This is a genomic window from Azoarcus olearius (genome assembly GCF_001682385.1).
Lineage (GTDB): Bacteria > Pseudomonadota > Gammaproteobacteria > Burkholderiales > Rhodocyclaceae > Azoarcus > Azoarcus olearius.
Genome location: NZ_CP016210.1, coordinates 1 through 57,320, shown reverse-complemented (window position 1 = coordinate 57,320; position 57,320 = coordinate 1). Strand labels below are relative to the sequence as shown.

General features: G+C 64.4%; 46 protein-coding genes (1 of these 46 running past the window's edge). 15 read left to right on the top strand and 31 right to left on the bottom strand.

The features are described from left to right. The 5 genes from dqs_RS00240 to dqs_RS00220 form a co-directional block, all read right to left on the bottom strand. On the bottom strand, positions 1–986 hold the 5' end (the start) of the coding sequence (locus dqs_RS00240; protein WP_065339326.1) for an efflux RND transporter permease subunit. It extends 1,441 nt beyond the left edge of the window; 986 of the gene's 2,427 nt are visible here — the first part of the coding sequence; the start codon lies at positions 984–986; the stop codon falls past the left edge of the window. Beyond that, positions 979–2,136 carry a WD40/YVTN/BNR-like repeat-containing protein gene (locus dqs_RS00235; RefSeq protein WP_065339325.1) on the bottom strand — a complete coding sequence of 386 codons (1,158 nt, stop codon included), beginning with the start codon at positions 2,134–2,136 and terminating at the stop codon, positions 979–981. Before dqs_RS00235 ends, dqs_RS00240 begins: the two co-directional genes overlap by 8 nt. Positions 2,137–2,210: 74 nt before the next feature. Next, positions 2,211–3,566 carry a DUF1329 domain-containing protein gene (locus tag dqs_RS00230; protein ID WP_065339324.1) on the bottom strand — a complete coding sequence of 452 codons (1,356 nt, stop codon included), beginning with the start codon at positions 3,564–3,566 and terminating at the stop codon, positions 2,211–2,213. A gap of 11 nt (positions 3,567–3,577) precedes the next feature. After that, positions 3,578–5,440 carry a DUF1302 domain-containing protein gene (locus dqs_RS00225; RefSeq protein ID WP_065339323.1) on the bottom strand — a complete coding sequence of 621 codons (1,863 nt, stop codon included), beginning with the start codon at positions 5,438–5,440 and terminating at the stop codon, positions 3,578–3,580. Between the two features lie 38 nt (positions 5,441–5,478). After that, positions 5,479–5,967, bottom strand: coding sequence for a 2,4'-dihydroxyacetophenone dioxygenase family protein (locus dqs_RS00220; RefSeq protein ID WP_011763770.1), 489 nt, complete (start codon positions 5,965–5,967; stop codon positions 5,479–5,481). 298 nt (positions 5,968–6,265) lie between these two features. On the opposite strand from dqs_RS00220, the gene dqs_RS00215 reads away from it, so the two are divergent. Then, positions 6,266–6,754 carry a 2,4'-dihydroxyacetophenone dioxygenase family protein gene (locus tag dqs_RS00215; RefSeq protein WP_084018115.1) on the top strand — a complete coding sequence of 163 codons (489 nt, stop codon included), beginning with the start codon at positions 6,266–6,268 and terminating at the stop codon, positions 6,752–6,754. Positions 6,755–7,150: 396 nt separating this feature from the next. On the opposite strand, the gene dqs_RS00210 is transcribed toward dqs_RS00215, so the two are convergent. Beyond that, the gene (locus dqs_RS00210) at positions 7,151–8,386 is read right to left on the bottom strand and encodes a YbfB/YjiJ family MFS transporter (protein ID WP_065339322.1); all 1,236 of its coding nucleotides are present in this window, start codon (positions 8,384–8,386) and stop codon (positions 7,151–7,153) included. A 158-nt stretch (positions 8,387–8,544) separates the two neighbouring features. On the opposite strand from dqs_RS00210, the gene dqs_RS00205 reads away from it, so the two are divergent. Further along, complete coding sequence (locus tag dqs_RS00205; RefSeq protein ID WP_065339321.1) at positions 8,545–9,435, top strand: LysR substrate-binding domain-containing protein; 891 nt, start codon at positions 8,545–8,547, stop codon at positions 9,433–9,435. A gap of 58 nt (positions 9,436–9,493) precedes the next feature. Here the strand turns inward: dqs_RS00205 and dqs_RS00200 are convergent, their stop codons facing one another. Then, positions 9,494–10,264: a TerC family protein gene (locus tag dqs_RS00200; protein ID WP_065339320.1), complete on the bottom strand. Its 771-nt coding sequence runs from the start codon at positions 10,262–10,264 to the stop codon at positions 9,494–9,496. 173 nt (positions 10,265–10,437) lie between these two features. Here dqs_RS00200 and dqs_RS00195 point away from each other — a divergent pair, with 173 nt between their 5' ends. Further along, a complete protein-coding gene (locus dqs_RS00195; RefSeq protein WP_011763765.1) occupies positions 10,438–10,668 on the top strand; it encodes a DUF2798 domain-containing protein in 231 nt (76 codons plus the stop codon). A 24-nt stretch (positions 10,669–10,692) separates the two neighbouring features. Here the strand turns inward: dqs_RS00195 and dqs_RS00190 are convergent, their stop codons facing one another. Next, positions 10,693–11,580, bottom strand: coding sequence for a glycosyltransferase family 2 protein (locus dqs_RS00190; protein WP_065339319.1), 888 nt, complete (start codon positions 11,578–11,580; stop codon positions 10,693–10,695). A gap of 20 nt (positions 11,581–11,600) precedes the next feature. Between dqs_RS00190 and dqs_RS00185 the strand changes: the two genes are divergently transcribed. Next, on the top strand, positions 11,601–12,539 hold the full coding sequence (locus tag dqs_RS00185; protein ID WP_221405616.1) for a UDP-glucuronic acid decarboxylase family protein: 939 nt from the start codon (positions 11,601–11,603) through the stop codon (positions 12,537–12,539). A gap of 12 nt (positions 12,540–12,551) precedes the next feature. On the opposite strand, the gene dqs_RS00180 is transcribed toward dqs_RS00185, so the two are convergent. The 5 genes from dqs_RS00180 to dqs_RS00160 all read right to left on the bottom strand — a co-directional run bounded on the left by dqs_RS00180 (position 12,552) and on the right by dqs_RS00160 (position 17,706). Continuing rightward, positions 12,552–13,118, bottom strand: coding sequence for a flavin reductase family protein (locus tag dqs_RS00180; RefSeq protein ID WP_065339318.1), 567 nt, complete (start codon positions 13,116–13,118; stop codon positions 12,552–12,554). Between the two features lie 300 nt (positions 13,119–13,418). Further along, complete coding sequence (locus dqs_RS00175) at positions 13,419–13,985, bottom strand: nucleotidyltransferase family protein (RefSeq protein ID WP_065339317.1); 567 nt, start codon at positions 13,983–13,985, stop codon at positions 13,419–13,421. Then, positions 13,985–15,007 (bottom strand): XdhC family protein, encoded by a 1,023-nt coding sequence (locus dqs_RS00170; RefSeq protein ID WP_065339316.1) that lies wholly within the window; start codon positions 15,005–15,007, stop codon positions 13,985–13,987. The genes dqs_RS00175 and dqs_RS00170 overlap by 1 nt, the downstream gene beginning before the upstream one ends. A 22-nt stretch (positions 15,008–15,029) precedes the next feature. Next, positions 15,030–17,237: a xanthine dehydrogenase family protein molybdopterin-binding subunit gene (locus dqs_RS00165; protein ID WP_065339315.1), complete on the bottom strand. Its 2,208-nt coding sequence runs from the start codon at positions 17,235–17,237 to the stop codon at positions 15,030–15,032. Between the two features lie 10 nt (positions 17,238–17,247). Then, entirely contained in the window at positions 17,248–17,706 is a 459-nt protein-coding gene (locus dqs_RS00160; RefSeq protein WP_011763758.1) for a (2Fe-2S)-binding protein, read from the bottom strand. Positions 17,707–17,866: 160 nt separating this feature from the next. Here dqs_RS00160 and dqs_RS00155 point away from each other — a divergent pair, with 160 nt between their 5' ends. Further along, on the top strand, positions 17,867–18,772 hold the full coding sequence (locus tag dqs_RS00155) for a LysR family transcriptional regulator (RefSeq protein ID WP_011763757.1): 906 nt from the start codon (positions 17,867–17,869) through the stop codon (positions 18,770–18,772). 1 nt (position 18,773) lies between these two features. On the opposite strand, the gene dqs_RS00150 is transcribed toward dqs_RS00155, so the two are convergent. Next, positions 18,774–19,913, bottom strand: a complete 1,140-nt coding sequence (locus tag dqs_RS00150; RefSeq protein WP_011763756.1) for an ABC transporter substrate-binding protein — start codon at positions 19,911–19,913, stop codon at positions 18,774–18,776. A 201-nt stretch (positions 19,914–20,114) separates the two neighbouring features. Here dqs_RS00150 and dqs_RS00145 point away from each other — a divergent pair, with 201 nt between their 5' ends. The 5 genes from dqs_RS00145 (at position 20,115) to dqs_RS00125 (ending at position 23,167) form a co-directional block, all read left to right on the top strand. Beyond that, on the top strand, positions 20,115–20,696 hold the full coding sequence (locus tag dqs_RS00145) for a DJ-1/PfpI family protein (RefSeq protein WP_011763755.1): 582 nt from the start codon (positions 20,115–20,117) through the stop codon (positions 20,694–20,696). A gap of 124 nt (positions 20,697–20,820) precedes the next feature. Further along, on the top strand, positions 20,821–21,294 hold the full coding sequence (locus dqs_RS00140) for a tellurite resistance TerB family protein (protein WP_065339314.1): 474 nt from the start codon (positions 20,821–20,823) through the stop codon (positions 21,292–21,294). Between the two features lie 26 nt (positions 21,295–21,320). Further along, entirely contained in the window at positions 21,321–21,671 is a 351-nt protein-coding gene (locus dqs_RS00135) for a hypothetical protein (protein ID WP_065339313.1), read from the top strand. Between the two features lie 3 nt (positions 21,672–21,674). Beyond that, a complete protein-coding gene (locus tag dqs_RS00130; protein WP_065339312.1) occupies positions 21,675–22,205 on the top strand; it encodes an MOSC domain-containing protein in 531 nt (176 codons plus the stop codon). A 404-nt stretch (positions 22,206–22,609) separates the two neighbouring features. Next, positions 22,610–23,167 carry a flavodoxin gene (locus dqs_RS00125; RefSeq protein ID WP_011763751.1) on the top strand — a complete coding sequence of 186 codons (558 nt, stop codon included), beginning with the start codon at positions 22,610–22,612 and terminating at the stop codon, positions 23,165–23,167. A 133-nt stretch (positions 23,168–23,300) separates the two neighbouring features. Here dqs_RS00125 and dqs_RS00120 read toward each other — a convergent pair whose 3' ends face one another. Continuing rightward, positions 23,301–23,945, bottom strand: a complete 645-nt coding sequence (locus tag dqs_RS00120) for an RluA family pseudouridine synthase (RefSeq protein WP_065339311.1) — start codon at positions 23,943–23,945, stop codon at positions 23,301–23,303. Between the two features lie 81 nt (positions 23,946–24,026). Then, a complete protein-coding gene (locus tag dqs_RS00115) occupies positions 24,027–24,974 on the bottom strand; it encodes a LysR family transcriptional regulator (RefSeq protein ID WP_065339310.1) in 948 nt (315 codons plus the stop codon). A 117-nt stretch (positions 24,975–25,091) separates the two neighbouring features. Between dqs_RS00115 and dqs_RS00110 the strand changes: the two genes are divergently transcribed. Then, entirely contained in the window at positions 25,092–25,946 is an 855-nt protein-coding gene (locus dqs_RS00110) for an oxidoreductase (RefSeq protein WP_065339309.1), read from the top strand. 1,110 nt (positions 25,947–27,056) lie between these two features. On the opposite strand, the gene dqs_RS00105 is transcribed toward dqs_RS00110, so the two are convergent. From dqs_RS00105 to dqs_RS00095, 3 genes are all read right to left on the bottom strand, one after another. Next, positions 27,057–28,595 carry a DUF2357 domain-containing protein gene (locus dqs_RS00105; RefSeq protein ID WP_065339308.1) on the bottom strand — a complete coding sequence of 513 codons (1,539 nt, stop codon included), beginning with the start codon at positions 28,593–28,595 and terminating at the stop codon, positions 27,057–27,059. A gap of 18 nt (positions 28,596–28,613) precedes the next feature. Next, positions 28,614–30,875, bottom strand: coding sequence for an McrB family protein (locus dqs_RS00100; protein WP_157108118.1), 2,262 nt, complete (start codon positions 30,873–30,875; stop codon positions 28,614–28,616). Positions 30,876–31,368: 493 nt separating this feature from the next. After that, positions 31,369–32,106, bottom strand: coding sequence for a hypothetical protein (locus dqs_RS00095; protein WP_065339306.1), 738 nt, complete (start codon positions 32,104–32,106; stop codon positions 31,369–31,371). A gap of 1,355 nt (positions 32,107–33,461) precedes the next feature. Between dqs_RS00095 and dqs_RS00085 the strand changes: the two genes are divergently transcribed. After that, a complete protein-coding gene (locus tag dqs_RS00085) occupies positions 33,462–33,917 on the top strand; it encodes a hypothetical protein (RefSeq protein WP_065339305.1) in 456 nt (151 codons plus the stop codon). A 17-nt stretch (positions 33,918–33,934) separates the two neighbouring features. Next, a complete protein-coding gene (locus dqs_RS20370; RefSeq protein ID WP_084018105.1) occupies positions 33,935–34,966 on the top strand; it encodes a phospholipase D-like domain-containing protein in 1,032 nt (343 codons plus the stop codon). A gap of 117 nt (positions 34,967–35,083) precedes the next feature. Here dqs_RS20370 and dqs_RS20365 read toward each other — a convergent pair whose 3' ends face one another. The 4 genes from dqs_RS20365 to dqs_RS20605 are packed head-to-tail and all read right to left on the bottom strand — an operon-like array spanning position 35,084 to position 40,675. Next, the gene (locus dqs_RS20365; protein WP_084018103.1) at positions 35,084–36,907 is read right to left on the bottom strand and encodes a TniQ family protein; all 1,824 of its coding nucleotides are present in this window, start codon (positions 36,905–36,907) and stop codon (positions 35,084–35,086) included. After that, a complete protein-coding gene (locus dqs_RS00070; RefSeq protein WP_084018101.1) occupies positions 36,904–37,914 on the bottom strand; it encodes a TniB family NTP-binding protein in 1,011 nt (336 codons plus the stop codon). Before dqs_RS00070 ends, dqs_RS20365 begins: the two co-directional genes overlap by 4 nt. Then, entirely contained in the window at positions 37,911–39,896 is a 1,986-nt protein-coding gene (locus tag dqs_RS00065; protein ID WP_065339301.1) for a hypothetical protein, read from the bottom strand. Before dqs_RS00065 ends, dqs_RS00070 begins: the two co-directional genes overlap by 4 nt. Then, a complete protein-coding gene (locus dqs_RS20605; protein WP_157108117.1) occupies positions 39,893–40,675 on the bottom strand; it encodes a hypothetical protein in 783 nt (260 codons plus the stop codon). Before dqs_RS20605 ends, dqs_RS00065 begins: the two co-directional genes overlap by 4 nt. A 101-nt stretch (positions 40,676–40,776) precedes the next feature. Here dqs_RS20605 and dqs_RS00055 point away from each other — a divergent pair, with 101 nt between their 5' ends. Then, complete coding sequence (locus dqs_RS00055) at positions 40,777–41,574, top strand: hypothetical protein (RefSeq protein ID WP_157108116.1); 798 nt, start codon at positions 40,777–40,779, stop codon at positions 41,572–41,574. A 288-nt stretch (positions 41,575–41,862) separates the two neighbouring features. Here the strand turns inward: dqs_RS00055 and dqs_RS20360 are convergent, their stop codons facing one another. The 5 genes from dqs_RS20360 to dqs_RS00025 all read right to left on the bottom strand — a co-directional run bounded on the left by dqs_RS20360 (position 41,863) and on the right by dqs_RS00025 (position 51,094). Next, positions 41,863–43,215: an RES family NAD+ phosphorylase gene (locus dqs_RS20360; RefSeq protein ID WP_084018099.1), complete on the bottom strand. Its 1,353-nt coding sequence runs from the start codon at positions 43,213–43,215 to the stop codon at positions 41,863–41,865. A gap of 425 nt (positions 43,216–43,640) precedes the next feature. Further along, positions 43,641–44,387 (bottom strand): M48 family metallopeptidase, encoded by a 747-nt coding sequence (locus dqs_RS00040; protein ID WP_065339296.1) that lies wholly within the window; start codon positions 44,385–44,387, stop codon positions 43,641–43,643. After that, a complete protein-coding gene (locus tag dqs_RS00035; RefSeq protein ID WP_065339295.1) occupies positions 44,384–47,494 on the bottom strand; it encodes a type I restriction endonuclease subunit R in 3,111 nt (1,036 codons plus the stop codon). Before dqs_RS00035 ends, dqs_RS00040 begins: the two co-directional genes overlap by 4 nt. Positions 47,495–47,504: 10 nt before the next feature. Next, positions 47,505–48,644 (bottom strand): restriction endonuclease subunit S, encoded by a 1,140-nt coding sequence (locus tag dqs_RS00030; RefSeq protein WP_169823499.1) that lies wholly within the window; start codon positions 48,642–48,644, stop codon positions 47,505–47,507. A gap of 29 nt (positions 48,645–48,673) precedes the next feature. Continuing rightward, positions 48,674–51,094, bottom strand: coding sequence for a type I restriction-modification system subunit M (locus dqs_RS00025; RefSeq protein ID WP_065339293.1), 2,421 nt, complete (start codon positions 51,092–51,094; stop codon positions 48,674–48,676). A 108-nt stretch (positions 51,095–51,202) separates the two neighbouring features. On the opposite strand from dqs_RS00025, the gene dqs_RS00020 reads away from it, so the two are divergent. Continuing rightward, a complete protein-coding gene (locus dqs_RS00020; protein ID WP_157108115.1) occupies positions 51,203–51,379 on the top strand; it encodes a hypothetical protein in 177 nt (58 codons plus the stop codon). Between the two features lie 631 nt (positions 51,380–52,010). Here the strand turns inward: dqs_RS00020 and gyrB are convergent. From gyrB to dnaA, 3 genes are all read right to left on the bottom strand, one after another. Next, entirely contained in the window at positions 52,011–54,500 is a 2,490-nt protein-coding gene (gene gyrB / locus dqs_RS00015; RefSeq protein ID WP_011763740.1) for a DNA topoisomerase (ATP-hydrolyzing) subunit B, read from the bottom strand. A 209-nt stretch (positions 54,501–54,709) separates the two neighbouring features. Continuing rightward, on the bottom strand, positions 54,710–55,819 hold the full coding sequence (dnaN, locus tag dqs_RS00010; RefSeq protein WP_011763739.1) for a DNA polymerase III subunit beta: 1,110 nt from the start codon (positions 55,817–55,819) through the stop codon (positions 54,710–54,712). A 58-nt stretch (positions 55,820–55,877) separates the two neighbouring features. Further along, on the bottom strand, positions 55,878–57,320 hold the full coding sequence (gene dnaA / locus dqs_RS00005) for a chromosomal replication initiator protein DnaA (protein ID WP_011763738.1): 1,443 nt from the start codon (positions 57,318–57,320) through the stop codon (positions 55,878–55,880).

Here is a 57,320-nt window from a genome sequence, read left to right as displayed (position 1 = left end):
TCGGCGCCGTCGAGCGCGGCGTTGGCGGTGGCGTTGATGTTCTGCACCGCGTGGCTGATGCCGATGGCGAAGGTGAGGAAGGGCACCAGGATGGAGTACGGGTCCAGCCCGTAGCCGAGCAGCCGCACGATGCCGAGCTGCCACACCACCGCGATCAGGCAGCACACCAGCGTGGTGAGAGTGCTGCGCAGGCAGCGCGAATACCAGAACAGCAGCGCGGCGGTGAGCACCAGCGTGAGCAGGAAGTAGCCGAGGATGGGCACCGCGCCGGCTATCAGTTCGCCGATGACCTTGGCGAAGCCGACGATGCGGATGCCCACCGCCTCGTTTTCGTAGCGGGCGCGGATGCGTTCTTCCAGATCGCTGGCGAAACGGCCGTAGTCCAGGCGTTCGCCGGTTTCCGGATTGCGCTCCATCAGCGGCACCAGCACCAGCGCCGAACGCAGGTCGTTGGCGACCAGGGTGCCGACCTCGCCGGAGCGGAAGACGTTGGCGCGCAGCTGTTCGATGGCGCGCGCCGAGCCGTCGTAGCCGTCGGGGATGACCGGGCCGGCCTCGAAGCCTTCGGCGGTGACTTCGCCCCACATCACGTTGGGCGTCCACAGCGAGCGCATGCCGGCGCGATCCACGCCGGGGATGTAGAAGACCTCGTCGTTGACCTTGCGCAGCACCTCCTGGAATTCGGGGTCGAAGATGTCGCCCTTGCGGTTCTCCACCACCACCCGCACCACGTTGGAGAGGCCGCGCAGGTTGTCCTCGTGGGCGAGGTAGTTGGCGATGGCCGGGTGGTGGGTGGGGATCATCTTCTCGAAGCTGGCGTCCGGCCGCAGGCCGAGCGCCACCCAGCCGAGCCAGACGGTGAGCAGGGCGAAGACGGCGACGGTGGCGGCGCGGTGGCGGAACAGCGCGCCTTCCAGCCGGCGTTCGAGGCGTTTGAGCAGGCCGCCGTGCGGGGCGCGGGTAGCGGTGACGGTGGTTTCACTCATGGCGGCCGGCTCCTGCGGTGGCGGTTTCGATCCGGGCGAGGCCGCCCCAGCCGGCCAGCACCCAGCCGTCCTTGCCGCGCGACGCGGCGGTGAGCGGGCGGCCGTCGCCGGCGGGCAGGGTTTCGAAGCGCTCGCCGGCCAGGCGCAGGCGGACGCCGTTGTTGCCGACCAGTTGCAGTTCGCTGCCGGCCAGCGCGGCGCCGTAGAGCGCGCTGCGGGTGCCGCTGTCCAGCGCCTGCCAGCTGGCGCCGAGGTCGGTGCTGCGCAGCACCGCGCCGTCGAAGCCGTAGGCCAGCGTGGCGCTGCCATCGGGCAGGCTGACGAGGCCGTAGAGCCCGCCGTCGGCGAGATCCGCCTGGGCCTGCCAGTGCGCGCCCGCATCCGAGGAACGCAACACCAGGCCGCGTTCGCCGGCGATCAGCAGCACCTCGGGCGCGGGCGAGGCGACGGCGTAGAGGTGCAGGTCTTCCGGGTTGGGCAGGCGGTCGGCGAACAATGTCCAGTGTGCGCCGCCGTCGGTGGTGGCGAAGGCCATGCCGAAGGCGCCGACGGCGTAGCCTTCGCGCGCGTCGCGGAACCACACGCTCATGAAGGGGCGCGAGGGGCCGAAGCCGGCAGTCTGCTCGATGCCGGCCAGGCCGTCTTCGGCGGCGGCGAGCACGTCTTCGGCGGCTTCGCGTTGTGGCGCGGGTGCGGCCTCCAGCGCGGCGCGCGCGGCTTCCACCCGCGTCTGCGCCCACGCCAGCATCTGCGCGTTGGCCTGGTTGCCGTCGAACTGGCGGACCCAGCTCGCGCCGCTGTCGCGGCTGTGCAGGATCACGCCGTCGTGGCCCACCGCCCAGCCGAGCTGCGGGGTGGGGAAGTGCAGCGCGGTGAGCATCACCGCTACCGGCACCGCGGCCTGAGTCCAGCTGTGGCCGCCGTCGTCGGAATAGACGATGGTGCCGCGCGTACCGGCCGCGACCAGGCGGTCCCCGGCGGTGACCAGGCTGTTCATCAATTGGGCGGCGGCGCGCGGGCTTTGCGGCGCGGCGGTTTCGAGCAGGTCGATGGGCGGCGCGGCGGCGGGCCGCGGCGCGAGGCCGGCACTGGCCGCGGCGGCGACCAGCACCGCCGCCGCGGCCAGCGTGGCGAGGGGAAGGCGTGTCATCTTGGGTGTCCCTGTGGGCGGGGCGGCGGCGGTGAGATCCGGCGCCGCCCGCTGTGCGCGGTCGTGGCCGCTGCTTACTTGGTACCGCTGCGGCGCAGGGCGTCGGGGTCGAAGTCCGCGCGCCGCGCCTTGGCGCCGAAGCGCCACGGGCCTTCCTCGTTGCTGAGGCCGGCGACGTAGTAGCGGCCGTCCTGCAGGTCGTACATGTTCTCGAAGGCGTAGTAAGGCAGCGGCAGGTCGTAGTACTGCATCAGCTGCGCCTCGCCCACGCGCCAGAGCTGGCCGCGGCCGTCGTACTGTTCCTTGACGGCGATGGTCCAGCTGTCCTCGTCGAGGTAGAACACCCGTTTGCCGTAGATGTGGCGCGCGCCGTCCTTCAGCGTGGCTTCCACCACCCACACCCGGTGCAGCTCGTAGCGGGTCAGCGCCGGGTCGAGGTGGTGGGGCTTGACCACGTCCTTGGCCTTGAGCTTTTTCGAGTGGATGGCGTAGCTGTTGTAGGGGATCAGCATTTCGCGCTTGCCCACCAGCTTCCAGTCGTAGCGGTCGGTGGGGCCGTTGAACATGTCGTAGTCGTCCTCGGTGCGGGTGCCTTCGGAGAAGCTGCCCGGCGAGTCGTAGATGATCTGCGGCGCGCGCCGCACCCGGCGCAGGCCGGCGTTGTACACCCAGGCGAGGCGGCCGTCGCGGGCGAAGTCGAGCGGCTCGTGCACCATCACCACCTCGCCGGTGACGTCGGCCGGGGAGTACATGCGCGCCATGAAGTACCAGAAGCGGTTGTCCTCCTGGCGGTCCATGTTCTGCGCGAAGATCCAGCTCTCATCCACGCCGTAGGCGTTGAAGCTGCCGTTGGGATTGACCGCGCCGATGAGGTGGCGGCGCTCGATGCCGCCGGCGCGCGAGCGCACCTGGTGGTTCCAGATCGCTTCGAGCCCGTTCTTGGGAATCGGGAAGGGTGCGGCGCTGCGGTCCCAGTTTTCCAGCCCGGTGCCGCTGGCGGTGACGGTGATCCTGCCGGCCTGTTCGCGGATGCGGTCGTACTCCGCCTGCGGCAGCGCCGCGCTGCGGTGGGTGGGATAGACGTTGAGGCGGTAGGTCTCCGGGTAGCGCTTCAACATCGCGATATGGCCGTCGGAGAGCTTGTCCTTGTGCTGCTCCCAGTTCTGCGCCGTGATGGTGTAGAGCGGCTTTTCGTCGGCATAGGGGTTGGCGTGGCCCTGGGCGATGTCGAAGCCGGCGGGCGGCTTGGTGAGGCCGCCGGTCCACGCCGGAATGGTGCCGGCGGCGTTGCCGGCGCGTTCAGCGCCGAGCGGGGTGAGGTCCTTGCCGAGGCGGGCGATTTCCTCGGCACTCATCGCCGCGTGGGCGGCGCCGGCCGCGAGCGGCAGCAGCAGGCTCGCCAGGCGCAGGGCGGGGTGAAGTCGGGTCATGTCGGTTCTCCTTAGAACGCCACGCTGAGGCTGGCGGCGAGGAAGTCCTTGTCGCGGTTGGTGTCCCAGCGCGCGGCGTCGATGAAGCGGGTGTAGGCGAGGTCCACCGTCCAGCGCTGGCCGTCCACCAGGCGTGACAGGCCGACGCCGGTGCCGAGCGTGCGGCGGTTCTCCATGAAGGCGCCGTCGGCGGCGTTGCCTTTCACGTCGTGGGCCCAGTACAGGCGCGGCTTGGCGGTCCAGCCAGCGACGGCGTTGGGGTATTCCAGCTCCCCGAACAGCCGGTAGCCCCACGAGAACGGGGTGACGAAGCCGTCCTGCGAGCAGTTGGCGGGCGTGACCATGCCGGCGCTGTTGGCGGCGTTGCAGCCGGCGCGGGTGGAGAGCGCCGGGTTGGTGTAGGCCGGGTGCCAGGCGGTACCGAAGGTGAAGGCGCGGCCGTAGCGGACGTCGGTCTTGGCGTTGGGCAGGTCGGGCAGCCAGCTCATGCCGACCTCGCCCACCGCCAGCAGCGACTGCGCGCCGAGCACCTGGCTGAAGACGTTGATCGCCCCGAACTGCAGCTGGATCTTGTCCATGCGGTCGTAGCCGCGGATGGTCGCGCCCGCCGGGTCGTAGATGCGCTTGCCGACCAGCGGGCCCTGGGTGCCGCCGGAGACGCCGAACTGCACCAGGTCGCCGCCGTTGATCTGCACCGGCAGGTCGCGGGTGTAGGACAGTTCCGCCATCACCGACACCCCGCCCAGGGTGTTCGACAGGCTCAGCCCGAAGGTCTTGATGTCCTCGGCGGAGTAGTCGAGCAGGTAGGACAGCGGCGCCACCGTGCCGTACAGCGAACTCGGCTCCGACGGCCGGCTGGACAGGCTGAGGAAGGGCGTGCGGGTGTGGTAGTTGATGTAGTAGAGGCCGATGTCGGTCTCGCTGTTCGGCTCCAGCCAGTGCAGCGCGAGGCCGTACTGGCCGGCGTCCGAGGGCTTGTTGTCGTTGAGCCGCAGCGAGCGCAGGTTGAGTCCGCCGAGCGCGGCCACGCCTTCGTACTGCTCGCGGTCGGAGAACACGTCGGGGCCGAACTGCGAGCCGCCGCAGTTGATGACGTCGGCCGGCGAAAAGAAGGTGCCGCAGCCGTCGATCACCGTCTTCTTCCACTTCAGCTGGTAGAAGGCTTCCAGGCTGACGCCGCCGGGCAGGCCGAGGTTGCCGTAGAGCAGCGGCACCGGCAGCAGGATCTCGCGCACCTGGGCGCCGGCGCGGCGGGCGGCGGGCACGTCGATCGGGTTCACCACGTTCACGCCCTGGATGAAGATGCTCTCGCCCCAGTTCACCACCTGGTTGCCCAGCCGCATGTTGAGCCGGCTGTCGTTGCCCAGCTCCCAGTCGGCGAAGACGAAGGCGTCGAGCAGTTCGGCCCCGGTGAACTTGGCGGCACTGTCGTAGTGGCCGTCGTTCAGGCGTTCGTTGGGCACGTAGCCGTTGTCGAAATGGCCGTGATCCACCTTCTTGTTGGCCAGGGTGAAGTCGTGCCAGGCCTTGGCGCGCAGCAGGGCGCCGTAGTTGCGGTAGCGCAGCTCGACGTCGCCCACCAGCTTGAGCGTGGTGGAGGTGACGTCGCCGCGGTCGAAGTTGAGGTCGCCGTCGTCGGTGCTGCCGCCGCCGCTGCCGGGCTTGCCGCCGTTGTGGTTGGCGTTGCCGAACGAGGTGAGTTTGGCGTCGCGGTCCTGAGTGCGCACGTTGGTGCCGAGGCTGGCGTTGAGCGTCCAGGTGCCGGTGAGTTCGTCGCCGAGCCTGAAGTCGCCGGCGTGGGCGCCGCCGCACGCGGCGATGGCCGCCGCGAGCACGGCCGGGCGCAGGCCGGGTCTCCGGAATGTTCCGTTCATAGGTTCCTCCTTGAAGGGGGAAGAGCGGGGAAGGCGGCTCAGCGGCCGGAGACGAGCTGCACGACGTGGCCGGCGGCGGCGTTGGCTTCGGCGAGTTGCAGCATCAGCCGGCAATCGACCACCGCGGACACCGAGCCGTCCGGATTGCAGCCGGCGAGCGGGCCGTGGGTCACCGCGAACATCACGCAGCCCTGCGGCGACACCGGCTGGTGGATGGAGCCGCCGCGTTCGTAGGTGTAGTAGCCGGCGTAGCCGGGGTCGTCTTCCTCGTAGTAGAAGCCGCCTTCGACCAGGTAGGCCTCGGCGGAGCCGAGGTGGCCATGCACCGGCGCCTGCACGCCGGGATCGACCTTGAGCAGCATCGAGAAGCCGCCGGACAGCTCGTTGATGGCGAGCAGCTTGAAGTGGGTGCCTTCCATCACCCAGGGTGTCCACGGCACTTCGGCGAGGTTGACGAAATCCTTGCCGTGGCGGGCGCTGAGGGCGGCCTGGCTGGAGGGGGAATGGCTGAGGACGGCGGCCGTCATGGGTTGTCTCCTGTGTTTTTGTGGTCCGGCGGATCGGCCGGTGCGGCGAAATCTAGCCGCGAGTGCAATGCACAAACACAAAGGAGCTGGAATCGTCGCGATATCCCGAAAAGCGCCGATTTTTCGCAAATCGGCGGGTTTCAGTATCGATTTATCGCGGTTTTGGAATCGTCGCGGCGATTTGACCGGGGCCGCAACCGGGGGATGGGACGCCGCCTAATATCGGTCGCCGGCCCCACTGTCCAGCAGGCGGCGGGCGCCGTGATTCCACGACAAGCAGGTAACGAAGGAGACCACGATGAGCGTCATGCTGTGCACCGCCGAGAGCCAGAAAACCCACGGAAGCGCCGCGCGCGACAGGATCACCCTGCCCTATCCGAAATTCCAGAAGCTGGACCCGATCCCGTGGCGGCCGTGGGTGATGGAGGGCGTGCAGTACAAGCTGCTGAGCGTGAACAGCCGCACCGGCGGCTTTACCTGCATGCTCAAGGTGCTGCCCGGCGTGGAGGCGCCGATCCACCACCACCTGGGCGCGATCGAGGTGATGGTGATGGAAGGCGACATCTGCTACGAAGACGCCGACATCGGCGGGCCGGGCGACTACATGTTCGAACCCGCCGGCGACATCCACCAGCCGCGCACCAAGGACGGCTGCGTGCTGTTCTGCGTGTTCGACGGCCCGATCGCCGGGCTGGCGCCGGACGGCAGCATCGCCGGGATCGTCGATTACAAGGTGATGCTGGAAATGGCGGCGCGCGACGGGGTGGCGGAGGGGGTGCATCGGTAGGTTGCCATCATTGCGGTCGCAGCCGGGCAGGGTTTGCTCCCTCCCCTTCAAGGGGGCGGAACAGGGGTTTCGGCAAGCACCGCTTGCCGCCTGCTCAGCGGCAAGACCGACATTACTGGGGGGAGACGTTTTGTCCCTCCCCCTTCAAGGGGGGCTGAGCCGGGGTTTCGGCAAGCATGCTTGCCGCCGGTGTAGCGGCGAGGCGAAGCCGAGACTACCGGCCAGGAGGGGGATGGGGTTGGAGCCGCGCCACGATATCCCCATCCCACCCCTCCCCTTGAAGGGGAGGGGGCAAGGCGGCCCCCAAAGTCTTCGCATCATTCCGGCGGCGCAGAGCAGTGCTCTGCGAAACCCCTGCTCCGCCCCCCTTGAAGGGGGAGGAACAAAAACGGGCCCTCAATCCCCCCGCACCGCCTGCAGCTTCGGCGCGCCCGCATGCCCCGGCGCCTGCTGCGTCTTCAGCGTCCACACCGTCGCCCACACCAGCGCCCCGGCGCCCAGCCAGTAGGTGTCGCTCATGCTGCCGCCGCGTTCCAGCCACATCCGCGCCATCCACGGGCCGGTGAGCTGGGCGAAGCCGTACAGCGTGATCAGCGCCGCCGAGATGCGCGGGCCCTGGTGGGGATGCAGGGCGCGCGCCAGGCGCTGGGTGAGCAGCACGCTGCCGAGGAAGGTGCTGCCCACCATCAGTGCGCAGGCGAGGATGCCCACGGTGCCCGGCCACAGCAGCGGGCCGGCGACGCCGATGCCCTGCACGACGTAGTTGAGCACCAGCGCGTTGCGGTCGCCCATGCGGGTGCCGAGGCGGTTCCACAGCCACGCGGCGGCCAGCGTGCACAGCGCCAGGATCAGCCAGGCGCCGCTCTGCAGCCAGTGGCCGGCGGGCAGTTGCTCGCGCGCCACCACCGGCAGGAAGGTGGTGGGCAGGATGTAGCCGAGGCCGGCGCCGGCGTAGGCCATGAAGACGGGCAGGCTGGCGCGGTCGAGCAGTGCCGTCGCGCGGGGGGCGGCGGCCGGGGCGGGGGCGCCGGCCTGCGGACGGTCCAGATGGGCGAGCTGGCGGGCGCTCCACAGCGCCAGCGGCAGCGCGGCGAGCGCCATCGGCCACCAGCGCGCGGCGCCGTGCAGCAGCTCGGCCGGCAGGTTGGCGAGCGCGTTGGACAGCAGCAGCCCGCCGCCGACGCCGAAGTACATCAGGCCGGACAGCGAGGCCAGACCGTGACGCGCCAGCCACTCCAGCACCAGCGCCGGCGCCTGCACGAACACCACGCCGTTGCTGATGCCGTTGATCAGCCGCAGCACCAGGAAGGCGGTGGCGTTATCGGTGAACCCCTGGGCGAGGGTGCACGCCGCGTTGATCAGCAGCGCGAGGGGCAGGATGCGGCGGATCTGCGCCGGCTCGTGCAGGCGGATGGCGAGCATGGCGCCGAGCAGATAGCCGACGTAGTTCCAGGTGGCGACCGCGGCGCCGGTATCGAGGCCCATGAAGCCGTCGCCCACCAGCAGCGGCAGCAAAGGGGTGTAGGCGAAGCGGCCGATGCCATGCACCACGACAAGCGCGAGCGCGGCGGCGAGCAGCGGAATCCACAAACGGGGCGGCGAAGCGGGTGGTGAGGGGGGCGGGGCGGTCATGCGGGTCTCCTTGGGCCGGGCGGGCGATGCGCCGCGGTTTCTCCTGGCATAGCCGGTCGGGATGGGGCCGGCGGGTCGGATTCCACTGTAGCCCAGGATGGGAGGTGACTGTGAGTGAAAAGTAGTATTCTTTATTTTCACTAATGGAGAAAGCCGCCATGCTGTCGCCCACCCGCTTCAATCCCCAGCTGCTCCGCTATTTCCGCGCCGTGGTGGAGCAGGGCAGCCTCAGCGCCGCATCGCGCCAGCTCAACTGCGTGCCGTCCAACGTATCGGCGCGGCTGCGTCAGCTGGAGGAGCAGCTGGGCAGCGTGCTGCTGGAGCGCAACGGACCGCAGTTCACGCTGACCGCTGCCGGCGAGCGCCTGCTGCCGCACGCGCGCCAGCTCGACGCGCTGTGTTCGGCGGCGTGGAACAGCGTGCATCTGGACACCCTGCAGGGGCGCCTGCGGCTGGGGTCGATGGAAACCACCGCGGCGATGCGGCTGCCGGACGTGCTGGCGCGCTTCCATCGCCATGCGCCGCGGGTGGAGGTGGAGCTGGAAACCGGCACCAGCGCCACGCTGATCGAGCGCGTGCTGGGCCACGAGCTGGACGCGGCGCTGGTGGCGGGGCCGCTGGAGCATCCTCGCCTGCTGGCCAACGAGGTGTGGCGCGAAGAACTGCGGCTGGTGGTGCCGCCCGGCGAGCCGGCGCCGGCGCCCGGTACCGAGGTGAGCCTGATCGCCTTTCCGGAGGGCTGCCATTACCGCGCCCGCTTGTTCACCCATGCGCGCGATTGCGGCTGGCGGGTGCGCGGCCAGCAGAGCTACGCCTCGGTGGAGGCGATCATCGGTTGTGTGGGTGCCGGACTCGGACTCGGCGTGCTGCCGGCCAGCCTGCTCGCCGCCCATCCGCGCGGGCGGCAGGTGGCGAGCCATCCGCTGCCGCCCTCGCTGGCGGTGTCGCCCACGGTGCTGGTGCGACGCCGCGTGGCCGAGCCCCATCCTGCGCTCGACGCGTGGGTGGAAGTGCTGCTGGGCGGCGCCAGCGGGGCCCAGACGCAATGACGCCGCGGCGAGGCGCGGCGTCATTGCGGTAGCGCTGCGGCCTGCGCCGCCCGCCGCGTCAGCGCTTTTCGGGGGCCGGGGTTTGCTCCGGCACGTAGGCTTCGTGCAGGTCGACCGGCTTTTCGGCGTTCTTGCGCAGGCGGATGTTGAGCATTTCCACCACCACCGAGAACGCCATCGCCGAGTAGATGTAGCCCTTGGGCACATGGTGGCCGAAGCCGTCGGCGATCAGCACCACGCCGACCACCATCAGGAAGGACAGCGCCAGCATCTTCACCGTGGGGTGGCGCGAGACGAACTCGCCGATCGGTGCCGAGGCCACCATCATCAGGCCGACCGAGGCCACCACTGCGGCGATCATCACCGGCAGGTTGTTCACCATGCCGATCGCGGTGATGATCGAGTCGAGCGAAAACACCAGGTCGATCACGATGATCTGCAGGATGACTGCGCCGAAGGTGGCCTTGACCGCGCTCGAAGCCTCGCCCTCCTCGCCTTCGAGCAGCTGATGGATTTCGCCGGTGCTCTTCCACACCAGGAACAGGCCGCCGCAGATCAGGATGAGGTCGCGGCCGGAAAAACCGGCGCCGAACAGTTCGAACAGCGGCTTGGTCAGGCCGGCCAGCCAGGCCAGCGTGGCGAGCAGGCCGATGCGCATGAACATCGCGAGGAACAGGCCCAGCCGGCGCGCGAAGGTGCGGCGCTCCGGCGGCAGCTTGTCCACCAGGATGGAGATGAAGATGATGTTGTCGATACCCAGCACCAGTTCGAGCATGGTGAGGGTGAGGAAGGCAACGAGGAGTTGCGGGTCGGTCAGGAATTCGAGCATCGCGTGTTCTGGTTGTGCGCCGCAAAGCCGGCGCGGGAACCCGGTGAACGTATCACGCGCCGGTTTGGTTGATATAGCGCGTGATACACCCTGCTGCAAAGCGGCAGCAGCGGCTTGTGAAGGCGCCTTGAGCGACAATACGGCCTGAGAAGAACCCACACGGACCCTGCCCCATGCAAATCAAGCCCCAGCACGTCCAGCCGGTGATCATGTCCGGCATCATGGCCTTCCTGATGACCGCGGTGATCACCTGGCTCAACCTCGGTTTTCCGCCCGACTTCCTGTCGCGCTGGCTGCACGCCTTCGTGGTGGCGTGGCCACTGGCGGCGCTCGCGGCCTTCATCGCGATCCCGATCGCGCAGCGCGCCACGCGCCGCATCGTCGCGGCATTCGGCACCCGCTGAGTGCCGTCGCGGGCAGCCGCGCGCTCAGCCCTCGACGGGTTCCGGCCGCACGCGGATGACGAAGCGGCGCGGGCCGAACAGCACGAAGCGCCGCCGCCGGGCAATATCGACGACGAAGCTGCGCGGCAGGCCGGTCCGTGACGGCACCTGGCCGGTGAGCACGCGCGCCGCGTAGGTCTTGCGCGGGGCGGCGTCGCCGTTGCCGCCGAGCTGGCGCTTGATCTGTTCCATCAGCGCGCGGCGCACTTCAATCGACAGCGCGTCCACGTGGTGGGCGAGCAGCTGCTGCTTGATGCGGATGTAGGCGACGTTGATGCGGCCCTGGGTGTCCTTGCGCTTGACCTCGTGAAACTGGGTGCGCTCGCCGTCGTCGTGCGGGATCGGCTCCACGAAATGCGCCGGATAGCCGGCTTCGCGCAGGCCGGGTTGCGCGGCGAGACGGGCGTAGAGGTCGGTATCCTCGCCGCCCCAGCCGCGGAAGGCTTCGTCGTAGCCGCCGATGCGTTCGAACGCGGCCCGTTCGCAGATCACCGTGCCGAAGGTTTCGCCGTCGCGCTTGCCTTTGGCATCGGCCGCGGCGCGGTAGAAGTGGCCGGGGACGAGCCGCTGCCGCATCCACTCGACCCAGCCGGGCTGGATGCGGATGTCGGCGTCAATGAAGCAGATCCACTGCGCAGAAGATAGCCGCGCGCCGAGGTTGCGCGCGCGCGGCAGGCAGAAGCCGGGGTCGTCATCGACCCGCAGGACCTTGACGCCGGGATAATGCGCTTCCACCCAGGCGGCGGTGCCGTCCGGACAGCCGTAATCCACCACGATGATCTCGTCCGGCGCCTGGCCGACGATCCGCGGCAGCGTCTCGCGGATGTGGTGCAGGCGGCCTTTGCTGGTGGTCACGAACGCAATCTGCTGCATTGGGGTATCCCGGGGGAATCATGAGAGTTCTGGTAACGGGCGGCGCCGGCTTCATCGGCTCCCATCTGTGCCGCCGCCTGCTGGCAGATGGCCACGAGGTGCTGTCGGCGGACAATTATTTCACGGGCAGCCGGCGCAACATCCACGACCTGCTCGGCAATCCCGACTTCGAAGCGCTGCGCCACGACATCACGTTTCCGCTGTATGTCGAGGTCGACCGCATCTACAACTTCGCCTGTCCGGCCTCACCCGTGCATTACCAGTACGATCCGGTGCAGACCACCAAGACCAGCGTGCATGGCGCGATCAACATGCTGGGGCTCGCCAAGCGCACCGGCGCGCGGGTGCTGCAGGCCTCGACCTCCGAGGTGTATGGCGACCCGGAGGTCCATCCGCAGACCGAGGACTACTGGGGCCGGGTCAATCCGATCGGGCCGCGCAGCTGCTACGACGAGGGCAAGCGCTGCGCGGAGACGCTGTTCTTCGACTATCACCGCCAGCACCGGGTCGAGATCAAGGTGGTGCGCATTTTCAACACCTATGGTCCCGGCATGCAGCCGAACGACGGCCGGGTGATCAGCAATTTCATCGTGCAGGCGCTGCGCGGCGAGGACATCACGCTCTACGGCGACGGTGCGCAGACGCGCTCCTTCTGCCATGTGTCCGACCTGGTGGATGGCGTGGTGCGGATGATGGACAGCCCGACCGGCTTCACCGGGCCGGTCAACCTGGGCAACCCGACCGAATACCGCATCGACGCGTTGGCCGAGCTGATCCTGCGGCTGTGCGGGTCGCGCTCGCGGCTGGTGTTCCGCCCGCTGCCGGAGGACGACCCGCGCCAGCGTCAGCCCGACATCACGCTGGCACGCGAGCGCTTGGCGTGGACGCCGCGGGTCGCGCTGGAGGACGGCCTGCGCGACACCATCGACCACTTCCGCCGCCTGCTCGAAACGCAGTGAGGCGGGCGCCGCCTACTCGACCGTGAAGGCGTCGCCGGTGGCGAAGAAGTTGCCGCCGGCGATGTAGTGGATGCTGCGCGTACCGGCCTCGTCGAAATGCCAGTGGCCGTCGCGGAACAGGCGCGCATCGGCGCGCGCGGCCACCACCTCGCCGAGGAAGAGGTCGTAGGTCTGCTGGATGTGTGGTTCCGGGATGACCCGGCATTCCAGCCAGGCGATACAGCCGCCGGGCAGCGGCGCGCCGACCTTGTCGGCACTGTAGGCCTCGATGCCGAGCGCGGCGAACTTGTCCTCGTCGCGGCCGCTGCGCGAACCGGCGGCCAACGCCTGCGCGGCGGCGGCGCGGGTGGGCACCGCCAGCACGAATTCCCCCGAGGCCTCGATCAGCCCGCGGCTGTAGGTGGCCTTGTCGATCACCACCGCGACCTTGGGCGGGGCGAAATCCAGCGGCATGTTCCAGGCGGCGGCCATGACATTGCGGCGACCGCCGTGGGCGCTGGCCACCAGTACCGTGGGGCCGTGGTTGATCAGGCGGTAGGACTTTTCGAGGGGGACGGGGAGGGTGTGGGGTGGGGTCATGGGGGCGGTAAGACCAATTGGGAGGGCTGGCGGGGGTTCTTCTCCCTCCCCTTCAAGGGGGTGAAGCAGGGATTTTGGCAAGCATTGCTTGCCACCTGCTGAACGACGGAGAGAAGCGGAGGCTCCCGGGCTGGGGTGGGGATGGGGTACATACTGCGCCGAGCTTAACCCCATCCCCCACCCAACCAGGAGTCTCGGCTCCGCCTCGCCGCTGCGCAGGCGTCGAGCTGCGCTCGCCGAAACCCCTGCTCCGCCCCCCTTGAAGGGGGAGGAGCGGACGGGGCCGGGACTCGGTGGGTCTCAGCGACCCAGATCCGCCGGCGTATCCACATCTCGCAACACGCCGGGATCGGCGTTGTCGATCAGCAGTATCTCGGTCTCCCGCAGCAATTCGCGCGCGCCGCTGTCGCCGGTGAGCGTCATCAGCTTCGCCCCCCACGCCGCGCCAAACCCCACCGGATGACCGCGGCGGCTGGCGTGCATGGCCGCGGCAACGCGCTGAGGATGATCGATCGCCCCAGCCACCGCGGCGACGGCATCCACTGGTAGCCACGGCATGTCGGCAAGCGCCACCACCCAGCCCTCGGCGTCGGCGCTGGCGGCGACCGCGGCGGCCAGCGCAGCGCCCATGCCGGTTTCCGCGGCCGTGCTTTCGACGACCTCGCAGCCGGCATCGCGCACCCACAGTTCGCGTTCGCGCTGGCCGGGACGCAGCACCGCGATGCTGGCGGGCAGCGCCGCACACAGTGCGCGCGCGGCGTGCCAGATCACCGGGCGGCCGTCGGCCAGCGGCGCCAGCAGCTTGTCCTGCACGCCGTCGGGGTCGAAGCGGCGGCCGTAGCCGGCGGCGAGCAGGATGCCCTGCATCAACGGGCGGCGCAGCTCGACAGGGTGTCGGCGGCGAGTTCGAGCGCGGCCTTGGCTTCGGCCACCGGCAGCACCCGTTCCGGGGTCACGCCGTTCTTCACCGCGACCAGCTCGGCGGCGATGGAGACGGCGATCTCGGCCGGCGTGCGGCTGCCGATGTAGAGCCCGGCGGGACCGCGCAGCGTGGCGACCTGGGACTCGCTGACGTCGAATTCGCGCAGCCGCTCGCGGCGCGCAGCGTTGTTGCGGCGCGAGCCGAGCGCGGCGACGTAGAAGGCCGGCGAACGCAGCGCCTCCATCAACGCGAGGTCGTCGAGCTTGGGGTCGTGGGTGAGCGCGATCACCGCGGTGCGCGCGTCCGGCCGCATCGCGATGACCACGTCGTCCGGCATGTCGCGCGTCAGCGTGGTGCCGGGCACCCGCCATTCCTCGTGGTATTCCTCGCGCGGATCGCACACGGTGACGGCGAAATCCAGTCCCAGCGCGATGCGGGCGAGGCTTTCCGAGAGCTGGCCGGCGCCGATCAGCAGCAGCCGGTAGCGCGGGCCGAACACGCTGGTGAGCGTGCGGCCGTCGTAGGCCAGGCCCTGTTCCGGATGTGCGGCGGCCAGCGCCGCGCGGCCGCTGGCCATGTCGAGCCGGCGTTCGACCAGTTCGCCGGCGGCCAGCCGCGCGAGCAGGGCATCGAGCGGTGCCGGGTCGGCGAGTGGTTCCAGCACCAGCTCCATGGTGCCGCCGCAGGGCAGGCCGAAGCGGCGCGCCTCTTCGGCGCCGACGCCGTAGCTCACCAGTTGCGGCGCGGCGGGCAGGCCGTCGCGGTGCAGGCGGGCTATGAGGTCGTCCTCGATGCAGCCGCCCGACACCGAGCCGACCGCGCGGCCGTCGTCGCGCAGCGCCAGCAGTGCGCCGGGCGGGCGCGGCGACGAACCCCAGGTGCGCACCACGGTGGCGAGCAGCACCCGGCGGCCGGCGGCGAGCCAGTCGCGGGCGCGGGTGAGAACGTCGTGGTCCAGGCTATCCATGGCGGATCTCCTCGTGTCGCGCTCAGGCCTTGAGTTGCTCGGCGATCGGCAGGCTGCGGATGCGCTTGCCGGTGGCGGCGTGGAGCGCGTTGGCGAGCGCCGGTGCGAGCGGCGGCACGCCCGGTTCGCCGACCCCGGTGGGCTTTTCCGCCGACGGCACGATGTGCACTTCCACCTTCGGCATTTCGCCGATGCGCAGCACCGGGTAGTCGTGGAAGTTGGACTGCTCGACCACGCCGTCCTTGAGCGTGACGGTACCGGTCAGCGCCGCAGCAAGCGCGAAGCCAATGCCGCCTTCCATCTGCGCGCGGATAACGTCCGGATTGACCGCGACGCCGCAATCGACCGCGCACACCACCCGATCCACCTTGAAGCCGCCGTCGGCCGCGACGGTGACTTCCACCACCTGGGCGACGTAGCTGTGGAAGGACTCATGCACGGCGACGCCGCGGCCGCGCCTGGCGCCCTTGTCCCTGGCCGCGGCCAGCGGCTTGCCCCAGCCGGCCTTGTCGGCGGCCAGCTTGAGCACACCGGCATGGCGCGGGTGGTTGCCGAGCAGCGCCATGCGGTAGGCCACCGGGTCGGCGCCGGCGGCCGTTGCCAGTTCGTCGAGGAAGACCTCGGTGGCGTGGCCGGTGTGGGTGGAGCCGACCGAGCGCCACCACTGCACCGGCACCTTCACGGCGTCGTTGGTGGTGTGCAGCTCGATCTGCAGGTTGGGGATGGCGTAGGGCAGGTTGGCGGCGCCTTCGACCGAGGTCGCGTCGATGCCGTCCTTGATCATGACGCCCTCGAAGGGCGAGCCCTTGATGATGGACTGGCCGACGATGCGCTGCTCCCAGGCCTGCGGCGTGCCGTCGGCGCCCAGCGTGGCGCGCAGGCGGTGCAGGAAGGCGGGGCGGTAGTAGCCGGCGCGCATGTCGTCCTCGCGCGACCACACCAGCTTGACCGGGGCGCGGCCGCCGATCGCCTTGACGATCTGGGCGGTCTCCAGCAGGTAGTCGGACATCGGGTTGGCGCGGCGGCCGAAGCTGCCGCCGGCGTACAGCATGTGCAAGGTCACCTGCTCGGGCTTGAGACCGAAGAAGGCGGCGAGGTTGGCCTGGTCCACGGTCTGGAACTGTTCGCCGTTCCACACTTCGCAGCTGTCGGCGCCGAGGCGCATCACGCAGTTGATCGGCTCCATCGCGGCGTGGGCGAGGAAGGGGAAGGCGTACTCGGCCTCGATCACCTTGGTGGCCTTGTCGAGCGCGGCGGCGCCGTCGCCGTCCTTGCGCGCGACCAGCCCGGGCGTGCCGGCGAGCTTGCGGTAGTCCGCGAGGATGGCGTCGGAACTGCCGTGGTAGGCGGCGGATTCGTCCCACACGACCTGCAGCGCATCGCGGGCCTTCTTCGCCGTCCAGTAGTCGCCGGCCAGCACCGCGACGCCGTTGGGGATGGTGACCACGTCGGCCACGCCCGCCACCGCCCGCGCGGCCTTGTCATCCACGCTGCGCACCTTGCCGCCGAAGCGCGGCGGATGCGCAACCACCGCCACCAGCATGCCGGGCAGCTTCACGTCCTGGGTGAATTGCGCGGTGCCGGTGGTCTTGGCGACGCTGTCCTTGCGCGGCACATGGCGGCCGATCAGGCTGAAGTTCTTCGGGTCCTTCAGCGTCACCTGCTGCGGCACCGGCAGCGCCGCGGCGGCCTCGGCGAGTTCGCCGAAACGGGCCTTGCGGCCGCTCTTCGCATGGCTGACCACCCCGTTCTTCACGCTGATCTCGGCGGCCGGCACCTTCCAGCGCTCCGCAGCGGCCTGCACCAGCATCGCGCGCGCGGCGGCCCCGGCCTGGCGCAGCTGCTCGAAGGAGTTGCCGATGGCGGTGCTGCCACCGGTGCCCTGCACCGGGCCCCAGAACAGGTTGTTGTAGCGCTTCGCTTCGGCCGGCGCGCCTTCGACGACGACCTGCGCCCAGTCGGCGTCGAGTTCCTCGGCGACCAGCGTGGTGAGGCCGGTATAGACGCCCTGCCCCATCTCGAGGTGCTTGGAGAGCACGGTGACGGTGCTGTCGGCGCCGATGCGGACGAAGGCGTTGGGGGTGAAGTCGGCCGCGGCGGTTGCGCTGCCGGCGATGCCCGGGCCGCCGGCGGCGGCGAGTACCGCGCCCGGCAGGCTGACCGACAGCGTGAGGCCGGCGCCGGCCTTGAGGAAGTCGCGGCGCGACACGTTGGTGATCTGCATCTTCATCGTGCGCTCCTTACGCCAGGCTCTTGGCGGCTTCGTGGATGGCGGCGCGGATGCGCACATAGGTGGCGCAGCGGCAGATGTTTCCGCCCATCGCGGCGTCGATGTCGGCGTCGGTGGGCTTGGGGTTGGCGGTGAGCAGCGCGGTGGCGGACATGATCTGGCCCGACTGGCAGTAACCGCACTGCACCACGTCGAGCTTCTGCCACGCCTTCTGCACCGCGGCGCCGACGCGGGCCTTGCCGACGCCCTCGATGGTGGTGATCTTCTTGCCGGCGGCGGCCGACAGCGGCGTGGAACAGGAGCGGATCGGCTGGCCGTCCAGATGCACGGTGCAGGCGCCGCACAGGCCCATGCCGCAGCCGAACTTGGTGCCGGTCTGGTCGAGTCCGTCGCGCAGGACCCACAGCAGCGGGGTGTCGTCGGGCAAGGCGGTTTCCACCGGCTTGCCGTTGAGGGTGAAGCGGGTCATCGGCGTCTCCTGGAGATTGGGACGGGGGTCGTTCGGATTCGGTTGGGGCCGGGGGTGTGTGCGGTCGTCATGGCTGCCGCACTGAAATGACGTTCAGCTTAGACGCGGATTCTTTTAAGATCGACGCCGCAATCCTGCATGCGTCTTTAAGTACTGCTTAATGATCGAGCCTTCGCTATTACCCGCGCTTGCGGCTTTCGAATGCGTTGCGCGCCACGCCAGTTTCAGTCGCGCGGCGGCGGAACTGGGCTTGTCGGCGTCGGCGCTGTCGCAATCGGTGAGCACGCTGGAGCGCAGGTTGGGGCTGCGCCTGCTGGCGCGCACCACGCGCCACGTCGGTCTCACTGAAGAGGGCGCGCGCCTGCTCGACGGCGTGCGGCGCGGGCTGGCCGAACTCGGCGGCGCGCTCGCATCGGTGGACCATGCGCGCGAGCAGCCCTCGGGCACGGTGCGGATCACGTTGCCGCGGCTCGCTTTTGCGCTGTATTTCGCGCCCCATGTGGATGAGTTCGCGCGGCGCTACCCGGAGGTGGGGATCGAGTTCTCGCTCGATGACAAGCTGGCCGATCTGGTCGCGGACCGCTTCGACATCGGCCTGCGGATGGCGGACAACATCGCCGGCGACATGGTGGCGATCCCGCTCGGGCGTCCGCAGCGCCTGATCGTCGCCGCGGCGCCGGCGTATTTCGCGCGCCATCCGGTGCCCTTGCAGCCGGCCGACCTCGCCGAGCACGACTGCATCCGTTTCCGCTTCCCGACCAGCGGGCGCAACGCGCGCTGGCTGTTCCGGCAGGATGACGGCGACTTCGAACTCGAGGTCCGCGGCCGCTTTACGGTGAACGATGCCGATGCCGAACTCGACCTGCTGCGCCGCGGCCTGGGCATCTCGCAGGTGGTGGAATCCATGGTGCAGGACGACCTTGCCGCCGGCCGCCTGCGCGAGGTGCTGGCGGAGTACGCCTGGCCGATGCCGGTCGCCCACCTGTACTTCCCCAGCCGCGCCCAGATGCCGGCGCGGCTGCGGGTGTTCATCGATTTCTTCCGCGCGATGAACGCGCCAGCCTGAACTACTGCACGTAGCGGCCGCTGCCGCGCACCAGCGAGAGATCGACGTAGCGCGAGCCGGCGCGGCGGCCGGGGCCGAAGCCGACCTCGTAGCCGCCGAGGTTGAGGCTGTGCAGGTTCTCCAGCGCCTGGGTCAGCTTTTCCGGGCTGGGGTCGGGCCCGGCGCGGCGCAGGCCTTCGACCAGCACGCGCGCGGCGATGTAGCCTTCGAGCGTGGTGTGGTTCACCTCCACGTCCTTGGCCGCCGCGGCGTCGCGCTGGAAGTCGCGCACGACCTGGGTGCTTTGCGACCACGGCGAGGGCACCACCTGGGAAATCACCACGCCGTCGGTGTCCTGCCCGAGTTCCTTCAGCAACTGGTTGCTGCTGACCACCGAGAGGCCGAAGAACTGGGTGCGCTTGCCGCTTTTGAGGTAGGCGCGGATGAAGTTGACCGAGGCCTGCCCCGCGGTGGCTAGGATCACCGCGCCCGGCGCGCGCGAGCCGAGCGCGGCCACGGCCTGGGCGGGATCGTAGGTTTGCGGCGGAATGCTGCCCACTGCGGCGGGCTTGAGCTGGTAAGCGGCGAGCACGGTTTCGGCGCTGCGCAATCCGGAGCGGCCGAAGCCGTCGTCCTGGTACACCACGGCGATGTCGCGCACGCCCACCGTGGTGAGGTATTCGACCATCTTGCGCATCTCGTCCAGATAGCTGGCGCGGGTGTGGAACAGGTAGCGCGCGGTGTCCTCGCGCAGTTCGGGCGCGCCCGTGAGCGGCGCCAGCAGCGGCACTCGCGCGGCCTCGGCCAGCGGCGCACAGGCGGCGGTGGGGCCGGTGCCGGTGTAGCCGAACAGCGCCACGACTTTGTCCTGCGCGATCAGGCGGCGGGTGTTTTCCTTGCAGCGTTCGGGGTCGTAGCCGTCATCCAGCGTCACCAGTCGCACCGGCTTGCCGTTGACGCCGCCCGCGGCATTGACCGCATCGAGCTGGAGCTTGATGCCGCGTGCGTAGAGCAGGCCGTTGGCTGCCTGCGGGCCGCTCAGCACGATGGACTGGCCCACGGTGATGGCGCCGGGTTCGGCGCGCGCGGGGAGGGTGTGGAAAGAAAGCGCCGCGACGAGCGCGCAGCACAGGGCAAGGGCGAACGAACGCCGTCCGATCATCGTGTTCTCCTCCAGAAAATCCTGGTGTTGTTTGTCGATGCCGTGACCTTGTTGCGGCTGCGCTGCCGGCCCGGCTCGTTTTTGTGCCGGCAGCATACCGCAAACCGTGCCGCGCGCAGCGGCGCGCGTGTTCTGGTGGCGGGGCCGTGCGCTGTCTAGACTGAGGCCAGGTTTTTCCCAACCCTGCGCAAGGAGACGACGATGGCGGCGAAGAAGATCCTGATGATCACCGGCGACTACACCGAGGACTACGAGACCATGGTGCCCTTCCAGGCCCTGCTGATGGCCGGCCACACGGTGCATGCGGCCTGCCCCGGCAAAAAGGCCGGCGAGCAGGTGCGCACCGCGATCCACGATTTCGAAGGCGACCAGACCTATAGCGAGAAGCCGGGCCACAACTTCACGCTCAATGCCGAGTTCGACAGCCTGCGCGCCGAGGATTACGACGCGCTGGTGATCCCGGGCGGGCGCGCGCCGGAATACCTGCGCCTCAATCCCAAGGTGATCGCCGCCGTGCAGCACTTCTTTGCCGCCGACAAGCCGGTAGCGGCGATCTGTCATGGCGCCCAGGTGCTGGCCGCGGCGGGCGTATTGAAGGGGCGCACCTGCAGCGCCTACCCGGCGTGCGCGCCGGAGGTGAAGGCGGCCGGCGGCGAGTATGCGGAGATCCCGGTCGACAAGGCCCGGGTGGATGGAAAACTGGTCACCGCGCCGGCCTGGCCCGCCCACCCGGACTGGCTGGCGAAGTTCCTGCAGGTGCTGGGCACCACTATCACGCCCTGAGCCTCGCCGCGCTTGAAGTGGGCGCCATCGCCCCCATCTGGAGGCGATGGCGCGCGGCGGGAACTCCGGGCGCGGCGCACCGCCCTAATCGCAAGCCTTACGTCACCGCCTGGTCTCCGTCCCGATGCTTCGTACCCTGAAGGAACTCTTTGCCAGCTTCGCCGCGCCTGACGACAGCGCGCCCGCCACCGAGCACCGGCTGCAGCTTGCCGCCGCGGTGCTGCTGGTGGAGGTGATGCGGGCCGACGCGGTGAGCGGCGCGGTCGAGCGCGAAGCGGTGATCGGCGCGCTGCGCAACAAGTTCGGCCTGGGCGAGGACGAAGTGGCCCGCCTGCTGGAACTGGCCGAGGCCACTGCCGACGACGCGCCGGATTTCTACGCCTTCACCTCGCAGCTCAACAAGGGTTTCAGCCCGGAGCAGAAGCTGCGGATGGTGGAGCATCTGTGGCAGGTGGCGTTCGCCGACGGGGCGCTGAGCCATTTCGAGAACCAGCTGATGCTCAAGCTGGGCGACCTGCTCTACATTCCACGCGGCGAATTCGTCGCCGCCAAGCAACGGGCGCGGGCCACCGCCCCGTCGCTTGATCCCAGCCCGTGAGCGGCCCCGGCCGCAGCAGGAGAACCATGCAATTCGACCGAGATCCGGCCGCCGGCCCCGGCAGCCTTCCCCCGCCCTCCGCCCGTCCCGCCGGGGGGCTGAAGAAGGCGCTGGCAATTGTGGTCGCCGCCGCGCTGTTCGTGCTGGCGATGATGGCGTCGGTGGTGCTGTTCGCGGTGGTGCTGACCGCCGGCGCGGTGTTGTGGGGCTACCTGTGGTGGAAGACCCGCGCCGCGCGCAAGGCGATGGCCGAGCGCATGGCCGAGGCGCAAGCCTGGCAGCAGCGTCAGCAGCAGGGGTCATCCGGCGCGAGCGGCCTCGTCCTGGAAGGGGAGGTGATCCGCGAGATCCGGCCCGGCGACGAGGACAGGCGCTGAGCGGTGGACGCGGACGATGACCTGCGCGCCCTGACGGCGCGGTTTCCGCGCGCTGGGCGGCTCGATGCGGTGCTGCTGCGCAGCGCGCGGCGCGGCGAGGTGGTGCGCGCGGAAGCGGCCGAAGCGATCGCCGGGCGTGGCCTCGCGGGTGACCACCGGACGAGTGGCGGGCGGGGAGGCGGCAAGCGCCAGGTCACGCTGATCCAGGCCGAACACCTGCCGGTGATCGCCGCGCTCGTGGGACGGGACGCACTCGATCCGGCGCTGCTGCGGCGCAATCTGGTGGTATCCGGGATCAACCTGCACGCCGCGCGTTCCTTGTTCGACGATCAAGCGCTGGTGCTGCGCATCGGCGAGGTGGTGCTGGAGGTCACCGGCCCCTGTGATCCCTGTTCGCGCATGGAAGCGGTGCTGGGCCCCGGCGCTTATAACGCCATGCGCGGCCACGGCGGCATGACCGCCCGCGTGCTGGTGGGCGGGCCGCTGCGCGTCGGCGACGCGGTGCGTTGCTTGCTGGGGGCGGCCGCGAGCTGACCCCCGGCTGCCGACGTGGTCGCGCCGCGCCTCCTGCGGCCATCTTTTCTTCGTGTAGCGGCGCTCGGTACATACCTTGCTTGATCCCCCGTGGTGATGTGAGCGCGCGTTGCGGCTGCGGCGCGCTGGCCGTCGACGGCCAGCGCCCGCTGTAGCGCCGATGACCGCAGGCTGCCACAGCGCACGCTCCACCGAAGGGCCGCAATGCCCTGTATGGCTGACGACAATGCGGGCACCAGCGTCGGAGGTGCGACGGAGCGCCCTCGCGGAGCGGCAGGACCTCGCCGTTCCGGGCGCGCGCGCAACCGTCCTCCACCGGCGGAAACCTGACCGCGCCGGGCGCCGCGTCTGAGCGCCACGGCGCCGGTGCGGCCTTGAAGATTCACTCATCCCAGGTACAGACCATGAACAAGATCGGCATGTTTTTCGGCACCGAAACCGGTACCACCCGCCTCATCGCGAAGAAGATCCACAAGAAGCTGGGCGACGAGATCGCCGACAAGCCGGTGAATGTGAACCGCATCGAACCGGCGGACATGCTGAAGTACGACGTCCTGATCCTCGGCACGCCGAGCTACGGCATCGAGGAAGTGCCGGGCCTCAGCGCGGGTTGCCTGGAGCCGAACTGGGCGGAATTCCTGGTGAAGATGGACAAGCCCGACTTCAGCGGCAAGCGCATCGCGCTGTTCGGGCTGGGCGCGCAGGAGCGTTATTCGGAGCGCTTCTGCAGCTCGCTGATGCGCATCTACGAAATCTTCAAGGGCTACGGCGCCGAGATCGTCGGCGACGACTGGCCCACCGACGGCTACACCTTCCAGCAGTCCGCCGCGGTGAAGGACGGCCGCTTCGTCGGGCTGGTGATCGACGAGCGTACCCAAGGGATGTACACCAACGAGCGCATCGACACCTGGGTGGCGAAGGTGAAGCCGCTGCTGCTGGAGAAGCTCGGGGTCGAGGCCTAAGCGGCGTCTGTTCAGCGCCCTTCCCGCTGGGGCCTGGGCGCCTGCCCGCGTTCCTCACCGTTCGCCTTGAGCCTGTCGAAAGGCGTTCGCGCGCGATGCGGGTTTCGACGCGCCTGCCCCGCCGGGTGCGGGTTCAGAACGGCACCGGGCTGTCGAACTGCATCGGCACCCGGCGGTCCGGGTGGATGAAGGCGATGCCGGCCGCATGCAGGAACATGCGCGGGTGCGCCGCCGCGCTTTCCGGCGGGGCATACAGCGGATCGCCGACGATGGGATGGCCGATAGCCATCAGATGCACCCGCAGCTGGTGCGAGCGGCCGGTCATCGGCTTCAGCTCCAGCCGCGTCACCGCCGCGTCGCCCGCCCCGCTGCGTTCCAGTACCCGATAGCGCGTCAGCGCCGGGCGGCCGCGCGCCGCATCCACGATCTGCCGCGGCCGGTTCAGCGGATCGGCCGCCAGCGGCAGCGCAATCTCGCCTTCGTCCTGCGCGACATGGCCGTGCACCAGCGCCACATAGCGCTTGCCCACCACCCGCTGCTCGAAGGCGAGGCTCATCCGCCGCAACATCTCCATGCCGCGCGCCAGCAGCACCAGGCCGGAGGTGGCGGCGTCCAGCCGATGCACGATGAGGGCATCGTCGAACTGCGCCTGCACGCGCAGCGCGAGGCAGTCCTGGCGGTCCTCGCCGCCGGCCGGCACCGACAGCAGGCCGGCGGGCTTGTCGGCGACGATGAGGCTGTCGTCGGTGTAGAGCAGGGTGGGGGTGAGCTGCGGCATCACTGGCGGGAGACGAGGGGCAAAACCGGATGATGCCGTGACCGCGCGGCGTTTGTCGCCGGTGGTCGCGCGCAGCCGCGCTCAGGACTGTTCGGCGACCAGCCGTTCGAGTTCCTCGCGGCCGAGGTGGAAATCCGGGTGGTCGGCGAGGCGGCCGACGATGAAATCGATGAAGGCGCGCGTGCGGCGCGGCTGCTCGCTGCGGCGGCGGTAGTAGAGGTGGATGCCGTCGCGTTCGGCGACATGACGGACCAGCAGCGGCACCAGCCGTCCCGCGCGGATGTGGGTGACCGCCGAGAAGCTGGCGAGCTGGCCGATCGCGTTGCCGGACAACACCGCGTCGACTTCGGCGTCGACATCGTTGCAGCTCAGCACTGCCGGCACGTCGCGGCGGATGGTCTCGCCATCGACGAGGAATTCCCACGGCGCGAGCTTGCCGGTATTGGCCTGGCGGTAGCCGCTGCAGCGGTGATGGACCAGATCGTCGATGGTGCGCGGCGCACCGTGGCGTGCCAGGTAGTCCGGCGCGGCGCAGACGATCAGCTGGATCGGCAGCAGGCGGCGGGCGATGGTGCCTTCGGCGGGCGAGGCGCCACCCCGGAAGCCGACGTCGGCGCGCTCGGCGACGAGGTCGGTGAGGTGGTCGTCGAAATGCGCATCGACGCGGATCTCGGGATGCAGCCGGGCGAACTCGACGATCAGCGGCCACAGCATCGTGCGGCCGAGCGCCGTGGGCGCGCTGATGGTCAGCAGGCCGCCGACGTCGTCGCGCGCCTTGCGCACATCCTCGATCGCCGCGAACAGCACGTCGAGCGCCGGCGAACTGCGCTCGAACAGCATGCGGCCGTCCTCGGTCAGGCTCAGCCGGCGGGTGGTGCGGTGGAACAGCCGCACGCCGAGCGACTTCTCCAGCTGCATCACCGCGTGGCTGGCGGCCTGCGGCGAGATGCCCTGGTCGATCGCCGCCCGCCGCAGGCTGCCGAGCGTGGCGGCGCGGACGAACAGCGAGAGCGCACGCACTTCGTTCATCGGTGGACTCGATTAGCAAATTTCAGTTGATGAATAGTACAGCGATAGCCATCTATTTCTTGCTTATCGCCCGGCCTAAGCTTCGCTCACCTTCTACACACACCAAGGAGCAAGGCCATGAACACCAAGCAAACCACCTTCAAGCGCGTCTGGTTCATCACCGGTGCCTCGCGCGGTCTCGGCGCCCTGATCGCCCGTGCGGCGCTGGATGACGGCAACGCCGTGGTCGCCACCGGCCGCAATGCCGATGTCGTCCGCGAACGCCTCGGCGACCATCCCGGCCTGCTCGCGCTGGCGCTCGACGTCACCGTCGAAACCCAGGCCCAGGCCGCGATCGAGGCCGCGGTGCGCCGCTTCGGCCGCATCGACGTGCTGATCAACAACGCCGGCCACGGCCTGCTCGGCGCGGTCGAGGAATCGAGCGACGCCGACACGCGGCGGATGTACGAAACCAACGTGTTCGGCCTGCTCAACGTGACGCGCGCCGTGCTGCCGGTGATGCGTGCCCAGCGCGCCGGCCACCTGATCAACTTCTCGTCGATCGGCGGCTACAGCTCGGCGGTGGGCTTCGGCGTGTATTGCTCGACCAAGTTCGCGGTCGAGGGCCTGTCCGAAGCGCTGCACGCCGAACTCGCGCCGCTCGGCGTAGCTGTCACCGTGGTCGAACCCGGCTACTTCCGCACCGATTTCCTCGACTCGACCTCGCTGGTGGTCGCGCCCCAGGTCATCCCCGACTACGCCGCCACCGCCGGCCAGGTCCGCGAGGGCGCGAAGCAGCTCAACCACAAGCAGCTCGGCGACCCGGTGCGCCTTGCGCAGGCGATGTTGCGCCTGGTGGATGCCGAACGCCCGCCGCTGCGCCTGGCACTGGGCAGCGACACCTTGCGCGCGATCGCGGAGAAGAATGCTCGGGTGAATGCGGAGACGGCGGCGTGGGCGGAACTGTCGCGGTCGACGGATTTTCCGGGGTAAGGGAGAGGGGCGGATGTGGTGCGCTGGCGTGCCAGTGACAACCCGCGACCGCCCGCCCTAGAAGCAGAAAGGCGAAAACCCGCTCGGGTTTTCGCCTTGTCGTCATGCTTGCCGGCGGTAGCGCCGGCTTCGATGTAGCGGCGACCATAAACTGGCAGAGAGCTACCCGCCAGTTCCTGGCTTCTGACGAATTTGTGACGCAAATCTTGGCACGAATGCAGCCATAAACTGGCACATTATCACTCACGGATTTCCGGCAGCGTCAAGAGCGACGATAAATTAAGTAGCTGAATTATATAAAAAAATGGCGGAATTTCAACCCGTTGTCGGACGAGAGCCCGTATGGAGTCTGTCAGGTGGCAACGCCCGTCATGAGTTGTCGAAGGCTGGTTCGCCACCGCTGTCATCGTGATCGGCATCAGCACGTGCCGATACCCCAGGCAACGCAGCGGTTGGCTGGGGTACGCCGCTCAGCAAACTCGGTGAGGACAAAAGTTCCCGGCCAAGCACAGCATGTAGGCGATCGAGCTATCAAAAGCCTTTACGGCCGACCGTTGGGGAGGTGCTCGACACGCCGTTTGACCACGGGGCGTACCGTGTGGCTACGCTTATGCTGGAAGACAGGTCGTCTTCGGCACTGTTCTCACTGTTAGCGTGCTGCGTCTCCGGGAATCCCAAGGCTCGGTCTAGGAGGACGTCCTGTCGGCACTGGACTATGTTGAAACAGCCTTGACCCGAGGATGAAGCCACATGAGAACAATGTTCACAAGTCGCATCAACGTTGGGCGGACGCTCCGAATCCCGCCGCCGCTTGCGAAGCGCCTGGATCTGGGCGTGGGGGATCAAATTGATTGCCGTCTTACGGAAGATGGGAGGGTCATCGTCAGCAAAGTGTTGACTAAGGAGCAGGAACGTATCGTGAGACTTCGGAAGCGTTTGAGGGCAAGACGTCCGTTTCACACGTAATCGTCCGTGCTCCTCGGTAAAGCGGGTAAGGCGGTAGAAGGCGGAGTCTAGGCCTCGGGCGACAGCTAATTGAGTGAGGTCGCACTCGCGTGTGTAGCTACTGATCCCGTTCGGTAAGTCTCTCGCCTGGCCCGGAGCAAAGGATTAGGTATCCAGCCACGCTTTGATGTGGGCCTGCGCTCGTGATCCCCCCGCTGCGGTCGGTCGGACGGAACTCACAGCTCCTACGCCGTGCGCCCGGATGAACTCGTCCTTCTCCAACTCCTCAACAGAAGGCCAGCCGGGCAACAGAAGCAAGCACGGGCAGGGCCGCTCGGTACCGATGCGTAGGGCGTCGTGATAGATGTGGGCCGACTCCATGGCCTGGAGCACATTGCCACTCCCGCTGCGCCACTTCGCATCGAGCACCATGGCTTTGGCACCCGACGCCCGGTGGAGCACCAGAACAATGTCGGGACGGCGCTCGCCAGATAGGCTCCAACCTAATCGGCCGGTTGTCGCCTTCAGTGACGGAAAGGTTGCTTGGAAGAGCACCTCAAGCCGACGCCCGTCGGGGAGCTCAAAGTGGAATGCACGCTCGGCCGCTGTGGCCTTCCCTCGAACTTCCACCGGTGTGCATCCGGTAATCTGCGCAACACAGGTGACTGTGCGCAGAAAGCACCAAGTCTCGTAGATTCCCCAAGATGGTGGCACATGCAGCAGATCACTGGGATCGGTGCCATCGACCTGCGTCGCCAGTGCTCGGCATCCCAGTCGATACGCTCTACTGTAGATCGGTTGAGCCGCAATCTGTGTGAGTCCTGCTGCCGATGTCTCCGTCGTCGAGACCTCTCGGAACAACGAACCATACAGGAGCTTATGAGTCCGCTTGGCCATAGATCCCAGATCGTGCAAGCGCCACTCCAAGCGAAGGACCTGTTCCTCCCTGGGACTTTCAAGACCGCAGCGCTGAATCGCTTCCTCAAGCCGACCCACCGTAGCCTTGAACCGGCGCAGCAGCGCCATGAGAGTTCGGTTGGCAGGCGTATCGAAGGTCGGGATTGAGGTCAGGCTGTTGAGCTGAAATGAGTCGATGGACTCGGATGGTAAGGATTGCCGGAGGGCTATGGTTGCGACGCGGCGGTCTTGGAGTGCGGTGGGATGCAGTCGGCGCACGCGAGAAAGCGGAAGGACCTGCGTGTCGACTGTCAGGAGGCGGTGGGGTGAGCGAACGATCCGTTCGACCGCGTCGAGAAACGCAGGGCCATGCTCCCGAACCCGCGTCAGAAGCATGTCGAGCTCGTAACGCCCGGGGCGCCCCTCTCGTCCAAATGTCATCGTCGCCGACGACAGGCCGCTCAGCAGCGACTGATCGAACGCCCGGATCTCCGTCACCATCGCGGCAAACTCGTCCTGGCCGCTCTTCGCAGGACTGGGACTCACATCGAAGATGTAGCGTTGCCTCGCGTTGTCGCCTTGCGCCATCTCCGCCACGACTCGGCCTGCATAGAAGCTGGGCCGCCACCGGAATACCGTCGCACTTTCCCGCTGGAGCCGTACGTCATCAACGTAGATTGCCGCCCCTGGCTCTTCGACCTTGAGGAGATAGTCCATGTCCTCGGTGAGGCCGGCGAGCACTGTGTCAGGCAGGACGTCCTGCCAAGGCAGGTCCTCGCATGCGTGGAGCGGACGAATGCGCAGCATGTCGCGGGCAGGAGATACCTATCGCCAGAACCGCGCTGAACCCATAGCAGCCAAGTCCTCCTGCAAGCTCTTGACCTTCTCGCAACAGCGCAGGAGACCATTGTCCGCAAGAACTTTGTAGGTGTCTTGTAGGGCCTTCTGGAACTTCACCGATGCTTCTCCCCGCAGCTTCGGGAGGACCTTCGCGTAGATGACGTTGTCTAGAGCTGTCTTTTCCGTGGGTGCAAAGCTCGCATGAAAGGTGAGGAAGCTGAGCACATCGTCAATCGTGCGCCATCCGAAGTGAAGTCGGACGGGAGCGAGCGCATCCACCAACTGGGTGAGAACGGCTTGGGTCTTCTCCTTGAGTGCTTGGGTGAGCTGCACTGTTTTCCAGCCGGGGAAGTCCTGCACGCTGATGTTCCAGAACTCAAGTGTGTATGCCCGATCGAGCACCTTGTCAGAGAGCCCGTGCGTTGTCTCGTCCATGTTCAGTGTGCCAATGATGGCCAGGTTGGACGGATAGCGAAGCCGCTTCGGAATTGGGGTGCCGTCGTCGCCCAATTGGTGGAGGTCGAGCCACCCGCGAGTCTCCATCGCTGAAAGTATCGGCGCCAGGTACTGCTCAGGGTGCGAGAGGTTCATCTCGTCTAGGATGGCGACATACGGTTGTTCGGGGTCTGCTGCTGCCCGCAACAGGAGGTCTAGGAACGGCGCGCTGCGGTACGACGACTCTTGAATTGGATTGACGTAGCCGAGCAAGGGGCTTGGGTCATACCAGCCAGGCTGGACCGGAATCACACGGACTCGATCGTGGTCGCCCTCGGCTGCGTTGCACAGAGCCAAGGCGTAGTTCAGTGCCAACTGGGTCTTACCGGAACCCGAAATGCCCGTCAGCACGGCGAAGTGCCGTACAGGATGGAACCAGAGGCCCGCATGCAGTTGGCTGACGAGTGATTGGTCGAACGCCAGCTTACCTTGCGCCAACTCGTTCAGGCGCTCCCAAAGCGGGGCGAATGCGGGAACTAGCACTTCTTCTGCAACTTCGGCTTTGACGTCCTCGACGTCCTCGACAGCCTCCACAGCCTTTGGAAGACTTTGCGGTACCCATGTCACCAGCTCCGCCCAGCGCCTCCCCCGCTCGGTGAGCTCCATCTGCTTTTTATCGGCAACGATGACGCCAAGACTGCTCAACCACCAGAGCAAAGACGAGGGCGCGAAATCTGAGGTCCAGCCAGGGTTAATCTTCCTCAGCATGGCCACTAGACCAAGCTTGGTCTGCGGCCCCGACTCTAGTGCCTTGACCACGTTATCTACACCGAGGATCTTCGTGAGCAAGTGATCAGCAAGCTCGTCAGGGTCTTGGGTTTCAAGCAAATTGATGCCGCGCGCGCTTAGTCCGTACGTGTCTCCATCGCGTTTGCACAAGTCGAACTCGCGCGAGACTACGTTGATGGAAGTGATGAGGCTGGACGGGGCAAGCTCGGGGTTGCTCTGCTTAATGATGTCGGCGAACTCTTCCTTCGATACGCCCTCACTGAGCTCAGGCAGGTAACCGAGTAGCGTCTGAAAGCCTCCTTTGATCGACGTCAGCCCTTTGCGGCGAAGAGTCGCAGGCAGTGGTTTGAGGGTGGTTACGTCCCCGGTCGGGGCTGCTGACGCCTCATTCGTACCGTCGTCGACGACGCGCTCGTACAACATCCACGGTAAGCAAATACGGCGGACTGCGTCGATCGGTGTGCCGCCGGTTACTGGTCCCAGAACGGCATCAACACGTGCCCGGATTGCGTTGTGCGCACGCACAGGGTGGTCGTTCGCGCCGCCGCCCATCTCCTGGTGTAGGAACAGCAACTTTCCCGGGTCCGCAAGCGTCGTAAAGTGCTCGGGATAAATCGCGCAGAGTACGCGATTGATTTTCAGTCGCGGCGTGCGCCCGCAAAGAGGTTTGAGCTGATCCCGAAGGCCATTGTACAGGGCAGTAAGTTGGGCCTGCGCCTCGACAGCGTCCGTAGCGAGGGGTTTGGAGACTTCTGCGGCGAACCAGCTCCGGAAAGCAACGTCCGCTAGCGCCGGAGCGACCTTTACTGAGCCCATGCCCGTAGCTGCAACCGGGTTATCGTCCCAAAGACGCTTGAGGAAGTCTGCATCTTGCAGCTTGCTTGGAATGCTGGCCTTCACTTCGTCGAGGAAGGCTGACAGCTTGGCGTACCAACCTTGGGCACCCACGGATATGGCAGTCCCGGCAAGTACTGCATCAAGCTGCGCCTTCAGCGCGGCATCGCTCTCAAGCCTTCCAGTCACAAACATCTCCCCTGACACGAAAAATTAGGCGTCTCAAGGACGCTGTATGTCTGGGGCGTATTTTGCCACCAACTAATGTTCGTTCGACCTCACATGTCTATGCGGTCGACATGACGAATGTCAGGGTTGGGTGGCATTCGGGCCATCTTTCCATGTGAGGGATGCGCCCGAAATGCATGGGTACGTCCAAGCCCATTGCTCAATGGCCAGGAGGTCGCAAGAGACCGAGCTTCACTGCTAACTGTCGCGGTATCGCAACTGTAACGTTTGTGCCCTGTGACGTGACGTCCACTGACATTTCAGTTAGCCCGTCGAGTTCAAGGAACACCGGAAAATCCTCCGGCGCAAGGCATTCCTCATAAAGATGTGCAGAAGCGCCGCTCGCTTCATCGACACAGTACTTCAGGCTGGCTTTCGTGCTCATGGAGCTGCCTTGGGGAATGGGAGTGCTGAGGTGACCGATTTGACTGACGGTTCGCGGGCGCGGCATCGGTCAGCGATAGGGCTGGCCTGTGAGCCGGTCGCAACGTGCCGAATACGCTTCGGCCAAGCGAAACATCGCAGCAAGCCGTTCACGGCTGCCTGCACTCCTCCAACGGTAGCGAAGCGCTGCGGACTCATCGGCCGCCTCAACAACGACGGGTGGCATTCCGTTGTATCGGAAGTCGTTGCGTAAGGTGATCTCCAGCGCGAAGACCACGTGCCGCCAACCCATGGCGGCGGGTTGAGGCAAGTGAAACGCGTCTGCGTATGCCCGCGCGGCCAGTTGCTCTGCTGACAACGTTAGCAGGTCGGCATCTGCGCCTTCTTCCTCGCGTTCATGCGCGCGTGGTTCATCGAGCGGAAAATCTTCCCCGTTGTGCTTCTCACATTGCGTGCTGATCCAGCCCCGCTCGTTGCGCGTGCGCACTGCGGGCGCGCCGCACGTCTCGCAGACGAAGCTGCTCAGGAAGTCGGCGTACCAAGTCAGTGCCGCAATGTACTCATCACCGCCACGATAGTAGAAACGCAGACCGCCAAATTTCTCCTTCACTTGCATAGCGATGACCGGCGGGACGTGTTGGGCGGTTACGTGTTTCTGGATTTCTTCGCACAGCGTGTCGATGAGCGCGAACCAGCCGTTGTCACACGAAAAGCCCCAACACATTGCAGTCTCTGTCATCGACGCATGCCGATCACGGAAGATGGCCGGGTAGCGCTCGCAGAGCAACGCATCAAGATCGTGGTCCACTTGGTTCTTCCTTCTTCGATCGCCTTCGTCACCGACGCTCGCGGCGCGCGGTCAGAATGTCGCTGGGCACATAGGTCCCTGGAAAAGCCGTGGTGTTGTCCCCCAGGCGGGTGCATTGCGCCAAGCGTTCCGCTTCGGCACAGGGCGATACAGACATCATCGTGGGCATCACTGCAAACGTCCGGTGGGTCATCCTCGATCACAGACTAGCTCACTCCGGAACGATGTTCAACGCATTGTTTATAAAGACAAAATGAAAGAATTTCGAGGGGCGAAACTGAAAAAAGCGAACATCGATTTCTTGGATACACTTCGGCTTTCAGGGGACTCTCTGACTTCCTTGGTTCCGGACGCAGGCCCATTGCCCGCATGAGCTTAATGACCGAGGGAGTCAGCAAGGGTGGAGGCGTCGTGTGATTGCGAAGATATCACCCTGCGACAAGCCGACTTGTCCATCACGCCATCGAAATCCAGGAAGAGAATCATGTTTGCGGTACGGGCTACCGATTTGGGCCGATGCGAACCGTGTAGACAGACTTTCGGCTTCGCTGACCGACGGGCCTGAGGCCCTCTTGCCGAAGCAGAGGGCAGACGAGAGGACGCGGATTGAGCGGCGCCCAATCGTCTGTCAAACGGACCTTTACTGAGTCGAATGCTTTTGCGTCTGCTCGAAGAGTGACTCCAGGTCCATGCTGAGGTCTCGCTCGGTTTTTACGAGACACAAGGTCTTCCATGCGTGCCACACGTACCGCGCGTCGCTGCAGGAGCCCGGTGTTCCGACGACAAAGTACGCCCTACCACTCTGGCTGACGCAACAGCGGGTGGCAGGATCGATGGACACGATCGGACTGGAGACCCGACCGCTGGGCTGTTCGTCCGGGCGGCCCACGAGATGGCAGCTTACTTCGTCAGAGTTCTCGAACGACACTTCATACATGCGCCATTGCGACAGAAGAATTTGTGGACGGCGAGCGACGGATTCCACGGGCCAAATGTTGAACCCGGAGTGGATGCTGAACTTTGCCTTTTTGTCCATATCGAGACCTCCTCCTCCAATGCGATCCACTACGGACCGCTATGGAGGGGATGTCTTTCGATCGAGGACAAAGCTGCTCGATGTGATGCGTAGTGCGCCGCGACTTCCTGTTACGGCTTGCCAGATGGACCATGGTCTCTCTCCCCGGAGGGTTCATGGTACCAAGGTAGCGCATGGGTGCAGGATGCACAAGTAACTGATTAAATGAAATAATATTGAATCTCTAGAGATATTGAAACGAAATTTCGGTATCGTGTCCGCAGAATCGATTTCATGACGATCGTTGGAGGCGAAAGAGAGCGGCGCGTGTGGGGGAAAGATGAGACAACTTGCAAAGATCGTCGCTGACGAATCGGGTGTCGGGCTGAGCGAGATCATGCTGCTACGGCATGGGACTGCAAAAGTGGAGCGGTTGGAGCAGCACGGCGCGACGATCGAGGAGTACACCTTGGTTCAGCCCGCCGGCTCGCGTTACGACTTCGAAGCCGACGGGATGCCGAAGATCGCTGTCGTGGTCGTGATCGTCAGGGATGCGGTGCATTCCGTGTATCGGATACTGGGGGTCGAAGCGCATGGTACGACCCGGACGCTCACGTCACCCGAGTTCAATGCGTTTGACCGTTCCCTAAAGTACCGGGAACTGTCGGCAAAACGGTTCAGGGCGCAGCGCCTAGATAGCAGTACGGTTGGGCTTCCCGTCACCGGCTGGGGGGCACCGCGCCACTGTACCCTGCGCGCCGGCATGTCGATGTTTGACAGCATTCAAGTGCCGTAGGCCGATCGGTAGATGGCATGGAGTTTTCGCAGTTACTAATACTGGATAGAGAGAATAAGAACATGTTTCTCACGTCGGAAAATTACAGACAAGTCGTTTCTAAAGTGATTGACGAAAACCAGTCACTTTCCATTGCGGTGGCGTACTGGGGGCGCGATGCGGAGAAGCTCCTGCTACCGGCCAGTGGGAAGCAAGTGCGTTTGATCTGCAATTTGATCAGTGGGGGGACGAATCCGGCACCGATTGAGAAGCTGCTCTGCCACAAAGACATTAGTGTCCGTCAGTTGGATAACTTGCATGCGAAAGTGGTTGTCGGAGAGTCCAATGCAATTATCGGGTCGGCAAATTTCTCGACTAACGGGCTATGGTTTGAGGGTGAGGATAGTGCAGGACTGACTGAGGCGGGTATTTATACTGATGATTCGGAACTTGTTGCAAACGCACAAGCTTGGTTTGATCGGCTCTGGGATTCGGCTCGGGGCATTACGACTGCAGACCTTGAGGCTGCGCAGAAGCGTCGTGATATTCTTAATGGCCTCCGGCCGCCGAAGAGCAGGTCATTGATGGATGCGCCCATATCGGATTTGAAGGGGAGGCGGATTCAAATTGCGATATGGCGGAATGATACTTCTGAGAAGGCTGACGAGGCATTTGAGGGCGCGCTGGAGAAAGTTTCGGCGCTTGGTGGCAGGAGCCCTGAGTCTCGGCTTAGAGACAAGTTTTCGTTTTTTGAGGGCTGGGATTCTCTTACCAAAGAGGGCTATATCATTAGCGTGTATTTCGGTAAGAGAGGAAAGCTGGATGTCGAAGATGCATGGAAGCGTTGGCCGGATTTTGATGAGGTCTTTACGACTGATGACGGGTTGTCGAATTCAATCCAGGTGGTTCGGAAACAGCATTTCGTTTACGGAATGTTGTTCGAGTCGGCGGACAGGGAAAAACTGCGGATGTGTCTGAAGCCGCAGATTGATGAAATTTGGGCCGAAAGAAAGAATGACGAGTGCGTTATCAAAGATCTGTGTGAGGTATTGGAGCGGGGGCGAGACTAGGCCTCTTACACAGAACCTCTTGCGGCCCCGTTGCGGGCATGTGGTCGATCAGAAGCTTGGGCCGCCTTTCGACGTGCATTAGTACGGGTGACGTTGATTGTTCGTACCCCGGTTTAACTACGCGAATACGAAAGTCGCAAGGTCGGCCAGGCGCAGCAGCCCTCCCCGTTTCGCCCCACCCTGCAGTTCGCGCTGCCCGTAAATGATCAGGCCGCGCTCTTGGGCCTTTTTTGTGAGAGCGGACGATTTCGAGCCCATGGCGCGCGCGAGGTCCGCAATGGGGATCCAGTCGTTCCGGAACTCGGCGAGCGCGGCATGGGAGACAAGCCGGGCTGCACGTCCGTGCAGCGTCACATTGATTGTTCGCAGCAGCCCGATATCGGCCCAGTGAGAGATGGCCTCGTACTTCCAGCTTGTGACCTTTTCGAGCTGGGTCAGCGTCATGCCCTCGGCGAGGCCAACCGAGCCCAGGTAGCGCCGTACGTCGTCAGTCGAGAAGCTGAAGCCATCAAGCCCAAAGGCGTCCGACGATAGACGGACCGGGCGAACCTCGCCGGATGAGATTGCGCGGTAGAGCTGGTGGAGGCCTTTGATATCCGTGGTGCGGCGACCGACGAGCTGGCCGAAGCGCAATGTATCCGGAACGTCTCGTGGCACCAGGTGAGATGTGAGTCGTTCGAGCAGTGCATCGAGACTCGCCTTCTCGATCGGCCCCCCTTTCGAGATGTCCAGTGCCCAGCGCTCGTCGCTCACGAGGACGCCCGCCTTTGTGAGGTGAGTGATCACCGACAGGGGTACGCCGGCCATACTGGCGGCGGCGTCTGCATAAATCCAGCGAGCACGTGCTATCTGGATGCGCTCGACTTCCGCACGATCCATTAGCGCCATCGTGTAGGCCGTGCCCTGACGGCTGAAGTGCCCGCTCACGATGCCGGCCTGAAGCGCGGCACTGAGCTTGGACGCGCCGACCTCGAGCAGCTGCGCCGCCGTTGCGAGGGGTACGAAGCGACGCTCGCGATCCGGTGACGGGGTCAGTACCTTCTGGCCACGAAGGTTGCCATCGAAGTGTTCAAGCATGGCATCGGAAAATGCCGTCCACAGTGGCGCGAAGGCATGCGCTTTGCGGGACATGCCGTGCAGTGCGCCGTACCACGGGCCGAGTCGTCCCGAGGGGCTGAACTGGGTTTGATTGCCAGCGGCCAGCCGCTCGCGAACGTGCGCATTGAACCCTTCCGGCCAGCATGAGAAGAGGGGGCGGATCGAGTCGAGCAGCGTACGTGTTTGGGCAACATCGTGAGGGCGGGATGCCTTGGCAGGTTTCACCTTCGCGGTCGGATCAAGGCGCACGGCCAGTGAGAAGAGAAGCTTTCCAAGGGTCGCGTAATCCTCTGGGGTCCCGATTTCGGGAAGGCTCTCGACCGGACGCATATCACCCGCAAGCCGTGCGCTGACCCAGATTTCGAATGGGCCGGCGACTTCTGCGGTGGCTTCGCGCAGGTCGTAGCCGCATTCGCATGTCGCCGGGTCAAACCGATCCGGTGCCAAGGGGGTCCCGCAACAGGGGCACGCGTCCAATAAGGTGGTGCCGTGGATCGGGCAGGCGCTCACAAGACTGTGGGACCAGGCGTGATGTAGGTGATTGCCCTCGGCAAGGCAGGCGGGACAGATCGCATCGACCGATGTGCGCCGAAAATACGGGTCATGCAGGCCGGTACCCGCCAGTGCAGCGGGCATGACGGTTCTCAGCCATTCGGGGTCAAGGCCAAGCGTGTCGGACAAGGCGGGCTGATTTTTCCACAGGGCGTTGAGACTGGGGTTCAGACCTGTCGCCCGGACGAGACTGCGCCAGTCGCTGTAGCCATTATGAAAGGAGAGGCGGCGAAGGTATTCGATCGGTCCTTCCGCGCCCTCCGGTGGGAAGATATGCAGGAGCGCGGTCATACGGGCACCGCTCCGATCGCATGCCGGTGGGCCGCCAGCTCCATGGCAGGCGATTCGATCGGCAACTCGATATCATAGGTAGCGAGTTCGGCCGTCAGCAGTTGAAGCAGATGTTCATCGGGCATCTCCTCATGCCTGAAGGGCACCAGTAGCGAATTGGCGGGTAGATTGATGTGAGTGCTTGCCGTTTGAAGTGCATTGAGTCCGATGGGGCCGGCGGTCCGGGTGTGGCGTGCCAGCGTCTTGAAGAAGAGGGTCAGGAGGCCGATGTTGCCCGCACTGAGCGCGTACAGATGCCGTGTCAGGGTGTCTTTGTTCCAAGACGGTAGGTCAATCGGGCAGGCGTTGTCAGCGAACTGCTTCAGGAAGAACTGCGTGCAGCCGGCAAATGCCAGGCGTTCTTCTTGGCGATCCCAGCGGTAGGGCATGAGTTCGAGCGGTCGCTGGCAGCGGCCCTGCAGTTGTTCATTGCTGCCGAGCAGGCGTTGGAGTCGCGGCACCCCCGAGAGCACGATCGATGTGCGGGCACTATCGAAGAGGGCCTTGAACCAGTCGGAGGCTTGGCGGGGGGGAATGCGGCTGCCGACGTCGACGAGATGGGATGCCTCGTCAAAGAGGATCACCATCGTCTGTGCGAGTTGGAGCTTGTCGAGCATCATCTGGAGGAGGGCGTTCGTGCGAATGCGTCCCCGAGGGAGCGGTACGCCGAGCGCCTGCATCACGCTCAGCGGGAGGTCCTTGGGGGACGTACCTGAGGGAATCGCCACGAAAAGGACCGGCTTGATCAGCCGGCCGTTTTCGCGACGCTCAGGATAGGTGCCCGCCAGGCGCGCCAGGATCTCTGTCTTGCCGATCCGTGACGGGCCGACCAGCATCTCCATGCTCGGCCCTGCCCCAGCTCGATGATCCAGAATCAGTTCATCGAGCCGCTGCAGGACAGTTTTGAATGCCGGATGTTGCACGATCGTGTGATCGAGCGCGCCGCGTAGCTTGAGAGAAACACTCATCGCGCGTTACCGGCATTGGGTTGCGTTGGCTTCGCCTCGACCTCGAATGCAGGAATGGCGTCTTCCGTGATGAAGCAGTCGTCCATCAACGTAGGCAGACGATCGGTGTCGGCGTCCGCCGGCAGCGGATTTGTGCGGCTCTTCTGCAGCGCCTTGTCAAGTTTGGCAGACTCGCGAATGGCGTGCTGGCGTTGCCGAATCCCCCGCTTGTGGCTGGCGTCTGAGACTGAAGCTTTGGCGAGATCGCTGTTGAAGGCCGCCACGCTCTCGGGCATCGGTGGATTGCTGGCACGGACGTGTGCGCGCCGCTTCTTAGCTTCACTGAACGAGAAGGCAGGCGTGGAGGCACGGACTTCGGCGTTGACCAGTTGCAGCAGTTCGCCCGTTTTCTTGTCGGCGACATATGCGAAACGGTAGTCGGACGGGTTGTAATAAACGGTGACCTTCGAGTCCGGTCCATACTGGGCGATGAGATGGCGCAGATTGTCGCCTCGGAATCGAAAGCCTTCAATCGGCACCCCCGTCTTCGGACTCATGCTTCGAACGCTAGTGACGTACCGTAGTCTTACCCACTGTGTCCGGTCCGGCGGTGACGGCAGGATCGAGTGCTGCTCATAGTGCTTCCAGCGGGCGGCCGGCGTGATACCAGGTGCTTTTTCGATGTCGTAGTCGGCCGTGACGAAGCGGTCGAGCGGCGTATGGGGCCAAACTTCATAGAGCCAACGCACGAGCCATTGCTCAGCCTGCTCGAAGGTCATCAGCGCCTCTTTTTCCGCCTCGGCCACACGCGTCCCATCTTTTTCGTCGAAACGTGTGAAACCCGAAAGGCTTTCGAGTGCTAGCTTCAGGCTCTTGAAGAGCCGCTCGATGAACGGCTTGCGATGTCCCGAGTGTCCGGCAACGCGAGTGATGCTGATTCCGACGGTTGCGATCTGGGTAATGCGTTTGCCTTTGTTTTCGGGGCCGTTATCCAGGTACAGGTTTGCGAAGAGGCCGAATGGGTCGATGTCGCAGTCGATGCCGAGTTGCTCGAAGCGTTCGGCTTTCGAGCGCAGGCTGATGTCCAGGCACTGGAACGTGTCTTCTTCGGTGACCGGGGTGAGCGAGAGCAACCAGCCCAAGGGCATGGCCGTGCCGCAGCACATGCAAACCATCAAGTGGGGTTGGTGGACGTTGCCGTCAGCTGTCTTGATGATGAGCGGCAGAACAAGCGTGTCTTGCTCTACGCGTTGCAGCGCGGCATCGACGTGAATCCGCTGTTGGGCAACATGTTTTGCAGCCCGCGCGACTCGGGGATCAAGGCGTCTATGGCTGATATCCCCATGGTAGTGGGTCACAAGGATATCTCTGACGTAAGCTCGGCTGACACGACGATGCTCTGCGATCAGTTCCCGTTCTTTGGCAAATGTTGTCGCGAAATCCGCGAGCTTGCGCAAGGTGATGCGCGAGTGCACTTTGGCGTATTCCTCTTCGATGAGGTCTCGGACGAGCCTCTCCACTTCGTCGGGATAGCGAGCGGTACGGTTTCCTCGCCCCACGTAGGCCGGCAGAAGTTCTTGAGGTGAGGTCCTTGCGGCATCCATCAGGCGATACGCCTGGCGAATGGAAATCGGTGAGACGATGACTCCGTCGTTCAGCGTGAGTGGTTCGGCGCACATCCTTCGGATTGCCTCCGCTTTTGTGTCGCCGTCTCGCATGAAGTGCTCAATCCGTTGCACCCGAGTCTGGTTGAACAGGTAGGTCTGGCGCGCCTTCGCGCTTTGTTCAAGCTCGCGCACAGTGCCCGATAACGGACACACGGTGACCCTACGCAGTTGGCCGTCGGACAGCTGTCGGCGCATTGCCGCGAGGGTCATCTTGTTTACGTCACCGGTGCTTGGGTCGAGCAACTCGACCGACTTGTTGATGGGGTCAATCGACCGGACGACGAACTCCCGGTCACCGGCTTGAAGCCGTTCTTCCCGCTGCGTGAATCTGCTCATGATTTTTCCTCCCCCAGGTCAAGTAGTTCGAGATGGCTCAGTGAGCCTCGTGCTGAACAGACGGGTGCGTCTGCGTTCAGGACGATTCGAGACAAGTCGGCGCTAATCGCGCCGTGCGTGATCAGTTGGGGTGCATCGCGCAAGGTCAGGCCAAGCGCACGCATGAGGTCGCCCAGGCGCATCGAGGCGTCGCCAAGGACGGCTTCGATTCTTTCGCTGAGCTGGCTGATCACGGTCGGATCGACCGACTGGAATAGGGAGCGGATGAGCAGTTCCGCGTTATGAATCAGCGGGGTGCTTTCGTCGTATTGAAGGGGGATCAGGAGCAGGCGATCGCCTCGCATCGCAAGGATGCGCTTGGCGCGCTCGTGCTTGGCCTGATCGAGCGGATCCGTCAGGAGGTGACGGGGATCCTTGGCTTCAACAACGATTCGGGTGTGATCGTGCAGGACCAGGAGCAGGTCCGGGGTGTAGTCGCGTCGCAGTGCGTCGACGACTTTGCGGCCTCTGCGGGCAGCTTCGAGCTCACGACGGGTCTTGAAAACTTTTCCCGTGTTGATGTCGAGTGAGAAGGGTTGTGCTGAAATTGTTTTCACGCGAGGATCCAGCTCAGCCAGCTGAGCAATGATCCGTTCGCCGGCCGATTCCAGCGCCAAGGTGCCGCCTGCTTTGCGGCTGTAAAAGAAGATCGCCGGGCGGCCGCTGATGCGGCCGAGTGGGCGGGCGCCCTGGACGGTGTTTTGAGGTGCTGCAGCAGGTGTTTTTGGGTGCTTGTTCATAGTTATGTGGAAGATGTCACAAATCTAGCATCGGATTTGTGCTTCCACAAGCCCTCTTTTTTGCGTTTTTTTAACGCTGTAAATTTATTTAGGTATCTCATATGGCACGTCCGATCGATCGGGATCCAGACGATCAGTCGGTTCCGTTGTGGTTCAGCCAAGGCCGTCGCGTGGCTGAAATCACTCAGAACGGCAGCAAAGCCGGTGACTCAGCCGACCTTGTGGCTGAAAGAATTCGGGCTGCGACTCAACTACCCGTGCATCGGGCGCGCGACTACGAACGTGCGTACCGTTTCTTGGTGTTGCAATACCCAGAGGCCGTTGCTGAGCGGAAGATCACTGCCAACTTCGTAGCTGTAAGCCAGTTGAGCACGCTGCACCGGCTCGACCGTGTCAAAGCCGACGAGCTGGCGCCGATGGTTCTGAAAGGTGAAACCAAAGCGAGCGCGGTGCGTGAAGTGATCGACGAACTGCTCGCGAACCGCAGAAGCGGCGACATCCCCCGCATCCTTGAGGCGAAGCGTCGGGTGGCGAGTTTTGACGCGGAGGCCCGCAAGCTGCTGATGGCGCAGCCCGACCTGCTGGGCATTGGGCCAGTCGACGAGATCCGGGAGGTTCGGTCCAATGCCCGCTTTGAGCCTGACCTGGTGGTGCGGCAGGGAGAACTATTGATTGGCGTCGAAATCATCGGCGCAAGCAGTTCGATGGCGCCGCACTACGTTGGAAGGTATCTTGCCCGCCTTGCGCAGATCGAGCAGAAGTACCAGCGGGCGATGCTGGTCTTGCCGAGCGATCAGGAGGAGATCGCGTTGAAGCTCAGGCGATATCTGCGGGAGTGGATCGGACGTGAGCCGGAGATAGTGCTCTTGGAGCTGCCGGAGGGGGCTGAGGCGCAGTAGCGCTCTCCCTGTGTCAGGTCCACGAAGCGGTAGGGGTACTTAATGGCGTCGGACAAGGCGAAACGGCGCTGTACATAATGATTTGCGGAAACAGCAGTAAGCAGGCTGAAGCTAATAATGGCCTGAGTTCTCTATAGGGCGGCGGTGCTTCGCTTATCTGTCTATCAGCCTTGAAAATGCTCGAACGATAGCTTTGTCATCCGGTGAACTGGCCTTCCCGATCTATATTGCCTCTCCGAGCTATTGGGCGGAAGACGGCTCAGCCAGCGGCTCCATCATCGCTTCCCGTCAGCCATAGTGCCGGTCACGTAGCGAAGTAACGCCCTCTACAGGGTAAGGCTCGCTGTCATAGCGGACTGCGCAGATGTGGTGAATGACAATAGAATTTCGCTGCAAAGACAGCGACGGAAGCACCGAGCGATCTTCATGCCACGGTGAGTCCCGGTCCACAAACAAGATCAAAGGATGGAACCACCTACCCGGACCGTCCTCCTCGTACTCCCACAGAGCGACCTCCGCACTGGCTCCGCCGCCGTCGGCACCGCTCACATCACAGGCTTTGCGAAACAAAACGACGTTATCGCCGGCCGGTGGCTCTTCGGGGCGGCGACTTTGCGCGGAGGGGTAGATGATGCCGTCGACATTCAAGGTGCGGGGGGCCGCAAGATAGTCAGCAATGGCTTGCGTGACGAGGTAATCTCGATCTTGTAGTTCGGGAACCACAGGGGCAGAGAGCCGATCGCCCAACGTCCTAAGAAAGTCTCGTCGTCGCGCTGCAGAGCGTGTTGCAGGGTCAAATAAGCTAGTGTCTGGTCGCAACTCAACGGTCGTAAGTCGCCGTAGGTCTAAGAGTCGCAGTGGGCGAATCACCTCGAAAGCCGCCAGTACAATGCGACTGCCCACAGGCGGGCGCACCTCGGCGATGCAGATTCCGGGAGCTGTGGCACCGTAAAACACCGGTTGGCCTTGCCCGTTCATTCGACCAGGGGCGCCAATACCGGCAACGGGAGAGCCGAGATATCGCTCAGGCCAACGTAGCGCAGCGGCCAGAGAGTCTTCGGTTTGGAACACTCTCCCCCGATAGAACGTCTTCAACGACGTGCCGGGGCCTGCCTCCATGACGACTGGCTGCCCTTCTTTGTCGCGATCATTGGACAGTTCGCTGAAGATGGTGTCGAGCAGTTCCAGCGCCTTGGGATTGAAGTAGCGGACGTCAGAGCGCAAGCTTTCTTCCATCTCCCGCCAAGCGTGATCGAGTGGCTCGGCTATTGACGACTTGAGAACGAACCAAGGGTCGTCATCGCCATAGCGAGACTCTCCTGAGCCAGCGTCGTACCAGAGACTGACAAGATGCTCGACGACAATGTCGACTGCCGCCCGGGGCAGGCCAGTCAGAGTCGAGATCGTCGTATGCAGATCATTTCCGGCTGGTGTACGACCGAAATGGACAATCGCCATGGTGTGACTGGATTCCTCGAAGAACGTGTCGAGAACTTCATCGCACAGGGCCGCCACCATCCAAAGGTCTACCGCCGGCGCATCGCCATCGCAATATTCGCAAGGGATCTCGGAAGTGGCCGCGTCTTGGACGAGGCGCTGCAGGTATGGCTCGCCAATACAATCAGCGCAGACAAAACTCATACAAACTCCCCCAAACAGTTCGCCAAATTCGACAATTGATAAAACTATGACATGCGCTCGACAACCTTGACGAACTGGAGCGATCGCACGCGAATCAACACTGTTCCCTGTCACTGGATGGAATCGAACTCGCGGGGCTAATATGTACGAAGAAGCTGCATAGGCATGGGACCGATATGTCGAGCAAACGAGCCACAACCGAATAGACGGAAGCCGATTTGGAAGCACGCATCCGTGCAGCAATCAAGCTCGCATTTCAATGACTGCCCGACAGCGCAATCAAGCACCAGGTCAAATTTAGCCTCAAATTCGGACGACAGACCCTGATTATCGATTCGGGAAGATGTCGGCCGAAGCTCGGCTGGATATTCTGCTTGAGAAGGATGGCGAGCCGCTGGCCGTGATGGAGCTGAAGCGACCAGGCGTTAAGCTGACTGACGATGATGGAGCGCAAGGGGTGAAGCCCACGATTCAGCGGCCAGCGGTAACTCGTTGAGCTCCATCCTCGCCTCCCTCCAGTTCGGGTAATGCCTGTCCAACAGGTCAATGAAGCGCGGGCTATGAGTCGGCTCGATCAGGTGCAGCATCTCATGCACCACGACGTATTCCAGCAAGTCCTTTGGCTTCTTGACCAGTTCTGTATTCAAGCGGATCGTGCCAGCCCGGTGATTACAGCCACCCCACTTGGTCTTCATCCGCTGCAGGAAGTAGGCGCTGACCGTGACGCCTAGCACCGGCTGCCACTTCTGAATCAGCACAGGTATCGTCCGGTGCAGTAGCGCACGATGCCAGTCGTGCATGGCTTCCTCGCGTTTTTCCGGACTGCTGCCGGGGCGGATCGTCAGCGTGATGCGCCGGTGATCCAGCTTCACACTCGGCTTGGCGTCCTGCTCCACAACCGATAGCAGATAGCGCCGCCCCCATAGGTAATGGCTCTCCCGCTCGACGAACTGGCGCGGCGTTTCCCGGGCTTGGGCCTGTAGTTTTTCCTGCTGGTCGCGAATCCAGCCCAGTTTGGAGATGGCGTAAGCGCGAGCCACTTCCAGGCGGGTGCTGGTTGGCGCGACAAGGGTGACATGTCCGGCCGGCGGATGCACCGACAGATGCACATTCTTGACCGCCTTGCGGGTGACCTCGATCGTCAGTTCGCCCAGCTGGATGCTTTCCGTCACAGATAACCCTGCTGGCTCTTGGCAATCTCGAACATGGCCTTGGTTGCGGCGCGGTCCCGGTTGAACAGCGGGAACAGCGCGTTCAGCACCTGGGCACCACGGGGGCCGTCGGCATCTTCCTGCCAGCCGGCCGGCGCCTGCTCGCGAATGGCACGGTCAATCTGCAAGGCCAGTTCGGCCTTGTCGTCATCCTCGGTCGGACACTGGAACTGCACACAAGGAATGGAGGCCAGATTGTTGAACAGCACCGTGGCCTCCCGGTTGCCATGCAGCACGGCAGGCATACCAGCCTGGGGCTGTTTCGAAGCTAGCTTGCGCACCAGTTCCTCGGCCTTCTTCAGGAATTCTTCATAGGCCGCCGCATCGTCCCGACTCTGCTTGATCAGGTCGTCCAGCAGCTTCGACATTTGATCGTAAAACTTCGGGTCGGTCAGCTGGTCGCGGATGATGGTCTTGCGGACGTTGTTGATGATGCCTTCAGCAATGGCGTTCTTGGTCAGCTTGCCCTTCTCGTTGAGCTTGCGGGCGATGGCGTCGTGGATGCCGGTTTCGATGATCAACTCGGTCAGCGACAACTCGCCCAGCTCACCCAGTTCTTCGGCGGCATCGGCCTGGATATAGGTGTTGATGAGGTGGCGCATGTCCGCCTCGTAGGGTTTGATGTCCAGTTCCTCGCCGGAATGCTTTTTGATGGCGGCGCGGATTTCGGCGTAGAACTCGACTTCACGTTGCAGCTTCTCCGCCTTGGCGTCGGTATAACCAGCTTCGCTCAGGTTCTGGGCCAGATCGGCATAGGCCCGGGTGAACAGCGCCACGGCTTTGTAGAACGACACCCGCAGCGGCTCGGTTTCGTTCAGCGCATTGGCGTTGGCCGCATTGCCGCAGAAGTAGTGCAGGTACTGCTCCACCTCTCGGGGGTGCGGTACCGGCTCGCACAGGTAATGCAGCGCCTGCCGGGCATCGTCCAGCTGGTTCTTACCTTCGACCAGCCAGTTCTTGAGCTGGACGTTGTTCTCGCCACCGTTGCCGGCGTCGATGTCCAGCTCGTCGGAGCTATATACGGCGATGGCCTGCTGCACGTCCCCGAAAAGCTCCTTGTAATCGACGATGTGACCGTAATCCTTGTCGTCGCCGTCCAGCCGGTTGGTGCGGCAAATGGCCTGGAACAGGTTGTGGTCGCGCAGCTCGTTGTCCAGGTAGATGTAGGTGCAGCTAGGCGCGTCGAAACCGGTCAGTAGCTTGCTGACGACGATCAGCAGCTTCAGGTTGGCCGGCTCGTCCTTGAAGCGGCGCTTGACCTCGTCCTCGTACTGCTTGGTGGTCTGGCCCTGGGCCAGCACATGCTGGGTGTAGGTATCGAACTTGTAACGCTCGTCGCTGTTGGCCGGCTCGCGGGAAATGGCGTTGTGGTTGGGCTCGAAGGAGGTGACGAGGCCACAATACTGGCCGAAGGTCTTGGTTTGAAAGATGCGGTAGTAATGGCAGGCGTCGTAGATGCTGGCCGCCACCAGAATGGCCGTGCCCCGGTCGTTGTTGAGCCGGGGCTTCAAGGCAAAGTCCTGGATGATGTCGGCGACGATGCGCGCCTTGCGCTCTTCTGCACTCATCAGTTCTTCCATCGTCGCCCAGCGCTTGCGCAGAATGGACTTCTGGAAGTTGTTGAGGTTCTTCGTCTTCTGCTCGAACCATTGGTCGATGGCCTTGCGGGAGCCGAGGCGCTGGGGCACGTCCCGGGCCTCGTACTTCAGGTCCAGCACCACCTTGTCGGCCACCGCCTGATGGAACTTGTAGGTGTGGATGTAGGTGCCGAACACGTCCCGCGTCATCTGCTTGTCTTTGCGTAGCAGTGGCGTGCCGGTGAAGCCGATGAAGATCGCCCCTTCCAGCCAGCGCTTCATCTGCTTATTCATGTCGCCGCCCTGGGTACGGTGACATTCATCGACGAAGATGTAGAAACGGCCATGGACCCGGGGCGGCTCACCCTTCAGGTCCGTGGTGTCGAACTTGTGGATCAGCGCGCAAAGCAGGCGCGGCGTGGTGGCGCCAAGCTTCTCGATCAGCTCGGCGCGGGAGGTGATGCGCGGCGAAGCGGCATCCTCGCCGATAACCCCGGCGTTGCGCATGACGCCGACGATCTGCTTGTCTAGTTCGTCCCGGTCGGTGATGACCAGGATGCGGGCTTCCGGGTCGTGTTCCAGCAGCCACTTGGCAATCAACACCATCAGGATGCTCTTGCCGCTGCCCTGGGTGTGCCAGATCACGCCGCCTTCCTGCTTGGCGACGCGCTCCTGGGCCGCCTTGACGCCCTGGAACTGATGCTGGCGCGGCACCTTCTTCTGGCCGGCGTCGAAGATGATGAAGTTACGGATCAGGTCGAGCAGCCGGGTCTTGTCACAGAGCTGCACCAGCGGGCGGTCGAGCAGGCTTCCGGCTTCTAGCGTGATCCCGGCAGCAGGGGGCGCTTCGTCCTTCCATTCGACAAAGAACTGCTCCGGCGTGCCGGTGGTGCCATAACGCAAGCCTTGCGAGTCGCTGCCCGCCAGCACCAGCTGCACCGTGCTGAAGAAGCCCTTGTTGAAGATGTCTTCCTGATTGGTGATCAGCTGGCGCACCCCGTCGGCTACTTCTACCGAGCTGCGCTTGAGTTCCAGCACCGCGATGGCGATACCGTTGATGTAGAGCACGATGTCGGGCCGACGCTGGTAACCGCCCTTGAGCGTCACCTCCTCGGCCAGGGCGAAGTGGTTGTTACCCGGGGTGGCCCAGTCGATCAGATGCACCTTGTCGTGGGGCTGGCCGGCGGCCACCTGCACATCGACGCCATAGCGCAGCAACTGGTAGGTGCGCAGGTTGGCCTGGTAGAGGGTGATGCCGGTGCTGTCGGCCGACGTCAGCAGCTTTTGCAGGGCGGCGGCGATGTGGGCGTCAGAGTAACCGCGCTGTTGCAGGTTGGCGCGCAGCAGTTCGGTTTCGATGGGGCGGTTGTTTTCCCGCTTGTTCCACTCGCCTAGGTAGTCGTAGCCGAGGCAGTCCGAGCGCGAAGTATCCGTAAAGAGCGCGATGACGCGATTCTGGGTTTTACGTTCGGAGCGCGGCTGTTCAAGCATGGGTGGCCTATCAGGTTGGTAGTCGGGTCTTCCCGGTTAGCAATTCCGACATCATAGCCTGCTTCAAGGCGCGGGTTTTGGTGAGGCGGGCTTCAAGGGCGGCCAGTTCAGCGTCCATGTCGGCGAGGATGGTGGCTATGACGGTTTGTTCTTCCAATGTTGGTGGCAGACGTATCTCGAAAGTCTGAAACGTCGGTAAACGAAGGGAGTCGACCGTCGCCTTCACCGTGTTCTGCATAGCCCAGGTGCCAAAGTGCTGTGACATGTAGAGATGAACGTACCGTCCAGAGACACTATCCGCGAATTGCGTTATCGCATAGACACGTTGATGAACGTCGAAACGCCCGTTGATGTAGTGGAAAATGTTGCCGATCTGACCCTCGCCAGGCACCAAGACCGCTTCGCAGTCATGCGAGTAGCTATTGATACGCTCTACGGTAGCCGACCGTACATAGAAGGGATATGCCCCGTCCTCGATTTTGTCTTCGTTGTTACGGCTTCCGGTTTTGATGTGGGCGATATCCCCTAGTAGCTTCACCTCCCACTCCCCACTAAATCCCGGCAGGCGGGTTTGGCCGGTAAGGAGTTGCTGCATGGCGGCCTGTTTGAGATCCCGCTTCTTGGCGATCAGCCGGGTCAAGCCGTCGATCAGCGCATCCACATCTGACAGGGCGGTGGCGATGGCGCGTTGTTCCGCCCCTGAGGGAGGTACGGGAGCCAGAAACGCATTGAGGCTTTTGTTCGTTATCTGGTTGATTGTCGCGCCGAGATGTTCGCTGATTTGACGCTTAAGAATTGGTGACTGGAACAGGTAGCTGGCAAGTTTTCCAATGGGGCTGCGGTAAACCGCCATGAATGCCCCAAATGTCATTCCTTTTGTCCGCTCATCCAGTAGCGCGGATTTTCCAATCAGATCACGGCTGCCATTCCTGACGCAGATAAGCACATCGTTTGGACGCACCTTGATGCGATCCGGAATGTCCGCATGGACAAAAACATTGTCATCAAAAGCAAGCGCATCGTTCTGGATATTCGACGATCGTAGAACAAGCGTCCCATGATCCCGAACCTCTGTCGGTTTGTAGGTGAGCCCGATCAGAGCCTCGCCAATTTCACCAAGGCGCTTAACATGCCAGTCTGACGGAATCACGCCTACTTCCGTCTGCTTGTACCCCGATTTCACTCCCATGCCGCCCCCATGAGCTTGAGGTGTTCCTCCACCCTGGCCGACAGCAGGGCCACTTCATCCACCAGTTGCGGCAACGGCGTGGCGTAGCGCTCGGCCAGTTCGCGGATGCGGGCGGTCAGGGTCTGGCCGACGCGGTCGAGCTCACCTTGCAGGTCAGCGGCCAACCGGGCCAGCCATTTGTCGTCCACCACCAGGGTCTTGATCTCCGGCACGCTCAGCTTGGCATAGTGGTCATGGGCCAGCTGATCGAGCTGGGCGTCCAATTCCTTGACGGCTTTCTTGAGCTTGCTCTCCTCTTCGCTTAACCTGAGCCATTGCTTCAGCACCGCCAGCTCGTCCTTTGCCTCGGGATCGTTGCCAATCTCCTTGACGCGGTCCTTCACCTGGGCAGCGTTGATCTTGTCGAAACCGGCGAAGGCGGCATCCTCGCCGCTGTGTTCCTCTTCCAGTTCGGCAATCTGACCGACGACGGCTTCCAGTTCGGCCTGCTTGGCGTCGAGTGCAGCCTGTTCCTTGGCGAAGTAACGGACGACGAGATAGGGCTTGGGGATCAGGTCGCAGGCCCAGCCCTTGTCCTTCTGTTTGCCCTTCTTGTCGGTTTCGACGATGCGTGTTGGCTTGGCTACCCAACCATCAGAGGCGATCAGGTAGGCGTCGTCCTGCATCGTTTCCGCCCAGTAGTCCATCAGGTGCTGATAAACGTCGTAGGGATCGAGTAGGGGCGCGGCCTGGAAGGCGGCGAGCAGGGTTTCGGAGACAGTGCCGATCAGGGCCTTGGGGTGGTCGTTCTGGCCGAAGCCGGTGAGGCGCGGGGTAATTGCTTCGCGCCATTTGCTGAACAGGGTGTTCGCCTTGTTGGTGAAGGCGATGAATTCGCCGTGGCCGAGGATGGCAGCCTTGATCTCGCCCACCGGCAGCTTGAGGCGTGCGTAGCCGGGGCGGCCGGCCGATTCAAACAGCGCAGTGCGTAGGCCGGGCATCTGCAGCCAGTCGGCGGCGAAGGCGTCGATGTCGCGCTCCGGGATGCCACCGTTGAGGTGGGCGTCGATGTCCTGCAGGTCTTCCGGCTCGCTGCTGTCGATGTAGCGCGGCAGGTTGAGGTTAAAGTCGTTCTTGGCGTCGGCGATCTCGGCGAAGGGCACCATGCGGGCGTAACGCGGGCTGTCGATCTGCCGGGTGAAGGTATCGACGATCTTGTGGATGTCCTGCTCACGCAGGCGGTTCTTATTGCCGTCCTTGATGTAGCCCTTGGCGGCGTCGATCATGAACACGCCTTTGCGAGCGGCGGCGTTTTCCTTGTCCAGCACCAGGATGCAGGCGGGGATGCCCGTGCCGTAGAACAAGTTGGCAGGCAGACCGATGATGCCCTTGAGGATGCCGGAGCGCACCAACTGCTGGCGGATGACCGCCTCGGCATTGCCGCGGAACAGCACGCCGTGGGGCAGGATGCAGGCGGCTTTGCCGTTGGCTTTCATGCTGCGGATGATGTGCAGCAGATAGGCGTAGTCGCCCTGCTTTGCCGGCGGTACGCCCCAGCCGAAGCGCTGGTAGAGGTCGTCTTCCGGGGTAAGGCCGGTGCTCCAGGTCTTGTCGGAAAAGGGTGGATTGGCGACCACGTAGTCGTAGTTGCGCAATCCCTCGCCATCTTTGAATTTTGGCGCCGCCAGCGTGTTGCCGGAGAGGATGTTGGCGGTGGGGAAGTCGTGCAGGATCATGTTCATCCGCGCCAGACCGGCGGTAGTGACGTCCTTTTCCTGTCCTTCCAGGGTGATCTTGTTGCCGGCTTCGGCGGCGACCTTGAGGAGCAGCGAACCCGAGCCGCAGGTCGGATCGTAGGCCGTGGTGGCGGCCTTAGTGTTTTCGGGTGAGATGCCGATCACCTTGGCGATGACGCGACTAACTTCGGATGGCGTGTAGAACTGGCCCTTGCTCTTGCCGGAATCCTGCGCGAAGTGGCGCATCAGGTACTCGTAGGCGTCGCCGAGGATGTCGTCGTGCTCGGCGCGATTCTGGGAGAAGTCCAGCTCTGGCTTCTGGAAGATGCTGACCAGGTTGGACAACCGCTCCACCATGGCCGGACCTTCGCCCAGCTTGTTAGGGTCGTTGAAGTCCGGGAAGTCGCTGCGGGCCAGCCGGGCATTGGCATCGATCAGTGGCTGGATGATCTGAGTGTTGATCTTGTCGCCGATGTCGCTTTTGCCCTTGAGGGCGATCATGTCTTTGAAGCTGGCCCCCTTGGGAATAACCACGGGCGGGGCGAAGTCGTTGCTGTCGGCGTACTTGTCGCTGATGTACTTGATGAACAGCATGAACAGGACGTAGTCCTTGTACTGGCTGGCATCCATGCCGCCACGCAGTTCATCGCAGGAGGCCCAGAGGGAGGAGTAGAGGTCGGATTTCTTGATTGCCATTGAGACCGCAACGACCACAAAACGAAAGGCGGGAACTTTAACCCGGGCAGGCGCCTGCTGCAGAGGCAGATCGAGGTGATGACTTTGCCACTACGTGTAGAGGCGCAGATGTACCGTCATCACGATCTGCTCAAGTTCTCTCAAGCCCAACTCAGCGCCCGCTCTCTTGCAACCTTTCTGGTTGCGCAAGGGGTCGAAGAGATCGGACAGTTGGAGGTGCGGCGGGCCGAGACTGCTGAGACCGACAATATCTCTGCCTACGAGAACGCTATGCACCAGCGATGATATTGGAAGGGCGAGCAGCCGCTGCGGAAATCGAGCTCTACGAACGCCCCTTCGAAATCAAGGTTAGCGCAGTGGAGTGAGAGAGAGCTGACAGGTTTGCCCGCGTGGAGTACCCGTTGAATCAGTCAAATGAAAAAACAGATTAATGGGCAATGCACCAATCCACGTCAGCTATTCGTCATGGGGCGGTTACGTCGTTCACCGCGCAGTAAAGCTGGCACTCCATAAAGCTGTGCTGCCGGGGACAGCAATCCGATGCATTGAAGCCGTAGCATCGCCCAATCATCAACGGCCGCATAGGCCGACATGCTGTCGGTGAGGTGGAACATTGGGTGTCTGGTCGGCGTCACGAATCCATCTAAGGCGGCCTGCTCGTAGTTCTTAGCGGCCATTTCAGCGAGGGTAGTGGGCGGGCCGTGGTACGTCGTGTGCGCGGTGGCTTCTAGGCCTGTATGGGTCAATTAGCCAAATTCCGGTAGAGAACTCCGCTAAGAGAGCTCTCGCTAGGCGCTAGCGTCTTTGATTTCGGAAGCAAAATGGGCGGGGAACCCTGCCGGGTTCGCCCGCCCTTTCGCTCGTCTGCCAGTTTTTGCCTAACAAATTGCCAGTTTATGGTCGCCGCTACATTCGATCACACGTCGATGTTCTGCGCATACAGCGCATTGCTCTCGATGAACGCCCTTCTCGGCTCCACGTTATCCCCCATCAGCGTGGTGAAGATTTCGTCCGCGGCGATCGCGTCGTCGATCTGCACCCGCAGCAGGCGGCGGACCGCCGGGTCCATGGTGGTTTCCCACAGCTGCTCGGGGTTCATCTCGCCGAGGCCTTTGTAGCGCTGCTTGCTGAGGCCGCGTTCCACTTCGGCCAGCAGCCAGGTGATGGCGTCGGCGAAGCGGGTGACGGTCTGGCGCTTTTCGCCGCGGCGGATTTCGGCGCCGGGGCCGATGAGGCCGGCGATGGAGGCGGCGGCGGTGCGGATGCTGCGGTAGTCGCCAGAGACGAGGAAGGCGGTTTCGACCCAGCCGAACTTGAGGTTGCCGTGGTGCAGGCGCTCGATGGTGAGGCGCCAGGCTTCGGTTTCTTCGTGGTATTCGGCGTAGATGCGCAGGCCTTCCGGCAGGTGGGGCTGGATGCGGTCTGCCGATGCGCGGGCTGCGGCTTCGTCGTCCAGGCTGATCTCGAGGTCGTGCGCGAGCATGGCTTGCAGCACTTCGGGGTCGATGTAGCTGGCCAGGCGCTTGATGACCGCTTCGGCAAGCAGGTAGCTGCGCGCGAGGCCGCCGAGCGCGTCGTCGGTGATGGCGTCGGCGCCTTCGCGCGGGACCAGCACGGCGCCGTCGAGCGCGAGCTTGAGCAGGTGGCCGTTGAGTTCGTGGTCGTCCTTGATGTAGAGCTCGGTCTTGCCGTGCTTGATCTTGTAGAGCGGCGGCTGGGCGATGTAGATGTGGCCGCGCTCGACCAGCTCCGGCATCTGACGGTAGAAGAAGGTGAGCAGCAGGGTGCGGATGTGGGCGCCGTCGACGTCGGCGTCGGTCATCAGGATGATGCGGTGGTAGCGCAGCTTTTCGGGCTTGTAGTCGTCCTTGCCGATGCTGGTGCCGAGCGCGGTGATGAGGGTGGCGATTTCCTGGCTCTGCAGCAGCTTGTCGAAGCGGGCCTTCTCGACGTTGAGGATTTTGCCCTTGAGCGGCAGGATCGCCTGGAACTTGCGGTCGCGGCCCTGCTTGGCGGAGCCGCCTGCGGAGTCACCCTCGACCAGGTAGAGCTCGGACAGCGCGGGGTCTTTTTCCTGGCAGTCGGCGAGCTTGCCGGGCAGGCCGACGCCGTCGAGCACGCCCTTGCGGCGGGTCATTTCGCGCGCCTTGCGGGCGGCGTCGCGGGCGCGGGCGGCTTCGACGATCTTGTTGCAGATGGTCTTGGCGTCGATCGGGTTTTCGAGCAGGAAGTCGGTGAGCTTGGCGGCGACGACTTCTTCCACCGCCGGGCGCGCCTCGCTGGAGACGAGCTTCATCTTGGTCTGGCTGGCGAACTTGGGGTCCGGCATCTTCACCGACAGCACGCAGGCGAGGCCTTCGCGCATGTCGTCGCCGGTGATGTCCACCTTGGCCTTCTTGGCGATCTCGTTTTCTTCGATGTACTTGTTGATGACGCGGGTCATCGCGGTGCGCAGGCCGGTGAGGTGGGTGCCACCGTCGGCCTGCGGGATGTTGTTGGTGTAGCAGAGCACCTGTTCGGCGTAGGAGTCGTTCCATTGCATGGCGACTTCGACCGAAAGTTCGGCCTCGCCGGCGCCGGTGGGGATGCGGGTGGTGCCGGCGGCGTAGAACACGCTGGGATGCAGGACCGCCTTGGTGCGGTTGATGTACTCGACGAAGCCGCGCACGCCGCCGGCGAAGGCGAAGTCTTCTTCCTTGCCGGTGCGCTGGTCGACCAGGCGGATCTTGACGCCGTTGTTGAGGAACGACAGTTCGCGCAGACGCTTGGCGAGGATTTCGTAGTGGTATTCGACGGTGCCGAAGATTTCCTCGTCGGCGAGGTAATGCACCTCGGTGCCACGCTTGCTGGTTTCGCCCAGCACCTTCAGCGGGCTCACTTCGACGCCGTCCACCACGTCGATCACGCGGTCCTGCGGCGCGCCGCGGTGGAACTCCATGAAGTGCTTCTTGCCGTCGCGGCGGATGGTGAGGCGCAGCCACTTCGACAGCGCGTTGACGCAGGACACGCCGACGCCGTGCAGGCCGCCCGAAACCTTGTAGCTGTTCTGGTTGAACTTGCCGCCGGCGTGCAGCACGCACATGACGATTTCGGCCGCGGAGCGCTTGGGCTCGTGCTTGTCGTCCATCTTGACGCCGACCGGGATGCCGCGGCCGTTGTCGGTGACGGAGATGGAGTTGTCGGCGTGGATGGTGATGACGATGTCGTCGCAGTGGCCGGCCAGCGCCTCGTCGATGGCGTTGTCGACGACCTCGAACACCATGTGGTGCAGGCCGGTGCCGTCGGAGGTGTCGCCGATGTACATGCCCGGCCGCTTCCTCACCGCTTCCAGGCCTTCGAGCTGCTGGATGCTGGATTCGTCGTAGTCGTTGCCGGAGGGGGCGGGCGTGTTTTGCGGTTCGGACATTGTCATCTCGGGTGATTCAAAAAGAACGGAACTCCTTCCCGTTCAAGGGGGCGGAGCTGGGGTTTCGGCGAGCACTGCTCGACACCTGCGTGGCGGCGAGGCGTAGCCGAGACTACAACTGCATTTTTCGAGGTGGGGATGGGGCGGTGGATCGCAGCGGCTGACCCCATCCCCCTCCTGGCCTCCCCCTTGAAGGGGGAGGAGCGGGGCTAGATGCGCATCGGCATCACGACGTACTTGAACTTGTCGTTGCCCGGCAGCGTGACGAGCGCGCTGGAGTTGCCGTCGTTGAAGCGCCATTCCACCTGCTCGGACGACAGGTTGTTGAGCACGTCGAGCAGGTAGGTGACGTTGAAGCCGATGTCGAGCGGGGTGTCGTGGTAGTCGATCTCCAGCTCTTCCTGCGCTTCTTCCTGCTCGGTGTTGGAGCTGATGATCTTGAGCGCGCCCTCGCCGAGCACCATGCGCACGCCGCGGAATTTCTCGTTGGTGAGGATGGCGGCGCGTTGCAGCGAGGCGAGCAGCGGCTGGCGGTCGAAGGTGACCATGCGCGGATGGTTCTGCGGGATGACGCGCTCGTAGTCGGGGAACTTGCCGTCGATCAGCTTGGTGACGAGTTCGATCGAGCCGAAGCGGAACACCGCCTGGTTGCCGGCGAGGATGATTTCCAGCGGATCGTCGGTGTCGGCCAGCTGGCGGGCGAGCTCGAGCACCGTCTTGCGCGGCAGGATGGCTTCGGTGCGCGCCTGCACCGGCACCGCGAGGTCGCCCGCGGCGTAGGCGAGGCGGTGGCCGTCGGTGGCCACCATGCGCAGTTCGGAGCCGTCGGCGATCAGCAGCAGGCCGTTGAGGTAGTAGCGGATGTCCTGCTGCGCCATCGAGTACGAGACCTGCGCGAGCTGGCGCTTGAAGGCGCGCTGAGGCACCGAGAAGCGCACCGCGTCGCCGTCGGGCAGGTTCATGCGCGGATAGTCGGCGGCAGGCAGGGTCTGCAGCTGGAAGCGGCTCTTGCCGGCCTTCACGGTGAGGCGCTTGTCTTCGAGCGTCAGCACGATATCAACGCTGTCCGACAGTGCGCGCAGGATGTCCTGCAGCTTGCGCGCGCCGACCGTGATCGACGAATCCTCGCCGCCGATGTGGCCGGCGGTGGTGGTGCGGATCTGGATCTCGATGTCGGTGGCGAGCAAGGTGAGCTGGTCGCCGCGCTTCTCGATCAGCACGTTGGAGAGAATCGGCAGGGTGTGGCGCTTTTCGACAATGCCGGCTACCGACTGCAGCGGGGCGAGGAGCGCGTCGCGGGTGGTGTTGAGCAGAAGCATGGCGTCAGCTGAGGGAGTGGTTGGTCGGTGTCTGGCAAATCCGCGTCGTCATTCGCGCTTAACCCCGCAGCACCTGGGTTAGCACATGGACGTCGTGGTTCAACTGGTGGTCGCCGAGGCGCAGCTCGGTGATGGTGCGGCAGGCGTGCAGCACGGTGGTGTGGTCGCGGCCGCCGAAGGCTTCGCCGATGGCCGGCAGCGACATCGGCGTGAGTTCCTTGGCCAGCCACATCGCCACCTGGCGCGGCCGCGCAATGACGCGCGTGCGCTTCTTGGAGTGCATGTCGGCGACCTTGATCTTGTAGTAGTCCGCGACCGTCTTCTGGATGTGCTCGATGGAGAGCTGGCGGTTGTGGGCGTGCAGCAGGTCCTTCAACGCTTCCTTGGCGACTTCGAGCGAGATGCCGCGGCCGTGGAAGCGGGCGTAGGCGACCACCTTGTTGAGCGCGCCTTCGAGTTCGCGCACGTTGGAACGCAGGTTCTTGGCGATCAGGAAGGCAACGTCGTCGTCCACGGAAACGCGCAGCGCCTCGGCCTTCTTCTGCAGGATGGCGACGCGCATTTCGAGTTCCGGCGGCTCGATCTGCACGGTCAGGCCCCAGTCGAAGCGCGAGATCAGCCGGTCTTCCAGGCCCTGGATGTCCTTCGGGTAGGTGTCGCAGGTGATGACGATCTGCTTCTTGGCTTCGGTGAGCGCGTTGAAGGCGTGGAAGAACTCTTCCTGCGTCCGGTTCTTGTTATTGAAGAACTGGATGTCGTCGATGATCAGCATGTCGAGCGAGCGGTAGTAGCGCTTGAACGCGTCGAAGCTCTTCTGCTGGTAGGCGCGCACGACGTCGGCGTAGTAGTCCTCGACGTGAACGTAGCGGATCACCATGCGCGGGTTGTGGCGGTATACCGCGTTGCCGATGGCGTGCACCAGGTGGGTCTTGCCCAGGCCGACGCCGCCGTATACGAACAGCGGGTTGTAGGACGTGCCCGGGTTCTGCGCCACCTGCATGGCAGCGGCGCGGGCGAGGTCGTTGGCACGGCCGGTGACCAGGGTGTCGAACGTGAAATCGGCATTGAGCCGGGTCTTGTCGTACGCCAGCTCGTTGGCGGAAACCGGTTCCGGCTCCGACGGCCGCACGATGATCTGCGGCGGGGCGGCTTCGCTCACCGGCGGCGCCATGGGCGAATTGGCCGCCGCGCCGCCATTGGCCCCCGCCGGGCGTACCCGCGCCGGCGCCACCGGGGCAGACTTGGCGCCCGCCACCGGAAGCTGCAGTTCGAGCTGGATCGGCTGGCCGTGGAACTCCTCGCCCAGTTCGCCGATGCGGCGCATGTAGCGCTCGCGCACCCACTGCAGCACGAAGCGGTTGGGCGCGGTGAGCGTCAGCGCCACCGCCCCGTCGGCGTCGCTTTCCGCCGCCTGCAGCGTCTTGATCCAGGTATTGAACTGCTGCTGGGGCAGTTCCTGTTCGAGACGGGCGAGGCAGAAGGGCCAGAAGTCTTGGTTCAC

What these genes read in the sequence shown, in the direction of transcription:
- dqs_RS00235 (WP_065339325.1), bottom strand. Translation starts at nt 2,136, where the DNA reads ATGACACGCCTTCCCCTCGCCACGCTGGCCGCGGCGGCGGTGCTGGTC.
- dqs_RS00230 (WP_065339324.1), bottom strand. Translation starts at nt 3,566, where the DNA reads ATGACCCGACTTCACCCCGCCCTGCGCCTGGCGAGCCTGCTGCTGCCG.
- dqs_RS00225 (WP_065339323.1), bottom strand. Translation starts at nt 5,440, where the DNA reads ATGAACGGAACATTCCGGAGACCCGGCCTGCGCCCGGCCGTGCTCGCG.
- dqs_RS00220 (WP_011763770.1), bottom strand. Translation starts at nt 5,967, where the DNA reads ATGACGGCCGCCGTCCTCAGCCATTCCCCCTCCAGCCAGGCCGCCCTC.
- dqs_RS00215 (WP_084018115.1), top strand. Translation starts at nt 6,266, where the DNA reads ATGAGCGTCATGCTGTGCACCGCCGAGAGCCAGAAAACCCACGGAAGC.
- dqs_RS00210 (WP_065339322.1), bottom strand. Translation starts at nt 8,386, where the DNA reads ATGACCGCCCCGCCCCCCTCACCACCCGCTTCGCCGCCCCGTTTGTGG.
- dqs_RS00205 (WP_065339321.1), top strand. Translation starts at nt 8,545, where the DNA reads ATGCTGTCGCCCACCCGCTTCAATCCCCAGCTGCTCCGCTATTTCCGC.
- dqs_RS00200 (WP_065339320.1), bottom strand. Translation starts at nt 10,264, where the DNA reads ATGCTCGAATTCCTGACCGACCCGCAACTCCTCGTTGCCTTCCTCACC.
- dqs_RS00195 (WP_011763765.1), top strand. Translation starts at nt 10,438, where the DNA reads ATGCAAATCAAGCCCCAGCACGTCCAGCCGGTGATCATGTCCGGCATC.
- dqs_RS00190 (WP_065339319.1), bottom strand. Translation starts at nt 11,580, where the DNA reads ATGCAGCAGATTGCGTTCGTGACCACCAGCAAAGGCCGCCTGCACCAC.
- dqs_RS00185 (WP_221405616.1), top strand. Translation starts at nt 11,601, where the DNA reads ATGAGAGTTCTGGTAACGGGCGGCGCCGGCTTCATCGGCTCCCATCTG.
- dqs_RS00180 (WP_065339318.1), bottom strand. Translation starts at nt 13,118, where the DNA reads ATGACCCCACCCCACACCCTCCCCGTCCCCCTCGAAAAGTCCTACCGC.
- dqs_RS00175 (WP_065339317.1), bottom strand. Translation starts at nt 13,985, where the DNA reads ATGCAGGGCATCCTGCTCGCCGCCGGCTACGGCCGCCGCTTCGACCCC.
- dqs_RS00170 (WP_065339316.1), bottom strand. Translation starts at nt 15,007, where the DNA reads ATGGATAGCCTGGACCACGACGTTCTCACCCGCGCCCGCGACTGGCTC.
- dqs_RS00165 (WP_065339315.1), bottom strand. Translation starts at nt 17,237, where the DNA reads ATGAAGATGCAGATCACCAACGTGTCGCGCCGCGACTTCCTCAAGGCC.
- dqs_RS00160 (WP_011763758.1), bottom strand. Translation starts at nt 17,706, where the DNA reads ATGACCCGCTTCACCCTCAACGGCAAGCCGGTGGAAACCGCCTTGCCC.
- dqs_RS00155 (WP_011763757.1), top strand. Translation starts at nt 17,867, where the DNA reads ATGATCGAGCCTTCGCTATTACCCGCGCTTGCGGCTTTCGAATGCGTT.
- dqs_RS00150 (WP_011763756.1), bottom strand. Translation starts at nt 19,913, where the DNA reads ATGATCGGACGGCGTTCGTTCGCCCTTGCCCTGTGCTGCGCGCTCGTC.
- dqs_RS00145 (WP_011763755.1), top strand. Translation starts at nt 20,115, where the DNA reads ATGGCGGCGAAGAAGATCCTGATGATCACCGGCGACTACACCGAGGAC.
- dqs_RS00140 (WP_065339314.1), top strand. Translation starts at nt 20,821, where the DNA reads ATGCTTCGTACCCTGAAGGAACTCTTTGCCAGCTTCGCCGCGCCTGAC.
- dqs_RS00135 (WP_065339313.1), top strand. Translation starts at nt 21,321, where the DNA reads ATGCAATTCGACCGAGATCCGGCCGCCGGCCCCGGCAGCCTTCCCCCG.
- dqs_RS00125 (WP_011763751.1), top strand. Translation starts at nt 22,610, where the DNA reads ATGAACAAGATCGGCATGTTTTTCGGCACCGAAACCGGTACCACCCGC.
- dqs_RS00120 (WP_065339311.1), bottom strand. Translation starts at nt 23,945, where the DNA reads ATGCCGCAGCTCACCCCCACCCTGCTCTACACCGACGACAGCCTCATC.
- dqs_RS00115 (WP_065339310.1), bottom strand. Translation starts at nt 24,974, where the DNA reads ATGAACGAAGTGCGTGCGCTCTCGCTGTTCGTCCGCGCCGCCACGCTC.
- dqs_RS00110 (WP_065339309.1), top strand. Translation starts at nt 25,092, where the DNA reads ATGAACACCAAGCAAACCACCTTCAAGCGCGTCTGGTTCATCACCGGT.
- dqs_RS00105 (WP_065339308.1), bottom strand. Translation starts at nt 28,595, where the DNA reads ATGCTGCGCATTCGTCCGCTCCACGCATGCGAGGACCTGCCTTGGCAG.
- dqs_RS00085 (WP_065339305.1), top strand. Translation starts at nt 33,462, where the DNA reads ATGAGACAACTTGCAAAGATCGTCGCTGACGAATCGGGTGTCGGGCTG.
- dqs_RS20370 (WP_084018105.1), top strand. Translation starts at nt 33,935, where the DNA reads ATGGAGTTTTCGCAGTTACTAATACTGGATAGAGAGAATAAGAACATG.
- dqs_RS20365 (WP_084018103.1), bottom strand. Translation starts at nt 36,907, where the DNA reads ATGACCGCGCTCCTGCATATCTTCCCACCGGAGGGCGCGGAAGGACCG.
- dqs_RS00070 (WP_084018101.1), bottom strand. Translation starts at nt 37,914, where the DNA reads ATGAGTGTTTCTCTCAAGCTACGCGGCGCGCTCGATCACACGATCGTG.
- dqs_RS00065 (WP_065339301.1), bottom strand. Translation starts at nt 39,896, where the DNA reads ATGAGCAGATTCACGCAGCGGGAAGAACGGCTTCAAGCCGGTGACCGG.
- dqs_RS20605 (WP_157108117.1), bottom strand. Translation starts at nt 40,675, where the DNA reads ATGAACAAGCACCCAAAAACACCTGCTGCAGCACCTCAAAACACCGTC.
- dqs_RS00055 (WP_157108116.1), top strand. Translation starts at nt 40,777, where the DNA reads ATGGCACGTCCGATCGATCGGGATCCAGACGATCAGTCGGTTCCGTTG.
- dqs_RS20360 (WP_084018099.1), bottom strand. Translation starts at nt 43,215, where the DNA reads ATGAGTTTTGTCTGCGCTGATTGTATTGGCGAGCCATACCTGCAGCGC.
- dqs_RS00035 (WP_065339295.1), bottom strand. Translation starts at nt 47,494, where the DNA reads ATGCTTGAACAGCCGCGCTCCGAACGTAAAACCCAGAATCGCGTCATC.
- dqs_RS00025 (WP_065339293.1), bottom strand. Translation starts at nt 51,094, where the DNA reads ATGGCAATCAAGAAATCCGACCTCTACTCCTCCCTCTGGGCCTCCTGC.
- dqs_RS00020 (WP_157108115.1), top strand. Translation starts at nt 51,203, where the DNA reads ATGTACCGTCATCACGATCTGCTCAAGTTCTCTCAAGCCCAACTCAGC.
- gyrB (WP_011763740.1), bottom strand. Translation starts at nt 54,500, where the DNA reads ATGTCCGAACCGCAAAACACGCCCGCCCCCTCCGGCAACGACTACGAC.
- dnaN (WP_011763739.1), bottom strand. Translation starts at nt 55,819, where the DNA reads ATGCTTCTGCTCAACACCACCCGCGACGCGCTCCTCGCCCCGCTGCAG.